Origin of the sequence: Siphonobacter sp. BAB-5385, from assembly GCF_002261125.1 — a bacterium.
In the GTDB taxonomy this organism is placed as follows: domain Bacteria; phylum Bacteroidota; class Bacteroidia; order Cytophagales; family Spirosomataceae; genus Siphonobacter.
In genome coordinates this window covers 115,343-173,013 of record NZ_NMPS01000213.1, presented here as the reverse complement: position 1 = coordinate 173,013, position 57,671 = coordinate 115,343, and the positions used below count along the sequence as shown (strand labels likewise).

The window sequence follows — 57,671 nt, the reverse complement described above, 5'->3', positions numbered from 1 at the left end:
GTTGGAAGCACGCTAACGATTCAGGTACCCAGTGAATTTTTCTACGAATGGCTGGAGGAAAATTACGTTCACGTGCTCCGTCGGGCGATTGATCATGCCATTGGTCGTCAGGGGATGCTGGAGTATTCGGTGATTGTAGACCGGGGTGACGACAAGAAGCCACCCATGGGCTATACCGTACCGAACCAGCGGCCTGCTCCCCAGAATTCGGCTCCTCCTGCCAAGAAGGCTTCGGAACCGGAACAGCTTCGCAATCCTTTCGAATTACCGGATCTGGATGGTCTGGAACTTACTTCCTATCTCAATCCGATTTATACCTTCGAAAATTACGTCGAGGGTGACTTTAATCGATTGGCCCGTTCAGCAGGACAGGCTGTAGCGAGTAAGCCCGGCGTAACCTCTTTCAATCCACTGATGATCTACGGTGGCGTAGGTTTGGGGAAAACGCACCTCGCCCAAGCCATTGGTAATCAGATCAAGGCTTCTAATTCGGGGAAATTTGTCCTATTTGTTTCCACGGAGAAATTCATGAATCAATTCGTGATGGCCGTGCGGAATAACTCGATTCAGAACTTTACCAATTTCTACCTCCAGGTGGACGTGTTGATTCTCGACGACGTTCAGTTCCTGGCCGGAAAGGAACGTACGCAGGAAACGTTCTTCCATATTTTCAATCACCTGCACCAGACGGGTAAGCAGATCATCATGACTTCTGATCGCCCGCCTAAAGATTTGCAGGGCTTACAGGATCGTCTGCTGTCGCGGTTCAAGTGGGGTCTGTCGGCGGATTTGCAAATGCCGGACCTCGAATCCCGGATTGCCATCATCATGAAGAAATTGCATGGTGACGGCGTTGATATTGATTACGAAGTCATCGAGTACCTGGCTCACTCGATTGATACCAACGTACGGGAACTGGAAGGAGTCGTCGTGTCGCTGATTGCTCAGGCCACGTTACTGCGGCGGGAAATTGACATGAATCTGGCCCGGCAGGTACTCCGCAACATTGTACAGGATTCCGAACGGGAAGTCACCATCGAAACCATCATGGAGACGATCTCCCAGCATTACCGAATCAGTTTGCAGGATATGAAAGGCAAAAGCCGGAAGAAAGAGATCGTCTTTCCCCGGCAGGTAGCCATGTATTTTGCCAAAGATTACACTGATTTATCCCTCAAATCCATCGGGTACCATTTTGGTGGCCGTGATCACTCGACGGTCATTCACGCCATTCAGACCATCTCTGAACTCAAAGAGCATAACGCTGAGGTAAAAACACAACTGCAGGAATTACAGAAAAATTTCGGCAAGAAAAGTTAAGACTGCTTTTCTTTGTGGCTTTCAACCCTCATTGAATGATTCATCATCTTCGCCGTTCCCAGGTCGATGTGTATGCCTACGATGCCTGCGTTGAGCAGTCTGAATGGGGCACTATCTACGGACTTTCCTGGTGGCTGGATCAGGTCTCGCCCAATTGGGAATGTCTGGTCTGGCAGGAACAGCCCACTACTCCGTACCGGGCTGTTTTACCCGTACCCGTCCAGCGACGCTATGGCCTATACCTGGTGCATCAGCCGCTATTTTGTCAGTTCCTGGCTCTGTATTCGGCTGAATCTCTTCCAGTAGCCGTCCAGAAGGATTTTATAAAGGCCCTTCTAGCAAAATACGCTCTGATTGCCAGCTATCAGCTCAATTTTCCTGAAGCTTCGGTACTGAGCAGCTTCACAGAACTAAACCTTCGTCAGATGCATACGCATGTTTTATCGCTGGATGCTCCGTATGAAACCCTTCATCAGGGCTACAACCGGGATCGTAAGATGAATGTCAAGCGGGCGTATCAGGCGGATTGGACCTGCCGGAAAGGAAGTGATATTATTCCATTAGCGGAATTTTTCAGACAGTATCACGCCCATCAGATCGAAGGTGGGGCTCACCCAGGAGCCTATGCATTACTGGAAAGCTTATTTCAGGCCTGTGAAGAACGGGGCTACTCGGATTTGTGGTACGCTGAAAAGCATAATCGGGTAGAGGCGGGAGCCTGGTTTGTCACCTTCCGGCAACGGACCCTGTACCTCTTTAACGCGGCTACGCCGGAAGGCAGGAAAGGAAATGCCCGGACGTTTTTAATCGATCAGTTTATTCGGCAGCGGGCAGGGACGCAGGCGTTGTTTGACTTTGAAAGTGCCAACGTAACCAGCATTGCTGAGTTCTACGCCAGTTTCGGAAGCCAGGTGGCAGCCTATTATGAACTGCGGAGCAATCGGCTACCGAAAATCATTCAATGGCTATGGAAACTGAAAAATCGCCTGTTACGGTAGGGCTCGTTACTGCCAGTTAAAGGTCTCTTTCATTCCCCGGTAATCTTTCAAATCCATGGCTACCGATCCAACCACTAAATCGAACTCTACTTTAACCGGTACTTTATTGGCGTCATCCGACACCCAGATGCGGATGGCTTCTTTACCATCAAACAACTGATTATTGGGCATCTGAGGGATAATCCGGTGCGTATTGAGCTTGCCGTATTTCGTCTTGATGACTTCTTTGCCGGCGTACCGAATTCGAAGATCGATAAACTCATTGTCATAAAACATCTTGACGGCCGTCAGCTGTCCGGTTTTCATTTTGTTGAAATCCAGACCCCGTACGTAGAAATACGCACTCACTACATCGTATACGTCTCCCGGTACTTTAAAATCTTTAACGACTTCGGCTGAGTTTTTCCCTTTGGAAACCGAAGTAAGTTTATTGCCTTCCTGATCAAAAGAGACGCGTTGCTCCTTGTAGTAGCGACCCTCCTGTTGTTTCATGGCAAAGTCAATCGGCAGCATGGTCTGGGGGTCCAGGTACGAAGTCCAGCTATCACGGATTTTAGTAACCAGATCAAAAGCCCCCGTCGTTCGTCCGGTGGCCGTTACCCGGTAACAGGCTTTTCCCTTCACCCGGTGAAATTTATCACTCACATCCACGATGGCCTCGGCGGCATTGATAAACCCGTAATGCACCCGATATTCCAGATGTTCGCCCTGATTGATAACCGAGTCTACCTTAGGCTCTGGTTGTCTGAACGCCAGTAAACACCCTACGAGACAACTACCTACCAACGTAAAAAATGTATAACTACGGAACCTCTTCATGCAATAGTGGGGATAGGATCAAGTCGTCAGGTTTCTGGCCTGCAACTTTAAATCTTTTCAGTAGGGTTTCAAAGTGGCACGGCGATGTTCTTGCTTAGCGGCCGTATTTTGCTTTTAAATGCTGTAAATAACGTTTAAAGTCGCTATTAAATTTTTCCCGGAAGTCTACTTCGAATTCATTCCTTCGGGAATTATACGTTGCAAAACCAACGAAAAAAGCATTGTTCACGTCTTTGGGCCAGGTTCGCTTTTTCACATGGGACAAATTCTGATACAGAGAATCCGACTGCTGTAGGATTTCCCCGATCAACGTTTGTTTAAGCTGATCCTTACGGGCCTTGGGCAGGGTGTCCGGAAAGCTTTCGTATAGACGATCCAGCAGTACTTTTCCGCGATTGAAATGCTGGATATACCGTTCACGAAATACTTTTCCTTCCTGATAACTGCGATACTGCGGTGAATCGGTTCCAAAACGCTGTGCCAAAAAACGTACGGCTCCGTAATCGCCAATAAAGTTGGCCAGGTTTTCATTGAATTCATGCTGATTCTTGATGAATAAGGTAGAATGCGTCATTTCATGCATAATCAGGCTTGCCAACCGTCCTTCCGACAATTGAAGCATACCCGAGAGAATGGGATCATGAAAGTAGCCTAGTGTACTGTAAGCGGAAACGGGACTAATTTCGGTATCATATCCCTTCCAGAGCTGGGCTTCCTGTTTGGCTTTTTCCAAATCGAAGAAACCTTTATACGTAAACGAACCGATGAGTGGAAACGAAAACTCAACGGCTTTAATCCGATACGGTTCTGCTACCGTAAGTACGTAACAGATGGGCTTATTTTGCTGATCGTAGTAGGTCTGGTAGTTGGGAGTAGCGTTGAGGCCGAGGGAATCAATGGCAAACTGCCGAATTTCCTCGATGAAGCGAAGTTTGGCTTTTACCGAATCCGGTATTGCCGGATCCGTCAGGACTTCTTTGACGGGCTTGGCCTCAAGGATAACCCGGCTCCGCCGCTGAGCTGGCCATAGCCGTACCGAACCCAATCCCATTGCCAGATGATCAGTATCAGCATTAACAGGCTCAAAATCAGAAAGACTCGTTTCAAAATACGTTTCATGGAAAAATTCTAGGGGAAACCGGAAAATCAATAATATTTCTTTTTTTGTAAACGGTTATGGCCGCAATGGTGTTTTGAAAGTAACTATGTTTCTGGATTAACGAAGTAGCGAAGTATCTTTTGCGGATTGATTAAAAAAATACAACAATTTTTAGTAAATGGTTAGGATATTTGCCCGAAAAGCAGTAATTTTAGATCATATTCTTCACCCAATAGCTCGTTTTTTGATACATGGCACAAGCAACCGGTACTGATGCAGGACAGAAATTGAAAGCTCTGCAAACGACCATTGAAAAATTAGACAAAGCCTACGGTAAAGGTACGGTCATGCGTCTTGCTGACGCTAAAGTGCTCGATATTCCCGTGATTTCAACGGGGTCACTGGGCCTTGACCTGGCCTTAGGCATCGGTGGCGTGCCCCGGGGACGGGTCGTAGAGATCTACGGACCTGAATCATCCGGTAAGACGACCATCGCCATGCACTGCATTGCGGAGGCACAAAAGAAAGGAGGCCTAGCCGCTTTCATTGATGCTGAACACGCCTTTGACCGTAGCTATGCGGAAAAATTAGGTATTGACACGGGCAATTTGTTGATTGCTCAACCCGACAACGGGGAGCAGGCTCTGGAAATTGCCGAGCATCTGATTTCTTCAGGTGCCATTGATATTATTGTGATTGACTCCGTAGCCGCTCTGGTACCCAAAGCCGAAATTGAAGGCGACATGGGAGATTCCAAAGTGGGTCTGCAAGCCCGTTTGATGTCGCAGGCGTTGCGTAAAATGACGGGTATTATTAATAAAACGTCCTGCTGCTGTATTTTCATCAACCAGTTGCGGGAAAAAATCGGTGTGATGTTCGGGAACCCCGAAACGACTACCGGTGGTAACGCTTTGAAGTTCTATGCTTCGGTTCGGTTGGATATTCGCCGGGCTGGACAAATCAAAGAAGGAGCCGATAGTATCACGGGTAACCGTACTCGTGTGAAAGTGGTGAAAAACAAACTGGCTCCTCCATTCAAAGTCATCGAGTTTGACATCATGTACGGTGAAGGTATCTCCAAGGTAGGCGAGGTGCTTGACTTAGCCGTTGAACTGGAAATCGTTAAGAAATCCGGTTCCTGGTTTAGCTACGGTACCAACCGTTTGGGTCAAGGCCGTGATGCCGTGAAAGAATTGTTGAAAGACAATCCGGAACTGCTCGACGAGCTGGAGGCCAAAATCAAGGATAAGGTGAAAGGGGATGACGAAGCACTCGTTGATACGCTGGAGCCGAACGTAGTAGATGATGGCAAAGAAGAGTAATATGTTAATAAAAAACCCGCTGACTCAGTTAGCGGGTTTTTTATTGAATTTACACGTAAATCATTTTCCGGGTCATACCGCCGTCCACGAAGAAATTCTGACCCGTGATGAAAGAGTTGTCGGGGTTGAGTAAAAAGAGAACCATGCGAGCAATGTCCCCGGCTTGTCCCACGCGGCCCGCCGGATGCTGCTCATGATCGGCTTCGCTAAGTTTTTCAGGTTGACGGACAGATGATTTCTTCAACGAAGAAACATCAATCCAGCCCGGAGAAATGCAGTTCACCCGTACATCAGGACCTAAGCTGATAGCTAAGGAATGGGTTAGGGCGAAAATACCGCCTTTCGACGCGGAGTAGGCGAAAGTCCCTGGCTCCGACTGAAAAGCCCGCGTCGAACACAAATTGATAATTGATCCCTGGGTCTTTTTCAGATGAGATGCTGCAAGCTTGCTGGCATAAAAAGGACCCGATAAATTGATTCCCAGGCCCTGATCCCAGTCTTCGAACGACCATTCTTCAATGGGTTTATCTTCAAAAACAGCTGCATTATTGATAAGGACGTCCAACTGACCATAGTGGTTGAGAGTAGCCTGAAAGGCCTGTTCCACTTCGGCTGCCTTCCCTACATTGCAACGTAACACCAGTAAGGAGCCGAGTGGTTGCAAAGTCTGTTCCGTTTCGGTAAGAGCTTCCTGGTCCGAATCCCAAATCGCTATCGAGTAACCTTGTTGTAATAAGGTCTGAGCCAGTTCCCGGCCAATGCCCTGAGCTCCACCGGTTATAATTGCTACTTTTTCCTGCATGCTTGATTCATTAGTCATGAAAGAGAGGGCTCAAAAAAGTATACGATGCGTTTAGCGGGGATCGTCAATCTGCCCTTTCATGCGATACCGAAGCAGTACCTTTTTGCCGGAAACTTTTTCCAACATCGGACGAAGGATTTTAGTAGCGTTCAGTTTGGTTTGTTCCAAAATGCCCTGCTGAATAGCGGAGGTCTGTACCTGCTCTTCTGCCTTTTTGAATGCCTGATCAATCAAAAGAGCTTCATCATTGAAAGCAAATTCAGTATTGTATACCTTGGATTTGGAGTGATCGACCCGGGCCAGGCAGATTTCCGGATCGGGCAGGCGTACAATCAGAGTGTCTCCCATTTCTCCAAGATCGGTAACCGTCATTTTGGTTAGATCCAGACAACCGACGCTTCGCCCTGAATAATGAGCAATGCTTTTGCATCCGGTAGAAACTGCCGGGTAATCTGCTGATCAACAACATCACGAAAATTGTATTTAACCAGCTCCAGTTTACCCAGCGAAGTAATTTCCCGTAGTACAATATTGTGATTGGAAATCACCTCAGGCTCTGCTCGTTGTAAAAAGAACTTTTGCGATTTAAGTTTTTCCCAGCCGTAAATGGCAGCAGCCAGGAGCAGAACCAGAAAAAGAATACGAATCAGGAAACGCATAGACTTATCGTGCTAAAGTACCATCAGATTACAACCTCGAATATCGGAGTTATCGAAGCGACCGAGAACCCGAAAGCTATTCGCCTCGGAACCATAACTGCCTAAATCTTTCGTTTCTAAAAAACTGCACGAGTCAATATTAGCCAGGTCGATTACATTGAGTCCGCCCGAACGCCGCGAAGGTTCATTGCGGGGATAATACGTAAACGGATCATTGACATCCCGCAGACTGATCTGCAAACTGGGCGGTAAATGAAAAATACCTTCACCAAAAGAGTATCCCTGTGACAGTAATTCCGTCATGCCGTATTCGGAGTGAATGACAGGAACGTGAAAAGCTTTCGTGAGCAATTGATGTACTTCTTCCCGAAGCAGTTCCTGTCGCCGGCCTTTCATACCGCCCGTTTCCATGACAATCAGTTGAGGCATATCTTCCAGAAACGATAAATCGGCAGTTTCCGCCAGATCAAGCAATGCAAACGTGACTCCGATTAGAAGTACTTTACGCTGCCGATCCGGCTGGAGAGCCCGAAGGCGTTCGAGCAGTTCATTCGTATTGTTCAGATAAAAACCCGAATACGCCGACTGATTCTTTTCCACAAAATGCCGGACCATATGGACCAGCGAAGAGTTACTCCTTTCGAGGTAGGAGGGTAACAGAGCCAGTAGGTGGAAATCCTGCAGGGAACCGTAAAAGCGTTCAAAAATCTGCTCACTAATCTGGTCATAAAAAGCCGGATCCGCCACGTAATGCTGACTCGTTACCTGACCGGTAGTACCGCTACTGGCAAACACAAGGGGTGTGGAAGCCTGGGTAGAAAGTACTCGATGAGATTTGAAAAACTCGATGGGCAGGTATGGAATCTGTTCTACCGCTTTCACCTGAGCGGAGGAGATTCGCAAATGCCGTAAATATTCCTGATAAACCGAATTCTGGGCCGCCTGAAACTGGAAAACTTCCAGGGCTAGGGCTGGAAAAGAAGCCTCTTCCAGCGACAATACGCGGTCTTTAAGCTCCTGCTGAATGGACATGATGATTACTAAATAGCAGTACGTAGGTAAAATGCTACGGGTGTGATCGAAGACAAGGCCGGACCAAGCGATTGGAAAAATTCCTTTCTGAAAGGCAAAATGCAGAGCAATTTTAATTTACCAAAGGGCTTATGTAACTTTCCGCCCGTCTCGTCGTTTATGACAGAGACGAAATGATTTAGGTTCCTATGAAACGATTATTATTTATCTTTTCCATAACGACAGCCGTACTGGCCTTAGCCAGCTGTACGGCTGAGCCGGATTTTTCGGACGTCCCTTTTATTTCGGATGCCACCCTAACGAAATACGCGAGTGGTAGGGATCGTTTGGGCAACGTCAATGATTCGCTGGTTGTGTCTTTGAAGTTTCAGGACGGGGATGGTGATTTAGGCGTATCTCCCACCAGCTACCCGGAAGACGATACCCTTTCTAAAATCAACAATAATTACGAGGTTCGAACCTTCCAGCGGAAAAATGGACAGTTTCAGGATATCACGGGTTCGCAAACCGTATCGAATTCCGGTAACTTTCCTCGCTTGCGAACGGATAACAAACGGGGACCTATTGAAGGTACGCTGACTCGATCCATTACGGTATTTCGCATTCCACAAAATAGAAACGATACGCTAAAATTCATGATCAGGATCCGGGATCGGGCCATGAACGTTAGTAATGAAATCGAAACGCCCGTTGTAGTGGTAAATTCGAACTAGAAGCGGTAACGCCTGTACGCCTCTATCGAATAGCTCAAAAAGGCCCGTTTTGTAAGGGATAAATGTCTTGGACGATTCCTTACTGAAACGGGCCTTTTCTATGGTAGGGATAGAAGGTTTAGGAGGGCAGCGTAATCCGAAAGGTAGTGCCCTTGCCGGGTTCTGAGGCTTTTACGAATAGACGACCCCGGTGGTAGTTTTCGATGATGCGTTTGGCCAGCGTTAGACCTAAGCCCCAGCCGCGTTTCTTGGTACTAAACCCGGGATTGAACACCTGTTTCCACTGCGATTTTGGTATGCCTTTACCCGTATCGCTAATGTCGATATACGTTTGTCCCGCTTTTTCCCAGAGGTGAATCCGTAGTTCGCCTATGCCTTCCATGGCATCGACGGCATTTTTGCAGAGGTTTTCAACTACCCATTCAAACAGGTTGCGATTGACGGGAATCATCTTGCCAGCGGGGATTTCATTATTGACGTTCCATTTGATCTTGGAAGAAACCCGCCGTTTCAGATAGTCTACAAACTGCTCGACGTGTTGAGCCAGGGGTTCGGGATGCAGGGTAGGTACGGAACCAATATTGGAGAAACGGGCCGTAATGGTTTCGAGTCGTTCCACATCTTTTTCCACTTCCAGTACAAATTCGGTTTCGTAGCGATCCGGGTCCGTTTTGAAGTATTCCACCCAGCCCTTCAAGCCCGAAAGCGGCGTACCTAGCTGGTGAGCGGTTTCTTTGGCTAACCCTACCCAAACCCGGTTCTGCTCCGAGCGACGAGACGCACTAAAGGCCAGATAAGCCAGGTAGCCAAAGACCAGTAAGCCCAGCAACATCATTACGGGATAGTACTGAAGCTGCGTAAAGAGGAAAGAATGACTGAAATAAATGTATCCTTTGCCTAACCCTCCGTCGATTTCAATAGGGGGGTGAGCCGTTTCAAACTCCTGAGCCTTCTGTTTAAGAAAAGCTATTTTTTCGGCTGGATTTTCAGGCTCTACGATGTTTTTAGCTTGATACTGACCCTGATACTCATAAATAACCGGAATCTCGGTATTGATCTTCACTACCTTATCGAAAAAGAAATTAACGTCCGTTTCAACCGGACTGGTCAGGGCGTACTCTAAGCTTTCCGCGTACAGCCGTACTTCTTCTTCTTCGTGGGATTCCAGTCGGGCAATAAGGGTGTTGGTATAATAAAACCAGGCACCCGAGAAGGCCATCAGTATTAATAAAATACCAATTTTAACCTGATTTTTCTGCTGGTATAAATCGCCGGAAAGCATCCGGGCGGGTAGACTTCCCAGCCGATTTTCGGAACGTAATCTGGGGGGGGCAGGAGCCGTACTGTTCTTCATTTCATAAGTGCCAACGTCGAAAGAATGGACGTCGGTATACAGAAGGGATGCAAAAATTGAAAACGAGTTAAAACCGTGGAGATCAGCGGACAAATCTCGACTATTTCAATGATTTTCATCAGGTTTTTCTATGACTAAATTGGAGATTTCAATCAGTAATTTTGATCCATTCTAAATAAAAAAGAATGGGATTTATTACGACCTAGTGTAAGTTATCCTGACGTATTTTTGTGTGTTTTTAGTGAAAGCAGATGGCTAATACGTTTCGAGCAATCAGTTTATCGTACAAAACCGCTCCGCTGGCAGTCCGGGAGTTGGTGGCATTAGATGAGAGCGAGGCCAAAACGTTTTCCCTGAAATTGAAAGAACTCTTCGGTTTTCAGGATATTTTGGCAGTTTCTACGTGCAACCGTACGGAAATATACTACACGGCTGAGGCAGACTATGCCGAGTCGATCATTAAGCTACTGGCTATTGAAAAAGGTCTGGAGAAACCCGCTGACCTACCAGAATACTTCGTCAATCTAAACGATCAGACGCAGGCCATTCGGCATTTATTCGAAGTGGCTACCGGATTGCATTCGCAGGTGGTCGGTGATCTTCAGATTCCTAACCAGGTAAAACATTCGTACCAGTGGGCAGTCGATGCCGACGTGGCGAGTCCATTCCTGCACCGGTTGATGCACACGATTTTCTTTGCCAGTAAACGCGTATCTCAGGAGACCAGTTTCCGCGACGGAGCCGCTTCGGTTTCGTACGCAACGGTGGAATTGATCGCTGACTTAACGCAGAATCATACCTTACCGAAAGTGCTCGTCGTAGGCTTGGGTGAGATTGGTACGGACGTGGTTAAGAACCTGGCTGATAAAGGTTTTGCTCAAATTACGCTACTGAATCGTACGTATGCAAAGTCGGTAAGTCTGGCGGAAGGTACCGATTTCCGGGTAGCGGATTGGGAGAACCTGGAAGCCGAAGTAGCTCAGGCGGATGTGATTGTTTCGTCCCTTCGCGTGGCGACTCCGTTGTTTACCAAAGCGTTTGTGGAGCAACTGAATATTCTAACCTTCAAGTACTTCATTGATCTTTCCGTGCCGCGTAGCGTAGCTCCGCAGGCGGAAGAAGTACCCGGAGCTCTGGTATACGCCATCGACGACATTCAGGCCAAAGCGAATGCCGCTTTGCAACGCCGTCTGGAATCCGTTCCGCAGGTACACCGCATTCTGGACGAAGCTATGGCTGGTTTTCAGGATTGGTCGAAAGAGATGGTGGTATCTCCTACAATTCAAAAATTCAAGCAGGCCCTGGATCAGATTCGTAAAGAAGAACTGGCCCGTCAGCTCAAACATCTGACGCCTCAGGAAGCCGAGAAATTCGATAAATTGACGTCTAACATCGTGAATCGCATTTTACGTTCACCGGCTGTCAATCTGAAAAACGCCTGTCGTCGCGGCGACGCCGATCAGTTGGCCGATGTGCTTTCGGAACTATTTGATTTAGAACGGCAGGCTGAACATAAATAAGAGTACACTCTCTTTCAAAAGTGTCATATCAACGAGCGAAAAACGGAAGGGCGGAGATTTCTCCGCTCTTTTTTTGTGCCTTATCGGTAAGCTTTCTGATACTGGGCAGGGGTGAGGCTGGTCAAGTCTTTAAACTGACGGTTGAAATTGGAAATGGTATTGAAACCGCTTTCGTAACAGATTTGCGTAATCGTCAATTTCCCTTCCATGAGTAGTTTGCAGGCGTAGCCAATCCGTACTTCACTGACAAACTCGGAGAACGTACGGTTGGTCCGGGTTTTAAAATACCTGCAGAAAGCGGAAGCACTCATACCCGCCAGCGAAGCCATCTCGTCCAGGCGAATCTCCTGCTGAAAATGGTCCAGTACATAGTCGTGTACTTTCTGCATGCGTTCGGTTTCCGAGACTTTGTGGGTATTCACGTAGCCCAGACTGGCAATGGCCTGACATTCCTCACTATGGGCCAATTCGTCCAGCAACGTCAGGAGGTGTAAAATAGCCTGAAAGCCCGTCGCCCGGAGTAGTTGCTTCATGCTTTCCCGAATCTGCTCCCGCAGGCGGCCTTTGATTTCCACGCCGCGAACCGCGTGCTGAAAAAAGCTCTGGAGCACGTGCATCTCCGGCCGCTGGAAAAAATCGGTACCCAGAAAATCTTCCGTGAAGTACACGACGATCCCTTTGGTTTGCAGCTCCGAATGCGTTTGAAAATACGGCGGGTCGCTTCGCCAGAGGTGCGGAATGTTAGGTCCCAGAAATACCGTATCACCCGGTTCAAAAGGTTGTATATTGTCTCCAATGAATCGTGTACCGGTCCCTTCCTCTACTGTGAACAACTGGTAATGCGGATGGAAATGCCAGTTCGGGTCAAAGTGAGGTGAGACCAGTTCCTGCATCGTAAACGAAGCAACGGGGTTCTCAATGGTCTTCCGAAGTGCAGATTTCATACGGTCGATCTAATCTGTATTTTGCAGAATAAATAATCAGAAATACAAAATAGGTCAAAATTCAGTAGATGTTGGTCAAAGATGACGGAGTTTTTATCATTTTCCCGACATAAAATTGTACCATGATCTACAGCATGAATCTGCTCCTGTGGGGGCCTACTCTGGACGAATCGTTTTTTCCCACCCTGGAAGAAATCAGAAGCATTGGTTTTGGTGGCGTAGAAGTGCCGATCTCTTCAACCAAACCCCAATTTTACCGTAGCTGGGCCAATCGCCTGGATGAGCTGGGACTCAAGCGGCAGGCCGACGTGATTTGCGGACCGGACCAGAATCTGATCAGTCCGGACGCAGCCATGCGGAAAGCTACGCTGGAACACCTGCACCGTAGTGTGGATTGTGCCGTAGAGCTGGGAGCCACGCACCTGATGGGACCGTATCATTCGGCCCTGGGCGTATTCACGGGTCAGCCCGCTACGGCCGATGAGTGGAAATGGGGGGTAGAAAGCATCCAGATTCTCGCGGAGTATGCTCAGCAACAAGGCATTCGACTGGGTTTGGAATACCTCAACCGTTTTGAAATGTATCTGACGAGTTGCGGCGAAGAACTGGCTCGTTTTGTCGATGATGTGAACCATCCCAACTGCCAGATCATGTTCGATACGTTTCATGCCAATATTGAGGAGAAAAACATCGGCGATACCATCCGGCAACTCGGCGACCGCATCACCTTTGTACAGCTTTCGGAGAATGATCGTTCGACGCCCGGTAAAGGAAACGTAGCCTGGGATTCTGTATTTCAGGGTCTTCACGACATCAACTACCAGGGCTGGCTGAGCATCGAAGCATTCAGTACCAAATTAAGTGTAGCCAATATCTGGCGAAAAATGTTCGATTCGGAAGAGCAATTGATGCGGGATGGACTTCAATTCATTCAAAGTAACTGGGAAAAGCAAACTGCCCCCTCTTTCGTAAGCAACGGCCACACGGCCTAAGGTCTCATTGTATATCCTCTAATCACTAGTACGCATGTCAAAACCTGTTAACATTGCTATTGTAGGTCTGGGCTTCGGAGCCGAATTTATCCCCATTTATCAGCGTCACCCTCATGCAAATATGTACGCGATTTGTCAGCGTACGCCCGAAAAACTCAACGCCGTAGGAGACGCTTTTGGCATTGACGTTCGGTATACCGATTACGATGAATTGCTGAAAGATCCCAACGTCGACGCCGTTCACATCAACTCACCCATTCCTAACCACGCCGAACAAAGCCTGAAAGCCTTACGGGCGGGTAAACATGTAGCCTGTACGGTACCCATGGCAACAACGGTAGAGGAGTGTCTGGAAATTGTGAAGACCTGCCGCGAAACGGGTAAAAAATACATGATGATGGAAACGGTGGTGTACAGCCGCGAGTTTCTGTTCGTGAAGGACTTGTATGAAAAAGGCGAACTGGGTAATGTACAGTTTCTGAAAGCCAGCCACCAGCAGGACATGGACGGCTGGCCTGATTACTGGCCCGGCTTACCACCGATGCACTACGCTACGCACTGTGTAGGCCCCGTAGCTGGTCTGCTCAAATCCAGTCCGGAATATGTATCGTGCTTTGGCTCAGGAACCATTCGGGAAGAGTTGGCTCAGATTCATAATTCGCCTTTTGCCGTTGAATCCGCTCATATCAAATTCAAAAACAGTGATCTGTCGGCGTATGTCTACCGCTCGCTCTTTGATACGGCCCGGCAGTACCGCGAAAGTTTTGAGGTATACGGTTCAAAAAAATCGTTTGAGTGGCCGCTCATCGAAGGCGAAGAGGCCGTAATCCATACCGCCAAGAAAGAAGAACACGAAATTCCGGAACGCGTCACCGTGCCCGATTTCGCTCATTACTTACCCGAAGAGATTCAGGATTTTACCACGAAAGGCGTATACGACGTCGCCGAAAACACGCACCTGAGCTTTACCCAGGGCAGTGGTCACGGCGGTTCGCACCCGCACCTGGTGCATGAATTCCTGATGGCTTTGGTTGAAGACCGCGAACCCTTTCCCAATGCTGTACAGTCGGCCGAGTGGACCAGTGTGGGAATTCTAGCTCATGAATCAGCTTTACAGGGCGGAAAACTCCTGTATCTGCCTGATTTTGAGAATGCGTGAGTGTGGAAAGAACCCTACAGGAACACCCGTTCCTGTAGGGTTAATACAGAGCTAAACCTTTTTATGAATGAAAAAAATTCTTGCGGGACTAGCCGCCCTGAGTATGCTTTCGCTGACGTATTGTACGCGGCAGCCGGGCTCGTCGGCTTCGACGCCCAAGACCGAGGGGCGGAGGATTGAGATTCTGTTCCTGGGCGACAATGGGCACCACCGACCCATGCAAATGGCTCCCATACTGATGGAAGGATTGGGTGATAAGGGCATCAACCTGAGTTATACCGATCGGCTGGAAGATTTGAATCCAGAAAACCTCAGCAAATACGACGGTCTATTGGTGTTTGCCAACTGGGACAGTCTGCCACCGGCTCCTGAAAAAGCTCTGGTCGACTTTGTGAAAGGGGGCAAAGGACTGATCGCCGTACACTGTGCTTCCTGGTGTTTCCGTAACTCCAGTGCCTTCGTCAATGACATGGTAGGGGGGCAATTCTGGAAACACGGCTGGGATACCATTCAGCCCGTGTGGGCCAAGCCCGATCATCCGGCCATTTTTGGCACCAAGCAATTCAAGACGGTAGACGAAACTTATCTGCACAAAAAACTGGCGGCGGATAACGTAGTACTTACCGAGCGAATCATCGATGCCAAGCAGGCGAAAGACAAACCCGGTCAGAAAACCGAACCCTATACCTGGGTTCGTAATTTCGGCAAGGGCCGCGTATTCTACACGGCTTACGGGCACGACGAGCTTACCTGGAAGCAAACGGGCTTTCATGATCTGATGGAAAAAGGGATCAAATGGTCCGTAGGCGATAAGGTCGCGGGTGAGTTGCAGAAGCTGAATCCCAAGCCCTTTGTTTATCAGGAAGCGAACCTTCCCAACTACGAAAAACGGCCTGGCCCCCAACTTAAGCCCGATCCGCTTTCACCGGAAGAATCGATGAAACACTTGCAGGTAAATCCGGATTTCACGCTGGGTTTATTTGCTGCTGAACCCAACGTACAGCACCCCATCGCCCTCAGCTGGGATGAGAAAGGACGCATGTTCGCGATTGTTACCCTTGATTACCCCAACGAACGGAAAGAAACGGGTGGCCGCGATTACATCCTTATGCTGGAGGATACCAATGGCGATGGAAAGGCCGATAAGTTTACCAAGTTCGCGGACAATCTGAGCATTCCAACGAGTCTGGTGGCTTACGATGGCGGTTTCATCGTCTCGCAGGCACCGGACATGCTGTTCTTAAAAGATACTGACGGCGACGGTAAAGCCGATGTCCGCAAAGTATTGATGACGGGGTTCGGTACGATGGATACGCACGCCGGTCCGAGTAACCTGCACTATGGTTTCGATAACTGGATTTACGGATCGATTGGCTATTCCGGCTTCAATGGTACCGTCGGTGGCAAGAAACACCAGTTTGGTCAGGGCTTTTTCCGTTTCAAACCCGATGGTTCGGAACTGGAGTATCTGACTTCCACCTCCAACAATACCTGGGGGTTGGGCTTCGATGAAACCGGAAATCTTTTTGGCTCTACGGCCAATAACGATCACGGTTGGTACATGGCCATTCCGAACCGATACATGCTGGGCTGGGACAAGCTTCGCCTCCGCGGCGGTCGCAGTACGGATACGCACAAAGACATGAAAGTCCTGACCCGGATTCGTCAGGTCGACGTCTTCGGCGGATACACGGCGGCGGCGGGCCATAATTTTTATACGGCCCGGAGTTTCCCGCAGTCGTACTGGAACCGCGTCGCCTTTGTCAGTGAACCTACGGGCCACATCATCCACCTGAATACGATGGAAAAAGATGGGACGGACTATCACGATAAAAACGATTTCAACCTCGTGGCCGGAGCGGATGAGTGGTTTTCACCCGTATTCGCTGAAGTAGGTCCGGACGGAGCTGTATGGTTTGCCGATTGGTACAGCTTCATCATCCAGCACAATCCGACGCCGAAAGGTTTCGAAAATGGGGACGGGAACGCGTATGTAACAGACCTTCGGGATAATACGCACGGACGGATTTATCGCATTGCTTACAAAAAAGCTCCGGCGTATCAGCCACTTGCCCTTTCCAAAGATCAGCCTGAAGCGTTAGTCAAGGCCCTCACCAGCGACAACATGTTCTGGCGACAGGCGGCTCAGCGATTACTGGTCGAACGCGGAAAGTCAGACGTCCTGCCGCAGTTGTATGCTCTGGTGAAAAATCAGTCACTCGATGCAATTGGTTCAAATCCCGGAGCTATTCATGCGTTATGGACGCTGCACGGATTAGGAGCGTTGAATGGTTCGAATGCGGAGGCTTTCCAGATCGTTACGGCGGCTTTGAAACATCCGGCGGCTTCCGTTCGTAAAACGGCGGTTCAGGTATTGCCCAAAAATGCATCTACGGTAGCCAGTTTGTTACAGGCCAATACGCTGAATGATTCGGAACCACTGGTAGGCTTGAACACGGTACTGGCTTTCACGGAAGCTCCTATGACGGCTGAAGTCGAAAAAGCAGTAGTCGCAGCTTTGGGAAATCCGAACTTTGTATCCGATCGCTGGATGCCCGATGCATTCACGACCGTATTTAATGCCCGTGATTCCGAATTACTGAAAACGTTTTTAGCGAAAGCTCCCCGACAGGGACAAGCTTCAGCATCCGCCAGTACCTCGGCCGCGATGGATCATTCGGCCCATCAGCATGGTATGACGGAAGAAAAAGCCGCTGCGAGTACGGGTCCGAAAGCTGATATTGTCGTAACGCAGGTAAAACCTTCGACGCCCATGCCGACGGTGCGGGAAGGGATTTCGTTCTCGGTAGAAGTAGAAAACCGGGGTTCCGCAGCGGTTCCCTCGGGTACACCGATTACGCTGAAAATCCACGCCGAAGGTCCAAACTTGAGCCGGGATTGGTTGAGCTATACGTTCGTTAAAGGTCTGAAAGCCGGTGAGAAAGCGTTTATTACCGAATCCAATAACGGTCCCTGGGTAGGTCCCATGGGTCTGAGCTCAGATGTACCGGGGAACTTTACCATTTCGGTAACGGCTGATCCAGATAACAAGATTCCGGAAAACCGGGAAGACAACAACACCTTCCGTTATGTGGTCAAGTACCAACCGCTCAAAAACCTGACGGGTTTTGTGCTTGAAAACGCCACCCGTGCCTACACGGCTACGGCTACCGAAGCCGAGCTGTTGTCCTTCGCTGGCTTGCTGAAAGGCTTGAATGATATGGATGCGAAAGCGGTGCTGGCCGGTATGCGACGCGGCTGGGATCCCAAACGTAAGCTGACTCCCTCGGCGGCAACGGAACAGGTGCTGGCTAGTTTGGACAAAGATCTTTCCAAAGACAATCAGAAACTGCTCAACAATTGGGCTGAACTGACTGGCTTACGCAAATCTGCGGAGAACGCAGTCGATCCCAATGTACAGACGGTGAAGATTAAGACGGTTACGGAAAAGCTTCAGTTTAGCCTGAAAGAGTTTACGGTGAAGGCTGGACAGCCGGTAGAGATCATTCTCGACAATCCCGACCAGATGCAACACAATCTGGTGATTGGTAAACCGAAATCACTGGAAGTGATCGGAAAGGCCGCTGACGCCATGATTACGCGACCCGACGCCGTGTACAAAAGTTACGTACCGGAGATTCCACAAGTGATTATCGCCACGAAGCTGGTCAATCCGGATGATAGTGCTCACCTGAAGTTTGTTGCTCCGGCGGAACCAGGCGACTATCCCTTCGTGTGTACCTTCCCCGGTCACTGGCGAATCATGAATGGGGTAATGCGGGTAGTAAAGGAGACGGCAAGTAGCAACTCAAAAAAATAACAAAACCCTAATACGTTAAAAAGTCGCTTTTCTCGCTGTAGAAAAGCGGCTTTTTCTTTTTCTGCAAAAACCCGGAAACATACGTATGCTGGTTAATTCCCTTCTCCGGTGTTTCTTCCTTCGAGAAAATGCCGACGGCAACGGGCTTCGTAACTGTCTTTTTCACCGAGTAAAATCTGTCCGGGCGTAGCTACTTTACGGTAGGAATAATTCGCTAGCTCCCCACAGACCACGCAAATGGCGTGTACTTTCGTTACGTATTCGGCAATGGCCATCAGCGAGGGCATGGGTCCGAACGGACGACCTTCCGAGTCCATATCCAGACCCGCAATGACCACGCGTTTACCTGCATTGGCCAGTTCGTTACAGACGGCTACAATCTCGTCATCAAAAAACTGAGCTTCGTCAATGCCAATCAACTCACAATCTTCGGCCAATGCCAGAATTTCCCGGGCTGAAGCCACGGGCGTTGACTGAATCGAAGTAGCATCGTGGGAAACGACATTTTCGGCGTGATACCGCGTATCCAGGGCGGGTTTAAAAATGCGTACGTTCAGTCGGGCAATGATGGCCCGGTTCACGCGGCGGATTAATTCTTCCGTTTTCCCCGAAAACATAGAGCCACAAATCACCTCAATCCAGCCCATGTGGCAGCCGTCGGGCGTACGAAGTCCGTTGGTACGTTCAATAAACATCTGCGAATGATTTTGAGCCGGCCCTACCTCCGGCATCCTGAATCTGCAAAAATAACAAAGCAGCGACGAAACCGCCGCTGCTTTGGTCCAGGAGTCTGGTAAATTATTCGAAGTAGTTCATCGTCCGATAGCCACCTTTGTTCAGGTGCAGATCTTTTTTGAACAGGTCCAGATCAGCCGTCATCATATCATTGACCAGTGCAGGGAGGTCATATTTCGGCTCCCAGCCCAGTTGGGTTTTTGCTTTCGTTGGATCGCCGTGCAGCAGGTCTACTTCCGTCGGACGGAAATAACGCGGATCAATTGCTACGACTTCTTTGCCGATTTCAATCTGGTATTCCGGATTGTTGCAAGCAGTTACGTAGCCTTTTTCCTCGAGTCCTTCTCCTTTGAATTCCAGCTCAATACCTACTTCACCGAACGCCATCCGGATGAAGTCCCGTACTTTCGTCGTTACGCCGGTAGCAATCACGTAATCTTCAGCTTTTTCCTGTTGCAGAATCAGCCACATGGCCTCTACGTAATCTTTGGCATGGCCCCAGTCACGCAGTGAATCCAGGTTACCCATGTAAATTTTGTCGAGTACGCCCAGAGCAATACGCGAAACGCCACGAGTAATTTTCCGCGTTACGAACGTTTCACCGCGTAAGGGAGATTCGTGGTTGAACAGGATACCATTCACCGCAAACATATCGTAAGCTTCGCGGTAGTTCACCGTAATCCAGTAGCCATACATTTTTGCTACGGCATAAGGTGAACGGGGATAGAACGGGGTCGTCTCCGATTGAGGGACGGCCTGTACCAATCCGTACAGTTCCGAAGTAGAAGCCTGATAAATTTTGGTTTTGTGGGTAAGGCCCAGCAGGCGTACGGCTTCAAGGATACGGAGCGTACCTAAGCCATCCACCTGAGCGGTGTATTCGGGTTCGTCAAAGCTAACCCGTACGTGTGATTGAGCTCCCAGGTTATAAATTTCGTCAGGTTGGGTTTCCTGAATCAGCCGGATCACGTTGGTAGAATCGGTTAAATCTCCGTAGTGCAGATGAAAACGGACATCCTGTTCATGGGGGTCCTGATACAAGTGATCAATCCGCTCGGTGTTGATGAGCGAGCTGCGGCGTTTGACGCCATGCACTTCGTAACCTTTTTTGAGTAAAAATTCTGCCAGATAGGCACCATCCTGGCCGGTGATTCCGGTGATAAGGGCTTTCTTCATTCGGTTGTATATCTAATCCACAATAATAGGGACTGCTATGTTGCTAAACCACTGGTAAGTATTGTTGTTTACAAAAAACTGATAAAATTCTAGAGGTACAAAACAATATTGGCAAAATCCTTTACGGCTCAGTACTTTCATCCTTGTCTGTAACTCGGTTGTCTATGATTTTCAGAGCGTCCCGAAGGCTTACGCGGTCCGAAATAAGGGTAGAACCCGGGTACTCGTTCCTGATTTTATTAAAGTAACGTTCCGCATCGAGGCGGGTAGCAAAGTCACCTACACGTAGGCGATACGTTGGATGGTTGTAAGCAATATACGTGTTTAATTCTCCGTAATTTTGATAAACGTATAACTTGGCCGCTTCCATGTCGGCACGCTTGGTTCCTGTATACAGCTGAATGCGGTAGCCCGCCAGATACCGAACCCCTTTATTTCGCTGAGCCAGCGTATCCAGCGTCGAATCTAATTTTTTGTTGATTGTTTGCGTACTGCCGGGAGCTGTAACAGGTGTTACAGGCTTTTTTTTCTCTTCTACCGGAGCTTTTTTGACCTCACTTAACTCATACCGGGGGCGGTACGAAGCCAGATCCAGGTCGTAAGGCCTGGATGAATTAGACGAACGGGTCGGAACAACTTTAGAAGAACAGGCCGTTAAGAGGCTCATTCCTACCAAAAAAATAAGTAGTGTGGAGGGTTTCATAACCATATCAAAGCGTGGGTTTAGGAAGAAAAGCTAAACCAGTGACTCGTTGCGATTTACGTTTGGGGAAACAAATTTTCAGGGAATTTCCCGGAAATCAAACGTATTTCTGATAGAACTTTACCGAAGTTTGAAAAGGAATCCGGTTTATGCACATGCAGCAAGATATTTCTCTAAAGCCCTATACCACCTTCGGTATTGAGGCGAAAACCCGCTGGTTTACTGAAGTAAGCTCAGTAAAGACCTTGCAGACGGTTTTGCAAGCCCATCGGGATACGCCCAAGCTCATTCTGGGCGGGGGTAGTAATTTGCTCCTAACGCAGGATTTCCCCGGTCTGGTGATTCGAGTGGCTATTCCGGGCATCGACATCGTCGCGGAAGATGCGGAATATACCTTCGTCAAGGCCGGAGCCGGTGTCGTCTGGCAGAAACTGGTCGAAGCCTCGCTTGAGATGGGCCTGTCTGGGCTGGAAAATTTATCCCTAATACCGGGTTCGGTCGGAGCGTCGCCCATGCAGAATATTGGAGCGTACGGGGTAGAAATCAAGGACGTCTTTCATGCACTCGAAGCCCTGCACATCGAAACGGGAGAAATCCACAGTTTTAACGCGGCTGATTGCCGGTTTGGTTACCGCGAAAGCGTATTCAAGCACGCGTATAAAGGACAGTATGTGATCGTAAGTGTCACCTATAAACTTTCAAAAAAGCCTCACTACCAGATTAGTTACGGCGATATTCAAAAAACGCTGGAGGAAATGGGTGTCACTGAATTGTCCAGTCGGGCCATTAGCCAGGCAGTTATTCAAATTCGCCGATCCAAGCTACCCGATCCGGCAGAACTGGGCAATGCGGGGAGTTTCTTCAAAAACCCCGAAATTCCCGTGGCTCAATATGAAACCCTGAAAGCTCAGTATCCTAACCTGCCGGGTTATCTCACTACGCCGGGACAAATCAAAGTGCCCGCGGGTTGGCTCATTGAACAGGCGGGCTGGAAAGGCTATCGCGAAGGAGAAGCGGGCGTACATACGCGGCAGGCGTTGGTACTGGTCAATTACGGCCAGGCTACGGGCGAAGCGATTAAAAATCTTGCCGAAAAAATACAGGTTTCCGTGCTGGAGAAGTACGGGATCGCTCTTTCAGCGGAGGTAAATTTTATCTGAGGAAGCGAGCGTGACTATGGCCCAGAGCATACCTTAGGTCTATAAAAGCTAATCCCATGAAATGGTTAAAAATAGCCCAGCTCTTATGCCGGGCTATTTTTATATCATAATCTCACCTTTCAGATAGGCTACGGCTTCACCGGAAATTTCGACCCGGTCGCCCAGTAGTTGGAGCCATAGCTCACCACCCCGGGCTGAAATCTGACGGGCGAACAATTCGGTTTTCCCCAGTTTCTCTGCCCAATACGGTACGAGTACGGTATGGGCTGAACCCGTCACCGGATCTTCATCTACGCCTGAACCGGGGGCAAAAAAGCGACTGACAAAATCCGCGTCCGTTCCTACTGAACTCACGATGACGCCCCGGGCTCCGATGGTGCGTAAGTGACGATGATCGGGATTGAGTCCGGCAATCTGTTCTTGTTCTTCCAGAATCACTAGATAATCATTGGTCCGGCCCCGTAGTACTTCCGAGGCCCGGCTCAGGCCCAGGCTTTCCAGCAAACCTTCGGGAATCTTCGTCGCCTGGGGTGGGTTGGCCGGAAAATTCAGCGTCAGCCGGGAGCCCTGCCGACGAACCGTCAGCAAGCCCGAATTGGAATGAAAGCGAATCTCGTCCTGCGTGTAACCCAGAAATTCGTACAATACGAAAGCCGAAGCCACCGTCGCATGACCACACAAGTCAATTTCTACCGTCGGCGTAAACCATTTTAATTCATAATCATCGCCTTTTTGGACGAAAAAAGCCGTTTCCGCCAGATTGTTCTCGGCGGCAATCTTGAGCATTGTTTCTTTGGGCAGCCATTCCTGTAAGGGAACCACCGCAGCGGGGTTTCCTTTGAAAAGGGTATTCGTGAAGGCATCCACCTGATAAATGGGAAGTGTCATGGCTTATGATTGGTTAGAACGCGAAGTAAGAACTTGCTCGGGACTGGTCGTATCGTTAGATCAAAAAACTTCTGGTGGTAAAGTTACCAGCGGTAACGCAGCTGTACTTTCACGTCCGTACGATACGGATACGGAATTTCATCAAATCCCGAACCGACTGTGGGTTGATTAAGCAACTGCGTACGCGAGAGTCGAAGCCAGCCATCCCAGCGTTTGGAAAATCCGTAATGAACCAACAGATAACTACGCCAGCCGACATCGGCATACGCCGGAATCGAAAACGCGGCCAGTACATCGGATTCGTACACATAGATGCGACTGTCGTAATCGTTGGTGTGAAAATAGGCCAGGCGGCCGGTCACGGAAAGTTTTCCCAAATGAAACTTGGCATCCTGTACCAAAGCGAACCCCTGGGAAGGAGCGAAACTTCGATACGAAAAACGGGCGTATAGAATACGGGAATTCAGGGACCACTTTCGGTTCAAATCCTGATCAAAACCCATCCAGAGGCCACTACGGGCAATGGTGGTAACCAAAGGGGTTTTAGACAGGCGAGCAGGCAGATTCTTTTCTTTTTGTTCGTAAAATGCCTGAACGGTCCATTGAGCCGTTTTACGAGGGCGGTACGTACCCCGAATGAGCGTGCCGAAGCCTGGGATGGCTGATCTACCAGATACTTTAGCCAGGGAAAACGGAAATAATCCAGGTAAGCTCCCACCTGCCAGCGGCGGTTAGGCGTATACTTTCCACCGAGATACAAACCCGTTTCATTGATATTCCGGGAGTTTTCGCTGAACGCATTTCCGTAAAAGGAATGAAAGTTCCGGTCGTACCGCCGGAAGATCAGACTGCCGTCCCAGCGTTTACTGAAACTGGCCAGTACGCCCGAAACCACTCCAACGCCACCCGAGCTGGAGCGACCTGCTTCCCCGAAGAAATTCATGTTTCGCCAGAGATAGGTATAGTTAAAACCCCAAACCGTATTCGTATGACCCGCAAATTCGTATTGATTATACGCTCGATCCGCTCGTTGAAGCCGTTTGTCGTAGCGGGTCTGGAGATACGTGAAGCCCAGACTGGCCTGTCTGCCCTGCCAGCGAAGATGGCCACCCCAATCCTGACTAAGCAGACTGGCTTTGTCGCTGATTTCGGCCGCAGTCCGGTGTAAACCCGAAGTTTGTAAGCTACTAACCGTAATCGAATCAACCTGATTGGCATCCCGCCTGATTCGTGAATAAAAGCCCGTTAGTTCCCACTGCCGGGCGAGTTGCACGGTGGTCGCGATGCCACGAAAGAAACCGTACTCGGTGGCAGAAGTGTATGGACGAATACCCAGCTGCTACGCCGAATGCTGAGTACGGGTTCGGAGCCTTTGCCCAGATAAAAGCCTCCAGCCGTAAGTAAGCCCTGGCCTAACTGTAGTTGATAATCACCCACGGCTATGCGTTTAATCTTTCCGTAGTTCTGTACGAAGCCATGAAAGGAAATATAATCTACGCCGTAACTACGCATGGCGGGTTGCCAGCTCCAGGGTTCACCCGCGTCGTGTTTGGCGGTAAAGCCGAAACTAAACTGCCGATTGGCGTAACCCTTGTACCGGGTAAATAACCGGTACGGCTGCCCTAGGTAACGGATGTTCCCCTTCGCATCCGGGATAAAGCCCCGCCGAAGCTCAAGGGATCGATCATAGCGAAGCAGTACGTATTGGGCAGCAGAGCCATCCACTTGCTGGTTTTGTATTCGTACGAAAGGAAGTAATCGCTGAATGGTTCGAAGGTCGAAGTCGGGAATAGCCTGTAATTCATATAGGGATACCAGCGGTCCAGCCTGTTGGCGGTACTGAAAAAAACTGGTCAGCTGCTTTTCAGATAGAATATACAGGGCTGAAAGCTCTTCAAACGTCGCGGAATTAAGATCAAGCGGTTGTTGAAAAAGCTGGTACAGGTTGTCCAGTACGTCTTCGGTTATGTTTTCGGATTGGTTGGGTAATAAATTTTCAATCAGTGTACTCGGGTCCAACTCAGGCCGTACAGGTTCCTGTGCATAACTGAAGAGGGGAAAAAGACAGAGAAAAATAAACCATTTCATCGGCTGGGTGGGTAGCTAACGAAATTGAGTATTTTATCTCAAATATAAATCGGGTAGTTAGGGAACGGTATCTCCGTACAAGCAAAGAGCCCGCAATACGTTGCGGGCTCTTTGCTTGTACGATCGAGCTATGTTTAGTCTAAGCCAACTACTTTAAATTCTGTACGACGGTTTAGCTGGTGTTGTTCTTCGGTTTGAGCATTTGGAATCAGTAACTGACTTTCACCGTAACCTTTCGCGGTAATCCGGTCAGGCGAAATACCGCGGGAAAGGATATAGTTTACTGCCGATTCGGCTCGTTGCTGGGAAAGCCGCTGGTTGTATGCATTGGTACCACGTTCATCCGTATGCGAACCTAACTCCAGTTTAATATCCGGGTTATCCTGTAGAATACGAACCACTTTATCTAACTCCGTTGAAGCATCCGCCCGGATGTTAAATTTATCAAAATCGTAATAAATCGTTTCGATTTTGAATGACTTGGATAACTCCGTACCTACTTCTTTCTTTAACATATCGATGGTAGCGTACAGCGTTGTATCCGTAACGGGTTTGGTCAGTCGTTCTTCCGGAATCTGTTTACCTTCTGTGATAAACAGCTCCTGCTTCTTCAAATAATCAGGCTTTTCTACGACAATGTTGTAATCCCGGCCAATCCGGATGGGGTAGACCCCAAACTTTCCATCGGAGTTCGTAACGGCTTCACCAATCGTGGTTTCGTTATCATCGACGACAGTTACTTTTACACCGTCGAGTGGTTGTTGCGTTTTGGCATCAATGACCGTTCCGGCAATGAAGTAACGAACCGACTTACCGGACTGTGGACCGGGAATTTGGGGCGTTGTAGGCGGCGTTTGGGTGATGAGCACGGGTTCTTTCGAGCTTTCAAAATAATAAATATCGTCATCGCCTTTACCACCTTCCCGATTGGAAGCGAAGTATCCCCGCGTGGAATCGGCCCAGATCATGGCAAAATCATCCGCTTTGGAATTGAAGGGCTGGCCCAGGTTCCGTACCTGAATGACACCTTCGTTACGCGTCGCTTCAAACAGATCCAGACCACCAAAACCGGCGTGTCCATCCGAGGCAAAGTACAGTTTGGCATCGGGAGATACGTAAGGGAACAGCTCGTTACCCGGCGTATTCAGGTCCCGACCCATATTAGCCGGACGACCAAAGCGGCCCGCTTTGTCAATATTCACTCGCCATAAATCCAGTCCACCGGAACCACCCGCCCGGTTCGAGCTAAAGTACAGCGTCGAACCATCGGCTGAAAAAGCGGGTGAGCCATCCCAGGAAGCGGAGTCACTGAAGGCCAGACGCTCGGGTTCGCCCCAGCCCGTACCCGTATTCCGGCTGATGTACAGATCCACATCGGCGGAGGTATTGCCCGCTCCTTTGCTACGACCGGTATTGCCCCGGGCAAAGACCATCATCTTGCCATCGGCGGAGAAAACGGGTGTGCCTTCGTTCATATTTTCACCGAAGATGTTCTGGCTGAACAGTTCAGGCGTAGCCGTTTCAGTAGGGGAGGTCAGCTTGGCCTTGTACAAACCCAGCATGGGCTGACCGTTGGCTTTATAAATTCGATCTTTCCGGGAGGCCGTAAAGACGAGTTCATCTTTCATCAAAACGGGCGAAAATTCCGCTGAAGCGGAGTTCAGATTCGAAATGTTCGTCAGCTTGTAATTACTAACCATCTGGCTCAGGGAATCGATGAGCGTCAGGTTATCGAGTTCCCGGCGGGCCAGCGTCAGTAGCGAACGGTTCGTGACTGAAAGCCGGGTAAAATTCCGCAGTTGTTCCCCAGCCGCCGCGTAATTACCCTGCGACTTGAGGGCATAGCCATAGTACAGACGTAGCGTAGGTTCTTTACTGCCCGCTTCCAGAGCTTTCTGGTAAAACTCAGCCGATTGAGGGAGGCGGTTGGAGCGGCGGTAACTTTCGGCAATAAGCATATTGACCCGGGCAGGATCTTTAGTGACGGCTTTCTGGAACTGTTTGATTGCTAATTCGTATTCACCGTTTTCATAGTATTTTTCTCCTTTCTTCAGCGACTGCAGGGCCGAATTACAGGCCGTCAGACAGAGGCATAGCAGTAGGATGGAAAGACGAGAAGTAGTAATCAACTTCATAGTAGATGCGGTAGTTTGCGGGTTCAAGTTAGGCAAAATCCGGTGAACGTGGTTTGGGATCTATCCCTCAACCGACGTCAGCGTAGGCAACGTCTGAAAAATCAAGGGTTGGCTGATCCGGAAAAGCTTTCCAAACCGGAGGAAACTTTTCTGCGGTTTAACGAATTATTTCTCTATTCGGTACATTCGTACAGAGCATTAACCTAATAATCGGGAAATTTATTTTACCTTTGCCGCCCCTATTTACTGATTTTTAGTAATTCATTTGAAATCAGGAGGTTACAGCAGGGATGTTGCAACAAAAAAGTTTAGGGCCACGGATACGGTATCGGCGTGATTATTCAGTAGTAAAACGAGGGAACGCTTTAAAAGTTTTACCTGAATCGCCCGGCCAATCGAGTAGCCTGAACTTCTTACCAAAGACCACGAACATGGCTAAGCAAGAGGAGTCTTCACGTAGACCCCGTAAAAACAGTACTGAAGGCAAACCCTTCTCAGAAAGTCGCCCGGAACGTCGTAACGACGAATCCCGTCCCCGTCGCGAAAACGATCGCTCCTTCGATAAACCTCGTGGCGAACGCTCTTTCGACAAGCCTGAACGCCGGAATGATGAATTCCGCCCCCGTCGCGAAAACGATCGCTCCTTCGACAAACCCCGTGGCGAGCGTAACTTCGATAAGCCCGAACGTCGGAACGATGAATTCCGGCCCCGTCGGGAAAACGACCGCTCCTTCGATAAACCTCGTGGCGAACGTAACGGTAATAAACCGGAACGTCGCAGTGATGAATCCCGGCCTCGTCGGGAAAATGACCGCCCCTTTGATAAGCCTCGCGGTGACCGCTCGTTTGACAAACCCCGTGGGGAACGTAGCTTCGATAAACCGGAACGTCGCAATGACGAATTCCGGCCCCGCCGAGACAACGACCGTTCGTTCGATAAACCCCGCGGCGAGCGAAAAGAAGGAGAATCCCGGTTTGAAAAAGGATCGGATCGTCCGGGTAAACGTAGTTTTGACAAACCCACGTTCCCGAAAGGAGAAAGACCCGAACGCTCGGGCTCCGATAAAAAAGAGTTACCGTCGCGGTACGGCAAACGGGCCGATCATGATCCGACCCGTCGATCAGGTCGCCGAGGTCATTCCAACGAGAATGAAACGGTAAAAGCTACGCCGAATTATAACATCGACAAGTACAAGGAAAACGCTCCTGAGAAAATCAAGAAAAAGATTGAGCGGAATGAAAAGAGCAGCGATACGACCCGCCTGAACCGTTACATAGCTCTGTCAGGGGTGTGTTCGCGGCGGGATGCGGACGTATTGATCGAAGCCGGAGAAATCTCGGTGAATGGGAAAGTAGTAAAAGAACTGGGGTATCAGGTGAAACCCGGTGAAATGGTTCGCTACGGACGCCGTGTGCTCAATCCTGAGAAAATGGTCTACGTACTGCTGAATAAACCCAAAGATTACATCACGACGGTAGAAGACGACATGGATCGTCGTACGGTGATGGAACTGGTGAAAACGGCTGCCGAACAACGCATCTATCCCGTGGGACGACTCGACCGGAACACGACGGGTCTGCTGTTACTGACCAACGACGGCGAAATGGCCGAAAAGCTGACGCATCCTTCGCACCAGATCGAAAAAATCTATCAGGTTGAAATCGATAAACCCATTACGACGGAAGATTTTGAAGCTATTCGCAAAGGGGTTGAACTCGAAGATGGCCTCATCAAGCCGGATGAAGTAAGTATCATTACGCCCGACGCTCAGGTGATTGGTATTCGCATTCACTCGGGTCGGAACCGGATTGTACGCCGGATTTTTGAGAAATTCGGTTACGACGTAACGAAACTCGACCGGACTTCTTTTGCCGGATTGAACAAGAAAGAACTACCCCGTGGACAGTGGCGGTATCTGACGGAAAAGGAAGTAATCCGACTGAAGTATCTGGTATAAAACAAAAGGCCGTTTGAATGGAAGTTCAAACGGCCTTTTTCGTAAGAATATCTGCGGTTAAATAAAAATTACGTCCCGAACGACCTCTTCACCCATTTCACGGTTGAGTAACTCAATAAGCTTGGTTTTAGCCAATACCAGTTCCTGCCGTAAAGGAGCCGAAAGAATCTGTACGTATAGGGTACCTTCGGATACGTATAGTCTTCCCGTGCGACTGGCAATGGATTTCCCCACGAGCTTTTCCCAAAAAGCCACCAGATACGTCTCGCTGTACTTATTTTTGAGCTGATACGCCCGCAGCATTTCATCAATAGCTGCTTTCAAAGTGGTAGTGCCGGGCTTGCGAGCCTTCTGCTCTCGAATAAGGGGCATGATTGGTGTTGTTTGAAACAAAGGTAGGGAGGGCAGGTTAGAAATCAACGGCATCGTAAGTTTTAACGGCTCAGAATTAGTTGATTCTGTCATTTTTTATGGATAAAGTTTAACTTTGCTAGACCTTTTCTCCACCGCTCTTGAATAAGAAGGAAAATGTAACCTTTCCTTCGTGTTACATCCGTTCGGAAATATCTTATGCAGTCGTGCGAATAACTTCTTTTGAATTGTTAATTTAGCAGTACTGCCCACTAGTTTTTACCCGATGGTATCCCAAAAAATCGTATACGTCTATCAGTTTTTCAGAACTCCGGCGGAAGGCGGCATCATTCGCTCGTACTATCTGTCGAAAGCTCTGTCCGATGCTGGTTTCGAAGTAGAGGTAATTACGAGTCACAATGAAAGAACGTATCAGCGAAAACAGATCGAAGGACTGACCGTCCATTACCTGCCCCTCCACTACGAGCAACGGTATGGGACGCTTCGTCGCTTGTACGTATACGCAGCCTTCGTACTGAAAGCTATTTTTTGTGCCTTACGTATTAAGAACGTCCAGACCTGTTATGTGGCTTCGGTACCTTTAAGCGTCGGTTTCATTGGTTTGGCCATGAAATGGTTTCGGGGCGTTCCGTACTATTTTGAAGTAGGGGATCTCTGGCCGCTGACGCCCATTCAGATGGGTTATTTTAAAAATACCCTGCTTCAGAAAATGCTTTATGGATTGGAACATCTGTTCTATCAGCAGGCCGAAAAAATCATTGGTCTTTCGCCGGCCATTCAGCAGGATATTCAACAGCGAATCGGTACACCTTCTAAAGTACATTATATTTCGAATATAGCGGACTGCGAGTTTTACCAGCCCCATGAAAAAGATGGGTCGCTGGAAGAACGCTGGCAGGTAACCGGGAAGACGGTAGTCACCTATTTTGGCTCCGTTGGGAAAGTAGTAGACCTGGACTCCCTGATTAACATCGCCCGGTACGGAGCCAATCGTGCAGAAGTAGCTTTCCTGATTGCAGGTACGGGCTCAGAGCTGGCTCGTTTGAAGCAGAAAGCCGTAGGTCTGACGAACGTACAATTTCTGGGACATCTCAATAAAGGGCAATTACGGGAAGTACTTAACGTGACCGACGTTGCTTACCTGTCGTACCTCGACGTACCGGCTCTGGGCACCAACTCACCGAACAAACTATTCGAGGCTCTGGCCGCGGGCAAACTCAGTGTGATCAACATACGGGGCTGGCACTGCGACCTGATCGAGCGGGAGGGCTGTGGATTCTACGCAGACCCGCGTAACCCAGCGGATTTCTTCGAAAAACTGGAGCCTTATCTGCACCAGCCCGAGCGATTACGTCAGGCAAGTTTGCAGGCCCGAGGTCTGGCCGAAACGCAATTTTCCCGGCAAAAACTCGGAGCTAAACTGGTTACTCTCTTTCAACCGGAGTTGGTAGAGGAACGGGTACGCATGGCCGTAGAGTAAACGTTATCGACACCATTGCTGGAAAGAGAAAAGTCAGGGTAGAGGAAATTTTTCTTCTACTTTGGCTTTTTCTCTTTTATTTAGCCTTTCATCCAAAGTACTGATGACTTCATGCGTAAAAAGATTGTATTGATGGGACCGCCTTCAACGGGGAAAACCACGTTGGCCCGTCAACTCGCCGAACATTTTGGTACCAACTGGATTGAGGAATATGGTCGGTTGTACTGCGAACGCTTTGGCAACGACTGCGATGCGATGGATCACTGCCACATTGCTGCCGGACAATTGTATTACGAAGAGCAGGGAATGCTCGCTTCCACGCATCCCCTGTTGTTTTGTGATACCGATGTGGTTGTCACTCAAACCTTCGCTGAGCTTTATCTGGGCGAATGTCCGGCCATCGTGCAGGAATGGGCCGCTCAGTACCACTATCCGCTTACGCTTTTATTAAGCCCCGACGTACCCTGGATTCAGGATGACCTTCGTTTATTTGCGGATCGGCGGGAATGGCACTTCAACCGACTTCGCGAGTTACTGGAACGCTACCAGCGGCCCTACGTTCTCATTTCAGGGAACTATAAGCAACGGTTGCAACAGGCCATTCAGGCCGTAGAAACGCTACTGCGTGAGCCATCGGCTAACATCGGTTAAATTTTAATAACCCTCATCTAAACTTGAAGCCGAAAAAAGGGGTCTTACTTAGTAAATGGAAAATTTAAGGCCCAGTTTTTTCGTTACATCATTGTGTATTTGAACGGTATCTAAAGACATGAAACGCATCTCAAAATCACTTTTGCTCCTAGTGCTTAGTGTGGGGATCTGGACGGCTTGTGAACGCGATCCAGTGAAAGATCTCGACCCGAACGACTCGAAGGTATTCATTACCAACCACAGCAACGTCGATTACAAATCCTATAAAACGTTTTCGATTCCTGACTCGGTTCTGATCGTTGAAAACGACCGGAGTGGTCGGGGAGCAGCCGTACAGGATTTAGTCTACATTGATCGGATTGCGAGAAACCTGATCGCCAATGGCTATACGCGAGTGGCCCGTACGGCAAAGCCGGATCTGGAAGTAACGCCAGCCCGGATTTCGTATACGCAATCGGGTTATGTACCAACGTACAATCCCTGGTTCGATCCCTATTGGGGTTATGGTGGATACGGTGGCTTCGGAGGTATTGGCTACGGTTATGGATATCCCGTATTCTATAATTACTATTCGTACAACGAAAATTACTGGTACGTACGGATTGCTGATCTCAAGAACATCAGTGCCGATAATAAGGCCAACGTCATCTGGGATGCTCAGATTCGGGGTGACGGAATCTATCAGGAATCGCAGATTACGAGTCTGGTGGATGCTATTTTCGCTCAGTCGTCGTATTTAAAAGCCAATTAGCAGAATCTGCCGGAAGTATTCAGGCCGATTCTTTCCTAACATTCTCACATTAATCCATTTGTACGTATGAGACGCTTGCTTTTGCTGGCATTGGTTGGACTAGCCTCTGGGGCGTACGCTCAACAAAACCCAGACTACTATAATAAAAAACAGGATTATGAGTACCGTAGCGTACCAACCCGGACGATGGGATCCCCCTTCGAACGCTACACGCACTATCAGATTTCCGCCCGGTACGGTGTCGCTTCTCCACTGGGTAGCCTGAAAGACTATACGAACGCAACTTCCAAGTACCACTATAACGTGTCCGGTGAATTTATCTTTCCCAAGAACTTCTCGCTGGGCTTACAGTTTAATTATTCCTACTTCAAGGAGCGTTCAGCCCGTCAGGTTTACACGGAAGGAGACCAGGATATTTCAGCGGTTCAGACGCGTTCGCTGGGAGCTACTTCCTTACACGTCTTCGGAAAATACCACTTCACGGGTTCAAATGCTCCGATACGACCGTATGTGCTAGCGGGACTCGGCGGTACGGCCATGCGTAATCTCACGTATTTTGGCTATTTGGAAGAAGGGAAGAATTCAGTGGCGTTAAGTGGACAGGTTGGCTTGGGGGCTCGGTTCCTGTTTGCCAAAAATGGCAACTTTGGAGCCGATGTACAGGCTACTTACTTCTATTCGCCCTTCAAGAGCGATTACCTTTCGAATGTTACCAACGTTTCGGCATCGGCCGGACTGTTCTATCGCTGGTGGTAAACCGCCAGAAGTATTGATAGACAAAAAACCGCTGAACGTTTTTTCAGCGGTTTTTTGTGGACTAATCCCAAGTGATTCCCACTTGCACGTACAGATTTAATAATGTGAACGTATTGTTAACCAGCGTCTTGTATTCTTCTTGAAAGCGTAAAATGCCATTGAAAAAGGGATAATTTTTATAAAATATCTTGCGATATGGAAGTACGCACCCATTTTCGCACGATTGTCCTTTCGGATATACATTTAGGCTCAAAAGGGTCGAAAGCCCGCGAAGTAACCGCCTTTCTCAAACAGTACACTTGTGACAAGTTGCTGCTGAATGGTGACATCATCGATGGCTGGCAATTGAAGAAGTACGGCAATACCTGGAAGAAAAAGCATACGGGCTTTTTTCGTCAGGTACTCAAAATGATCGAGCAGTACGATACAAAGGTCATTTATCTGCGGGGCAACCACGATGATTTTCTGGACCACGTCTTACCCCTACGCGTGGGCAAATACTTTTCCATCCGCCGCGACTACATTCTCAAAACCCACCTGAACCAGCATTATTACGTCACGCACGGGGATATTTTCGACCGCATTACCACACATCTGAAATGGCTGGCTTACGTGGCGACGTCGGGTACAATCTGCTGCTGGGCATTAATAAATTCTACAATCACTGGCGAGCCTGGCGGGGGTTGCCGTATTATTCGCTTTCGCAGGAAATCAAACACAAGGTGAAAGCGGCGGTCAACTACATTTCGGATTTTGAGGAAAAACTGGCGGATCTGGCTCAATCCAAAGGTTGTACCGGAATCATCTGCGGGCATATTCACCAGCCCTCCATCCGTATGATCGGCAATGTGCAGTACCTGAACTCGGGCGATTGGGTAGAATCCCTAACCGCTTTAGTGGAAGATCACGAAGGCGTCTGGAATCTGCTGTACTACACGCCAACCACCGTGGATAATAAAGAAGAGGAAACTTCTACCGAAGAAGAAGACGATCAGCAGGAAGACCTATTAAAAAGCCTTATATCTTTGAGTGCGATGAAAGAGTAAGGTATGCGAATTCTTTTTTTTATTCAGGGCGAAGGCCGTGGCCATCAGACGCAGGCGGTTGCTCTGTACGAAATCCTGCGAAATCAGGGGCACGAGTTAGTAGGGGCCATCGTAGGCGTTGCTCCGGAACGGGAGATTTCTTCCCTGCTTCGGCAGTACTTGCCCACGGATTTTAAAGCGGTGGAAAGTCCAGCCCTGCTGTACAGTGACAAAACCAAAGCCCTTGCCGTAGGGCCTACGCTGCTGACGAACGCCCGCAAAGGCACTCGTTTCTGGCGACAGGCCGCAGAAATCAATGCGTTTATCCAGGAAAAAAAGCCCACGGTCATCGTTAATTTCTACGAAATGATGTGCGGGGTCTGGCAGTGGCAATACCGCTCGTCGATTCCGGTGGTCTGCATTGCTCACCAATATTTATTACAGCACCGCCACTTCGAGCTTCCCGCCGAAGGCGTACTCAACCGGCGAATCGTCAATACCATCACCTGGTTGTCTGCCGTCGGAAGCCGCCGGAAACTGGCCCTGTCTTTCTACGAAATGGCGGATGATGTGGCCGCCAATATTTACGTCATTCCGCCCTTACTCCGACAGGACGTATTGCAACTGGAAACGACTGAAGAACCTTTCCTGCTGGCCTATACGACCAATTACCGCTTGGCCTCGGATCTGGAAGACTGGTGTCGTACGCACCCCGATACGCACGTGCAGGCCTTCTGGGATCGCCCGGGAGTCGCAGCGGTCGAGCAGCCTTTACCGAATCTAACGCTTCATCAGGTGAATGCTACGGCTTTTCTGGATGCCATGCGTCGCTGCCGGGGGCTGGTGAGTACGTCCGGCTTCGAATCGATCTGTGAGGCCATGTACCTGGGTAAGCCGGTCATGTTATTCCCAACGCCGGGGCATTTTGAACAGGCCGTGAATGCCCTGGATGCCGTACGAGCCGGTGTCGGCATACGGGCCACTTCGTTTCTGGATCTGGATCGCTTTCTAGCCTACCTACCTACGCACCAATCCATCCAGACCCGTTTTCAGGACTGGCACCGACGTGGGTCCGAGCTAATCGTACGGCATCTGGAAGAACTCAGTCGTTAAGCTTTGGTTTGCTCGTTGATACGATCAATCAGCTTCTTCAGCTCTTTTTGACGTTCTTCACTGCTTTCGGGATAATGCATAGAGAGGCTGCTGAGTTTTTCCAGAATCAGCTGGCTTACGATCAGCCGCATGTTCTTTTTATCATCCGCCGGGATAATGTACCAAGGCGATTTTTTCGTTGACGTTTGGTTGATGGTTTCTTCGTAGGCCTGCATGTAATCGTCCCAGTAGTCCCGCTCGTTGACGTCACTTTCTTCAAATTTCCAGTTCTTAGAAGCATCTTCAATACGACTGATGAGGCGACTGGCCTGTTCTTCCTTCGAAACGTTCAGAAAGAATTTCATGACCTCAATGCCGTTATGCCGTAGGTATTTTTCGAACGCCTTGATGTCTTTATACCGGTGTTTGAAAAGCTTATCCATGTCTTCGGTAAGCTCATGGGGTAGCAGTTGCGTATTCTTAATAATCTCGGGATGAACTTTCGTGACGAGGACTTCTTCATAATAACTGCGGTTGAAGATACCAATGGTACCCCGTTGCGGGAGTCGCAGGCTCGTACGCCACATGAAATCGTGTTCGAGTTCGAGCGAAGAAGGCTTCTTGAAATTATGAATATTGACGCCAAAAGGGTTGACGCCGGTAATCACGTGGCCGATGGTTCCGTCTTTACCGGCGGCGTCCATGGCCTGAAAAATCAATAAGAGTCCGAAACGATTATGAGCATACATCAGGCTTTGTAAATCGTCGATTTCCTGACGATACTGCGTCAGCAGTTCTTCGTATTCATCTTTGTTCTGATACAGATCTTTAATTTTCGTTGCGGCTTCCTTGATTTTGAAAGAACCCTTGCCTGTGAACCGAAAATCATCGGAGTTGAGTGATACATTCATAAAGAGTGTGGAACAGAAGTCTAAAAAATAGGGTGTTGCCCCTGCGGGCTGGTACAGTAGTGGGCAGTATTAACAAAAGATGTGCCCGCCGGTCCAATACATAGCGACAGGCAATAATCAAAAGATAAGAATGGCGTGGAATATTCCTGGGTGTAAGCAAACTATCCTGACACGCTTGATGTTATTACAACACATGAAAACATTCATTCAAACGCTCAAATGGAGTCTTCTGTCGGTGGCAACGCTTATGGCTTGCCAATCGCCCGCACAGGAGCAAAAGAAAGCTATGACAACGGACAAACCTCTGCCTAAAACCACTGTAAACGTACCTGCGGGTCTGGAAGTAGCCACCTTAGGATCCGGCTGTTTCTGGTGTACTGAAGCGGTGTTTCAGCGGCTGGAAGGCGTCGTGAAAGTAGAATCGGGTTACTCGGGTGGTTTTGTGGAAGACCCTTCCTATAAAGCCGTCTGCACGGGACAAACCGGTCACGCGGAAGTGACGCAGATTACCTACGATCCCAAGAAAATTAGCTATGCCGATCTGCTGGCCGTATTCTGGCGTACCCACGATCCGACCACGCTGAACCGTCAGGGCAACGATGAAGGCCCGCAGTACCGCTCGGCGGTTTTCTATCACAACGAAAAGCAAAAAGAAGAGGCTGAACACTGGAAAGCGGAAGTAGACAAGGCGAAAATCTACCCCGATCCGCTGGTAACGGAAATTACGCCCTTTACCAACTTCTACAAAGCCGAAGCGTACCACCAGGATTACTACAACCAAAATGGTCGTCAGCCCTATTGTTTGTTTGTGGTACGACCCAAAGTTGAAAAGTTTGAGAAAGTATTTAAAGATAAACTCAAACAAACGCATTAATTGAATACAAGGCCTGGCCTGCGAAAGTCTCCGTCCTACGGGCGGAGACTTTTTTGTTTTGCCCGGACAAGCCCTAATTTCGCACTACATAGACCGAAAGGCACTGGTGTTTGAACACCTACTTGAGGTCATTAATCAACGAGCCATGTCCGTACATAATCCCGATATCAAGCGAGTGACGACGCATACGTTACAGGAATTAAAAGCAAAAGGGGAGAAGATCAGTTGTCTGACCGCTTACGATTTTTCGATGGCCAAGCTCATCGATGCGGCTGGCGTAGAAGTAATTCTGGTGGGCGATTCCGCTTCGAATGTGATGGCGGGCCATGAAACCACCCTGCCCATTACGCTGGATCAGATGATCTATCACGCTCAGTCCGTGGTACGCGGCGTGAAACGGGCTTTGGTGGTAGTCGACTTACCTTTTGGTTCCTACCAGGGCAATTCACAGGAAGCCCTGCGTTCGGCCATCCGGATTATGAAAGAGTCGGGAGCCCACGCTGTGAAGCTGGAAGGAGGAGCCGAAATTCGGGAATCCATCGAACGCGTACTCAGTGCCGGTATTCCGGTGATGGGCCATTTGGGCCTTACGCCCCAGTCGATTTACAAGTTCGGAACCTACGCCGTGCGTGCCAAGGAAGAGGCCGAAGCCCAAAAGCTGAAAGACGATGTACAGTTGCTAGAAGAACTCGGCTGCTTTGCGTACGTACTCGAGAAAATTCCGGCGACTCTGGCAGCAGAAGTAACGGCTTCCGTTCATATCCCAAGTATCGGCATTGGAGCGGGAGCAGGCTGCGACGGGCAGATTCTGGTGATGCACGACATGTTAGGAATCAACCAGGAGTTTAAGCCGCGTTTCCTGCGTCGGTACGCCGATCTGGCCGGAGTAATCCAGGAAGCAGTATCCCATTACGTAGACGATGTAAAGACAAAAGATTTCCCTTCCGAGAAAGAAGGCTACTAAACGCTGGAAAGCTATGAATCCTCAAGTAGGCAAGTGGCTGATGGGGCTGGGCGGATTCCTGGTCGGTGCCGGATTGCTGATTTATTTGTTTTACGATAAATTGCATTGGCTGGGCCGGTTGCCCGGCGACATCCGAATCGAACGGGAAAATTTTCGAATGTACCTGCCCCTTACGACCTGCCTCTTGGTAACGGTACTCATTAATGTCGTTCTTTGGCTCATGCGGAAATGGTTTTAGTATCAGTAAATGATAATGCACCATCGGTTCTTTTCCGGTAACCCTTTTACTTTTGAACGGTCTCTTTCAGAACATTTCAATCAATGAAAAACGTATCTCGCAGAAAATTCCTGACGACTTCTGCCGTAGTGGCGGCAACCCCCGCAACGGTATTACCCGTGGCCGCGGCTCCATCCAAAGAACTCTTCGTACACCACGTGTACTTTTTCCTGAAAAATAAAGGAAATGAAGCTGACCGGAATAAATTGATGGAAGGTCTCGAAAAGCTTCGGAAGGTTCCGACCATCCGCCTGAGTCACATTGGTGTTCCGGCTCCTACCAATCGTAGTGTGATTGAAAAAGGCTATGATGTTTCATGGATGTTGTTCTTTGATAACCTAGATGAAGAAGAAATTTACCAAAAGCACCCAATTCACCTTAAATTTGTGGAAGATTATTCCCATTTGTGGGAAAAGGTAATTGTTTACGATTCCATTGGTCCTGCTCCCAAAAAAGCTTAACGATACCATAATATAAAAGCCCCTTTGATCGAACCGACCAAGGGGGCTTTTGTTTTATACCGCTGAATTAAAAAATCCATTTGGCTCGCAGACTCAGGTTACGGCCTTGATCATCAGCGTAATACCGAAAGCGATTGAGGTAATCGCGATAGCGGGTATTGAAGGCATTACTGACGCTCAAGCTCAGTTGCAAGGGGTGACGATGGATGGGAATAGAACCGCCCATGGCCGCATTCCAGAGCCAGTAGGCCGCTGGGGAAGGAGCAAAGTCACCGTTTTCGGGAGCCCGGATTTGTTTAGCTACGTAAGAATGCCCGGCTTCCACAAAGAAATTCGTCAAGCCCAACACAGCCTTCTCGGGTTGCCATCGCAAAGAGTTTTCCAATCGATCCGGTGGAATTTGGACGAGTCGGGCCTCGTGTTCAACATCCTTTGCCCGTACTACGGCGTATTTGGTTTGCCAGCTTAGTGGTTTGGTTATCAGGTACGTAAAGGAGGCATCAATTCCCTGGAAAACAGCATTCACCTGCGTATACTTGAAATAAGGGAACGCTCCGCGAATGGTCAGAATAGGTTCGGACTGCGGCTTCAGATAAATGAAGTTCTGCATGTAATTGCGGTAAACGGAAACTTCCGCCCGCAGCCGCTTAGCCGTATACTCGGTTGTATAGTCCAGGTTAAAAGCCGTTTCGGGTTTCAGGGTTGCATCGCCTTCTTCGTAAGCGGCGGCTCCGTGGTGAACGCCCGCACTATACAGTTCATTGACATTGGGTGGTCGCCAGGCCATTCCACCGTTCAGTCGCATGGACCAGTGTGAACCCAGTCGTCGAAGGACGCCCAGACTACCCGAGGCATTGCCAAATTGCAAGTGTTCATAGGTACGAACGCCCCGGCTGGGAAAAAGAGTAATGCGTTGATAACGAAAGTCATAGCGTACCCCCGCTTCCAGCTCCCAGTCCTGATGCGTATACTTTTCCAACCAGAAAAGTCCTGCCGTAGCTTGTCGGAAATTAGGAATCAGCGGACGACCGTATACCAGGTTCCGTTGATACGAAAGACTCAGTCCGGCTGAGCCCGTAATTTTCCGGGCAATGGCAGGATGCTCCCAAACCAGATCGGCCGTAAAGCTGGTCAGCTTGAAATTTAATTCCGGTCGGTTCAGATTGGCTAAACTATCGTTACGGGGACGGTGTAAGTCGTACTCGGCCCGTTCATTGATTTGCCGGGCCAGTGTAAGGTTCCAGACGCCCCGCTGAGCCGGAGCGTAACTAATTTTCAGCTTCTGTAGCGTATGAGAAACGTCCTGAAAAGGGCGATTAATCTGGTAACTAAAGCCACTTTTAATGAAAGGTTCGCCGTTTTTCAGTACGTTTTCCAGATCACTCACACTGCCAATGTGTGAACCACTAAAAATGCCCAGTTCCGTCGAAAATTGACTCATGAAACCTTCCAGTTGCCAGTTTCCCCGCCGATAACCCAGTGTTATGGAATAATTACGTTCAGAGATACCCGTATTATCCAGAAAATAACCGGGTGTACGAATGTTACCCCCGCGTTTGAGGGTGCCCTGTACCCGCCAGGCCAGACCAGGTACTATGCCCAAGCCTCCCTGTAGCTGTAAAGAGCCGACGCCCTGCCGTCCATTACTGAAACCAACTAAGTTTAATTCGCCCTGAAAGTCAGGCTGTTGGGGCAAAGGCTCGGGTTCTACCAGAACTACACCCGCCAGGGCCTCCGGTCCATAGCGAACGCCCGCTGCTCCTTTCACAACCGTTAGCCGTTTGGCCACAAAAGGGTCAATTTCAGGAGCGTGTTCACTGCCCCATTGCTGTCCTTCCTGGCGAATACCATTGTTGAGAATCAGTACCCGATTGGAATGCATACCGTGTATAATAGGCTTACCAATACTACTACCGGTTTGCAGGGTAGTAACGCCCGTCACATTCTTTAAAGCATCGGCCAAGGTCTGCCCGCGAGTTTGGTCAAGGACTATACCTTCGATGGTCGAGCGAGTGAGCAGGGAGCTCTCCAGTCGTTGGGCAGTTACGGTAACATTCTGTAAGTGAACGTCTTCCTCTCGTAAATGGAGGTCCTGCTCCAGCTCTTCGTGGCGTAATTCGATGGAAAGGGTGTCGGACTGATAGCCCAGCACCTGGCAGACAAGCTGGTGCTTACCCTGACAAAGGTTACGTAGTTCATACCGCCCGGCGGCGTTCGTTTGCGTTTGCCGCTTAGCCTGCGGCAACCAGATGACGGCACCCGCTACCGGCTGCCCGGTTTGCCGATCGTTGACTTCCCCTCGTAACGTACAGGAGCAGTTCTGAGCATAGAGCGAACCACTCATCAACAGCAATCCTAATCCAGTCAACCAGCGAATCATGTGATATCAATAAATCCCGAAAGCAAAGGTACGTCTTTCTTGCAATACTGTTGCAAAAGTGGCTGTTAGGCGGCAATTGATTATTAGAAATAGATTAGAGTTAAGATGAATTTGTTTAATTCTAAGTTCCCAAACCTTCCGCAAAGTACCGTGGCCCAATTTTTTAAGCATCTATGAGCGTCTTTGAGCTAAAATGATTATTTGTTCCAATCAACTCTTAAGGACCTTATAATCAATGATTAAAGCAGGAAAATTACCAGCCGCCCTGAATTTTTGAATTCAATCTGTTTTAAGCCATTGTTTAACCAAACAAAAAATTTCTTAAACATACCGTCGCCCTACACAGCCCATGACTGCTCTTGAATTTACTCATCACGTTGGCCATGTGTCCAAATCTCTTCGACCCTTTGCGTTACGGCTGACGAAAGATGCTGAAGAAGCCAACGACCTATTACAAGATACTCTACTGAAAGCTTTTACCAATCGTGATAAGTACGCTGATGGAACGAACATCAAAGCGTGGCTCTACACGATTATGAAAAATACGTTTATTACGAACTACCAGCGAATGGTTCGTAAGAACACCTTCATTGATACCTCCGACGATCTGTACTATCTGAATTCGCTGGAGAGCTCAACCGATAATCAAGCCTATTCAACCTTTGCTCTGGAAGACATTAACGCGGCCATTCGGATCCTCGATGATTCGCACAAGACGCCCTTTATGATGTATTTTCAAGGGTACAAGTACCACGAAATTGCCGAGCAGTTACAGATTCCTATCGGTACAGTAAAAAACCGTATTCACCTGGCTCGTAAAGAGTTGAAAGATCGACTCAGTGTGTATGAATATGCCTACTAGTCGTACTGTGTAAGCATGTAGTAAAAAGGCCGGGGCTAGCTCCGGCCTTTTTACTTACGTACGGCCCCCAAACATTTGTGGGTTTCTTGAGTTATTGTATTGATTTTTCACCTGCACCCATGGGCAAACGAGTAATAGTTATAGGAGCTGGATTCTCGGGACTGGCAGCCGCTACGGCTCTAGCTGATCGCGGATATTCTGTGACCATTCTGGAAAAAAATGATACGCCGGGTGGTCGAGCCCGTCAATTCGAAGCCAAAGGTTTTGTATTTGACATGGGACCCAGCTGGTACTGGATGCCGGACGTTTTTGAACGGTACTTTGCCCGTTTTGGAAAGAAACCTTCGGACTACTACGAACTTAAACGTCTGGATCCTTCCTATACGGTAATTTTTAATACCGAAGATGTTATTGATTTACCCGCTAATCAAACGGAACTGGAGCAACTGTTTGAAAGCATAGAACCCGGTAGTGCACCCCGTCTGCGGGCTTTTCTGGAACAGGCCTCTTATAAATATGACGTAGGGATGAATAATTTCGTCTGGAAACCCAGTCGGAGCCTTACGGAGTTTTTAAGCCTTAAATTACTGGCAGATGTTAGTCGGCTGGACGTACTGCAATCTTTTCATCAGCATATTCGGAAATACTTCAAGCAGGAGAAAATTCTTAAACTGATGGAGTTCCCCATCTTGTTTTTGGGGGCCATTCCACAAAATACACCGGCCCTGTATAGCCTGATGAACTATGCCGAAATTGCCCTGGGTACCTGGTATCCGATGGGTGGGATGCACGAAATCGTGAAAGCGATGGTGAGTCTGGCGGAGGAAAAAGGCGTACAGATCAATCTGGGTGAGGAAGTCGAACAAATCATTATTAAAGGGGGAAAAGTACGGGAGGTACAAACCAAGCTCGGCAGCTATCAGGTGGATACCCTGGTGGCGGGGGCGGATTACCACCATGTGGAAGATGCCCTGGTAGAACCTCAGTTCCGGAATTACACCGAAGAATACTGGAATAGCCGGACGATGGCTCCTTCTTCCATTCTGTTTTATCTGGGCGTCAACCGACGTATTGATAAACTTCGGCATCACAACCTGTTCTTTGACGAAGATTTCAGTCTGCACGCCCACGAAATCTATACGCAGCCGCAGTGGCCTTCTAAGCCTTTGTTTTATGCCTCTGCTCCGTCCAAAACGGATCCGAGCGTGGCTCCGGAAGGCTGCGAAAATTTATTTTTACTCATTCCGGTAGCTCCAGGATTGCCCGACGATACCGAAACGATACGCGAACAGTACTACGACCTGATTATGGACCGGCTGGAGCAGTACGTAGGGCATGCGATACGTCCGCACGTTGTTTACAAACGCAGCTACGCCCACCGGGATTTTATTGACGATTATCACGCCTTTAAAGGCAATGCCTATGGACTGGCCAATACGCTGCGGCAAACGGCTTTGTTGAAACCCACGCTGAAGAACAAAAAAGTCAGCAATTTATATTATACCGGTCAGCTGACCGTACCCGGACCAGGGGTACCGCCAGCCTTGATTTCGGGTCTGGTGGTCGCCGATGAACTCCACCGGGAACAGCAGGTATAGTGTGCCATTTTTTAAGTACCTTGCTTTACTAAACCTGGGTTACGTTGATGAAAGATATGCTGGCTTTATACGAACAAACCACGCTGGAATGCAGTCGCCTGATTACCCAGCGGTACAGTACTTCCTTTACTTTAGGTATCAAAACCCTGGATCCCAAACTCCACTGGGCCATCTATGCCATTTATGGGTTCGTTCGGTACGCGGATGAAATTGTGGATACCTTTCATGATTTTAACAAAAAGGAATTACTGCTGCGGTTTAAGCATGACACGTATCAAGCCATCGAAGAAGGCATTAGCCTGAATCCCGTTCTGCATTCTTTTCAGAAAGTAGTCAACCAGTTTGGTATTGAACGCCCTTTGATTGAAGCCTTTCTCCGGTCCATGGAAATGGACCTCGATGAGACAAAATACAACGAAGCAGGGTACGAAACCTACATTTATGGCTCGGCTGAGGTCGTGGGGCTGATGTGCCTTCGAGTTTTTTGCGAGGCGACTGCCAGCAATACGATCAGTTGTGCGAACCGGCCCGCCGGCTGGGGTCGGCCTTTCAGAAAGTGAATTTTCTACGAGATATCAAGTCCGATTTTCATGATCGGGGGCGGGTTTACTTCCCGGGCGTTGATTTCAGCCGTTTTTCTCCTCAGGATAAGAAAAGCATTGAAGCGGATATTCAGGCCGATTTTGATGCGGCTCTGACGGGTATTCGCCAGTTGCCACGTTCGGCCCGGATGGGCGTGTACCTGGCTTATTGCTACTACCTACGCCTTTTCGCTAAAATCAAGGCTCTTCCTATTGCCCGTATTCAGGAGGAGCGAATTCGGGTACCCGACGTACAGAAGCTACTCATGCTGGCTAAAATTTACCTCTCTTTCCGGACGATTTAACACTCGCAGTTACGTATAAAGGGATCGGCAAAATCGTAAGACTTTTCAGAACGATTTTGTCATGCCTACATGCGTTCTTTCCTGAATGTCATTATATTCGCTGAAATTATAGTAATTCTATAGATTTTATATACTAATAGTAAAATATGAATATACCCATAAAATACTAGTAAAAAATTGTATAAATAATATTTGGTAAAAGTCATAAATACATACTTTTAATAACATCATTTAAGGGTTTTATAAATTTTTGTGTGTTTGATAGTTTATTCTAAGCATATATTATTCTAATTTGTAATTTGCTTTTGAGAATACCTTATGACCTACACCTTTTGGTAAATTTTATTAGGAATTGGATTTAATTGATACCAGCTAATTTTTCAAGTTCTAGTTAATTGCCTAGTAAATAAAAAAACCGATAGCCGGCCAGGGCTATCGGTAGATGAATAAGGATTCGTGGGTAACGCCAATCACCTGTCACGAATCTTCTATTCGCGGTTTAATCCATCGTGTGCACCAAACCAATTTCAAAAGTATGAAAAAAAAGTACCTTACTCTTTTTCAGAGAGCTGGGCAAGGGCATTTTAAACGGAAATTAATGCTTCCGGCCTTGGTTATTACCCTAAGTGCTCCGCTGGCGGAAGCTGCTCTGACGAAGAAAGTGAAGCTGGAGCATGGCCCAGTGGCAACACTTGATCGCACCATTACGGGTACGGTAACCGACAAGGATAACAAGGAAGGGCTGCCCGGCGTTTCCATTCAGGTAAAGGGTACGTCGATCGGTACGACGACCGATGCTCAGGGAAAATTCAAACTCACCATTCCCGAGCAGGGTATACTGGTTTTTTCGTTTGTAGGTTACACAACGGTGGAGCAACCCATCGGCACACAAACGAGCTTCTCCATTGAATTAGCCAGTAATTCCAAAGAACTGACGGAGGTACTGGTCGTCGGTTACGGCACGCAAACCAAGAAGGAATTCACGGGTTCAGCAGCCAGGTATCCGGCGAGGCAATTAAGGAATTGCCCGTCCAGAGTTTCGATCAGGCCTTGGCCGGACGGGCGGCTGGCGTAAGCATTGCCCAGCCCAACGGCGTATTAAATAATCCACCCGTTATCCGGATTCGCGGGGTGAACTCCATTTCGTTGAGTTCGTACCCGCTCATCGTGGTGGATGGTATTCCCATCAATACCGGTAACGTTTCTTCCGATTCGAACGTACCCAATAACCCTTTAAGTGACATTAATCCGGCGGATATTGAGTCGATTGATGTACTCAAAGATGCGGCTTCTACTTCTATTTACGGCTCGCGGGCGGCGGCGGGGGTACTCCTGATTACGACCAAACGCGGAAAAGAAGGCCGGGTGAAAGTAGGATACGAAGGCTGGGTAGGGGTGACCAATGCCGTACGTTTGCCGAAGCTGCTCAATGCCCAGCAATTTATGGACATTAAAAACGAAGCGGTACTCAATGCGAAAATTCTGAATGGGAAAGCCAACGACGAAAACGTACCCTCCCAGCAATTTTTCCCGATGTACAATGCCGACGGATCGCTGGTGGAAACCAACTGGTACGACGTCATTTACCGGACGGGCGTATCGCAAAACCACGGCGTAAACGTAACCGGCGGTTCAAAAACCACGAACTACTATTTCTCGGCCAATTACTCTGATCAGCAGGGTTTTCTGGTAAATAACAACTTCAACCGGAAAGCCGTCCGCTTTAATATTGATCATTCCGTTACGGATTGGTTCAAGCTACGGGGGAGTGTTAATTACAACACTTCCTTCAACCGTTCTCCCAACTCGGGTTCACTGCCCGGAAACGCTCAGCTGATCATTGGTGCCGCCCGGATGGCGATGACCTTGCTTCCCAATGTACCTGTCTACAATGCTGACGGCAGCTATAACTTACGCGAAGTAGTGGGCAACGGTACTATTGGGAATGGGAAAAATACGATCATCAGTAGTTACTACAACCCGGCCGCCCTGTTTGCTCTGAGCCGGTATACGTCCGAAAACGACCGGGTAATCGGTAGTTTCGGAGCCACCTTAAAACTGGCGAAAGGACTGGAATTTTCGACGACGTATGCGTTGGATCGCCTGCGTACGGATAATGTTGCCTTCCTGAGTGCCGAACGCGGTTCGAGTTCTTCCAGTAATGGAAACGTAACTAATGTAACGGCTCTGCGAAATAACTGGGACTGGACGAGCACGCTTTCGTATGACCGTCGTTTCAGTCACCACCATTTTGCGGCCCTGGCGGGGTATGACGTCCAAAAGTTTGACAATTCAGCCTGGGGTGCGGCTCAGTCGCAGGCGGCGGATAGCTACTTTAATGACTATCAGGGAAGCTGGGGAACGATTACGTCTTCGGGAAACCTGCTCAATAGTCGTTCGTACATTTCGTACTTTTCGCGGGTAACCTACGACCTCAAAGACCGATACTTCTTCACGGTCAACTTCCGCCGCGACGGAAACTCGGCTCTGGGAGCCAGTACGAAGTTTGGTAACTTCGGTGGCGTATCAGCGGGCTGGGCATTGTCTGAGGAAACCTTCTATAAGAACGCAGCTCTGGCCAATGTGCTCAACAACGTGAAACTACGGGCCAGCTGGGGTCGGGTTGGCAATGGTAACCTGACGAATGCGTACGGTTCGCTGGAATTATACAATTCTTCGCTGTACGGCTCGGCGGCTACCTGGCAACTGAACCAGGCCGGTAATACAAACCTGGGTTGGGAGACCAGTCAGCAAACTAATATTGGTGCCGATCTGGGACTGTTCAACAACCGGATTCAGCTGGATCTGACGTACTTCAACAACAACGTCGATGGCTTGATTCTGAATGCTCCGCAGTCGCCGTCAAAAGGGATTCCCGACAATGTAATTCTGCTGAACGTTGGTTCCATGTACAACCGGGGTTTTGAAATAGGTATTAACGCCAACATTCTTCGCAAAGGGGATTTCTCCTGGACGGCTAACCTGAACTACTCACACGTGCAGAACAAGGTAACGGCTTTGGGCGAAGGGAATGCCGACATTATCGGTACGACTTCGACAAGTTCCAACTCCTTCAACGTCACGCGGGTAGGTTATTCGGTAGGTAGTCTGTACGCGACGAAAACCGATGGCGTTAATCCCGAAAACGGTCGCCGTATTTTCATCAATGCGAAAGGTGAACGCGTGCAATACAGCTCCGTAGTCGCTCCGGGTGAAAGCAATTACACCTATCTCGACGGTCGGGCTGCTCCGGCGATTTCTTCGGCGGATTCGTACCTAGTGGGAAATGCCCTTCCGAAATGGTACGGCGGCTTTGTCAATAACTTCAAGTACCGGGAATTCGATGTCAGTATCAACCTGACCTACGCGGGCGGTAACTATATCTACAACGGAACGAAAGCTACCCTGCGGGATCAGCGGTACTTTAACAACGGTGTGGATGTACTGAACCGTTGGACGACACCCGGTCAGATTACCGACATTCCCCGACTGGTTTACAACGATCAGACTTCCAATGGCAACACTTTTCCGATTGATGCCAACGTCGAAAAAGGCGACTTCTTACGCCTGCAAAACCTGTTAGTGGGCTATCGGATGCCTTCGCGTTTGTTCGGCAAAACGGGCCTGAGTTCCGTTCGCGTGTACCTATCCGGTTCCAACCTGTTCCTGCTGACCAAGTATACGGGTGCCGATCCCGAATCATCGTCCAACAGCAACAACAATACTTCACCTGGGGTGGAGCTGAACTCGGTTGGTTTGGGCAGAACATTTACGCTGGGGCTTAATGTAGGATTTTAAGAAGGAAATTGAACATGAAACGATATACAACGATTCGCCGGGTTGGTACCTGCCTTTCCCTCAGTGTTTGGCTGGGCCTGACGGCATGCAGTGAAGAAAAGTATTTACAAACCGTACCACCTACCTCCATCGGTTCCGAGGATGTATTCTCGACTCCCGACCGCGTATTGGGTTTGGTCAACGGTTCGTACGATGCCCTGAAAAGTTCGGATTTTTACGGCGGACGTTTCCTGATCTATACGGATGTGCGGGGTGAGGATTTCGTCAACGTTACCGGTAATACCTTTACCGCTTACGAAAGCTGGACGAATGCGTATGCGTCGGGTTCCAACGACGTGAATACGCTCTGGGCAGCTGCGTACCGGGTTATCAATCGGTCGAATATCCTGATTGATGGTTTGCAGAAATACCCCGGAAAAATCACGGAAGCACTCTCGAAACAGTATACGGGTGAAGCGAAGCTGTTACGGGCTCTTTCGTATTTTAGTCTGGTGACGCTGTACGCCCGGCCGTACGTAGAAAATCAGGGAGCTACTCCCGGTTTGCCGCTACGACTACAGGGTGAAACAACACCCGCCAACAATGACCTGGCCCGTAGTTCCGTCGCCGAGGTGTACGCTCAGATTCTCAAGGATTTGAACGAAGCCGAAGCCGCCTTACCTGACTCATACACGACGCCTCTGCTCAACACGACCCGTGCTCATAAGAATACGGCCATTGCTCTGAAAACCCGAGTATATCTGAACATGGCTAATTACGCCAAGGTCGTGGAAGAAGCGAAGAAGATCGTACCACAAACCACGGCTCCTTTTACTGCCACGACGGGGGTGAAACATGCCTTACAGAATATCGTAACGATTTTCACGGAAAACTATACGTCCACGGAGTCCATTTTGTCGATGCCGATGACTGAACTGGATACTTACACCGGTCAGTCGTCGATTGGATATATCTACAATACCAACTCGGAGTACTACGTCAATCCAAGAGGTATTCTTGGTGATCCGCAATGGGCTACCAGTGATGCCCGGCGGAGTTTTCTACGGACGGCGTCGAATCAGCAGTATTTCAAGAAGTACGCGAAGCCGTCGCCCTTCCTGGATTACATTCCGGTAATGCGTTACGCCGAAGTATTGCTCAACTACGCCGAAGCCGCGGCTAAAACGGGTAACCTGACGCTGGCTACGAATTTGCTGAAAGCGGTACACGGTCGTTCGGATGCCAGCTACGTTTTCCGGAGAGTGCAGTAAGTACTGAAGCGGCTCTGGTGAGTACAATCTGGAAAGAACGCCGCATTGAGTTATTGGGCGAAGGTTTCCGCTCGAATGACCTCCTACGTAACTTACAGACCATTCCCGGTAAATCGGGGGGCTCGCTCATTGCGAACCCGGTCGCTCCTTCGGCGGCAAACTACATTTTCCCCTTACCGAATACGGAGATTTCAACCAATAAGTTGTTGCTGCAGTAACGGTGGATTTGGATACAAAAAGTCCCGGTCACGTGGAGTGGCTGGGACTTTTCGTTTCAATAGAAGTCCGTTTGACTATTGACTTCTGTAGGGTCGAGAGATAAAACAAAAAACCTCCGACAGTCGAACTGCCGGAGGTTTGAAAGCTATTCTATTAAACACTTACTCAGCCGTGGCGTACTCTTCCAGCGGTGGGCAGGCACAAATCAGGTTACGATCGCCGTACGCTGAATCGATGCGGCTAACGGTCGGCCAGAATTTGCTGGCTTTCACGTAAGGCAGCGGGAATACGGCTTTCTCCCGCGTGTAGGGACGATTCCAGGAATCCACCAATACAACGGACTGCGTATGCGGAGCCATTTTCAGGACGTTCACGGATTTATCCGCTTCGCCTGCTTCTACTTCAGCAATTTCGTTACGGATGGCAATCATCGCGTCGCAGAAACGATCCAGTTCCGCTTTCGATTCGGATTCCGTCGGTTCCACCATCAGCGTACCCGCTACCGGGAACGAAAGCGTGGGAGCGTGGAAACCGTAATCCATCAAACGTTTGGCAATGTCTTCGGCTTCGATACCCGCTGACTGCTTGAACGGACGGCAGTCCAGAATCATTTCGTGAGCACAACGTCCCTGTGAACCTACGTACAACACGGGGAAGTGCGGCTCCAGACGAGCTTTGATATAGTTCGCATTCAGAATGGCCGTCTGCGTAGCGTGCGTCAGACCGTCACCACCCATCATGGCAATGTATGCGTAGGAGATCGTCAGAATGCTGGCTGAACCATACGGAGCTGCGGATACGGCAGAAATGGCCTGATCGCCACCGACACCCGATACCACTGCGTGACCGGGCAGGAACGGAGCCAGGTGAGCCGCTACGCCGATGGGGCCCATACCAGGACCACCACCACCGTGAGGAATACAGAACGTTTTGTGCAGGTTCAGGTGGCAAACGTCCGCTCCGATCGTACCGGGAGAGGTCAGACCTACCTGAGCATTCATGTTGGCACCGTCCATGTACACCTGTCCACCGTGTTCGTGGATCAGCTGACAGATTTCAATAATCGACTCTTCGAATACACCGTGCGTTGAAGGATACGTCACCATCAGACAGGACAGGTTTTCGCTGTACTGCTCGGCTTTCGCTTTCAGGTCGGCCAGATCGATGTTTCCGTTTTCGTCGGTTTTCGTCACGACTACCTTCATACCCGCCATTACTGCCGAAGCCGGGTTCGTACCGTGGGCCGAAGCAGGAATCAGGGCAATATTGCGGTGCGTATTACCCCGAGCTTCGTGGTACGCCCGGATCACCATCAGACCGGCGTATTCACCCTGAGCACCGGAGTTGGGTTGTAGCGACATGGCCGCAAAGCCCGTAATCTCGCACAACCAGTCGTTCAGATTCTTAAACAAGGTCTGATAGCCGGCTGCTTGGTCTTTCGGAGCAAAGGGGTGCAATTTACCAAACTCAGGCCAGGTTACGGGAATCATTTCCGTGGTGGCGTTGAGTTTCATGGTACACGATCCCAGCGAGATCATGGAGTGTACCAGCGATAAATCTTTATTTTCCAGCGATTTCAAATACCGCAGCATTTCGTGCTCCGAATGGTGCGTATTGAAAACGGGATTGGTCAGGAAGGCGGATTGACGCGTCAGTACGTCATTGAATTCCCAGCTAAGAGCCGATTCAACTTCGTCCAGGTTAACCGATTTGCTAACCAGCGTGGAGAAAATGCCAATCAATTGAACAGCATCCTGGTACGTCTTGGTTTCGTCGAAAGAAATGCCAACCGTACTATCACCGAAATAACGCAGGTTGATTTCAGCGGCTTCCGTCGCGGCTTTTACTACGCTTTCGTCGGCCACTTTCACCCGAATGGTATCGAAGAACGCTTCTGTCAGTACTTCGTAGCCCAGTTCTTTCAGAGCCAGAGCCGTGAGTTGCGTCAGAGCGTGCGTACGCTGGGCAATTTTCTTCAGACCTTCGGGACCATGGTACACGGCATACGCCGCGGCCATTACCGAAAGCAATACCTGAGCCGTACAAATATTAGACGTAGCCTTTTCCCGGCGAATGTGCTGCTCGCGGGTTTGCAGGGCCATGCGAAGAGCCCGGTTTCCTTCGGCATCCACCGATACGCCGATCAGACGACCGGGCATCTGGCGTTTGTATTCGTCTTTCGTAGCGAAGTAGCCCGCGTGCGGTCCACCGTAACCCATGGGAACGCCAAACCGCTGAGCTGAACCCACCACGACGTCGGCTCCCATTTCACCGGGAGGCGTCAGCAGCGTCAGAGCCAGCAGGTCGGCGGCTACGACTACTTTAATATCCAGTTCGTGAGCCGAGGCAATCCAGTCGCTGTAATCAAATACCGCTCCGTCCGTAGCCGGGTATTGCAGCAGGGCTCCGAAAATGTTTTCGTTGGTTAAATCAATCGTCCGGTGATCGCCTACCAGAATTTTCACCCCAATCGGCGTCGCCCGCGTGTGCAGCAGGTCGATGGTTTGGGGATGGCAACGATCCGAAACGAAGAAGGTATCGGCCTTTGCCTTAGCCCCTTTTTTCAGGGCGTGCAGCAGGTGCAGGGCTTCGGCTGCTGCCGTTGCTTCGTCAAGTAAGGAAGCATTGGCAATTTCCAGTCCCGTCAACTCAATGATCAGGGTCTGAAAGTTAAGCAGCATTTCCAGGCGGCCCTGTGAAATTTCGGCCTGATACGGGGTATAGGCCGTGTACCAGGCGGGGTTCTCCAGAATGTTGCGAAGAATGACATTCGGCGTGAAGGTATCGTAATAGCCCGTACCGATGTAGCTCTTGTAAACTTTATTTTGACTCGCTAATTTCTTGAATTCGTCCAAAAACTGAAATTCCGTTTGAGCCGGGGGAAGATTCAGGGATTGGGCCCGACGGATAGCAGAGGGAATCGTTTGGCTGATGAGTTCTTCAACCGATTTTACGCCAATTTCAGACAGCATAGCCTGACGATCGGCCTCATCTGCGTTGTTATGACGATTTTCAAAAAGTTCCTGGTAACGAAGAGCAACCTTCATGGAGCAATATTGTTGATGGAAACAAAGGACAAATATACGGGAAAAGCCGGGCCTATCCTTTAAAAAAGAACTAGGTTTTCTACAAAATCAGGTAAAACGAGGAAGCGGCTTCTGGTATGGACCTTTTTACGCTTTTCGAGTTGACTTTTTGCAAATCCGGCCGTCGATTACCTACTTTAGTTTTCTTCTGGAGAGAATTCGATTTGTGGCTGAGAAGTTCGCCCGGGTCTCATTTAAATTTTACGAAACGCATTTATTTAATGACTACTGATATGTCCAATCAACCAACTGCCGAGCAGAACGACCCAATCGAAATTGAACTGTCCGAAGAGATGGCGGAAGGAACGTATGCTAACCTGGCCATCATTTCGCATTCGCAGAGTGAATTCGTGATTGACTTTGTACGGTTAATGCCCAATGTACCCAAGGCGAAAGTGAAATCCCGCGTGATCATTACCCCCGATCACGCTCTGCGTCTGATGAATGCTCTGCAGGATAATCTGGCGAAATATGAAGAAAACTATGGTCCGATTAACGAAGGCGGTGGCCCGTCGGGCTTTCAGCTACCGGGGCATTACAACGGCCCCGTAGGAGAGGCTTAAGTAAAGATTAACCCCACAGAAACTGCCAGCCCAATCGCTGGCAGTTTCTGTTTTAGAAGCGTAAGAATCCCCATAAGGGACGTTTGGATAGATAGGTTAAGAGACGCTCGTGTTGATAAGCCTCCCGCTCAAAGCGAATGGCGTGGTAAGCCGCATTTGCGGAATAACCGCTCAGGCGATACCAGTAGTATTCCGTTACGTACCAGAGGTAGAAGGGGAATACCAGTAGCTCCGCCTGTTGCCGAATATGAATACGTTCATGATTCATCAGGGAGGCCGAAGGCTTTGGCATAGTTACAATAATAAAAGGCCAGAGCGTGATGCCGTTGATGGGCAAACCGGGTATGTAAAACGTGAGCGGCCAGCCGGTATGTTTCAGGAATCGATAGGGTTTCATGACTAAGGGATGGATTGGAATGTTTTTTAAAAGGCCGGAGGTATGGACTTACTCAGTTCCTAAAGTCCACGTCTATCTTGCTGAACGTTTGCTTCATTCCTTGCCAATCGGGTATTGCGACATTACCGGGGCTATGCATTATTAAATCCCTTTGGGGTTTTCAGCTTCCTGACAAAGTTCGCCAGGCGGCAAGATTAACACCAAACTCCCAACGCTAAACTCAAAACTCCGCCTAAAAATTACGCAACTTCCTTTAGCCCTGTATCTTTGCGGCATGTTTACTCCTCATACTCGGCTCGGCATTTTGGGCGGTGGCCAATTAGGCCGGATGCTACTACAGGTAGCCATCGATTTTGACTTATCCATCAAAGTACTCGATCCGGACCCGGACGCTCCCTGTGCCCGCATCGCACCGGAATTTGTGCTGGGATCGTTTCAGGATTTTGATACCGTATACGCTTTTGGAAAGGACCTGGACGTGCTGACCATTGAAATTGAAGCCGTCAACCTGGAGGCCCTCAAGCAGTTACAAAGCGAAGGGGTACGCGTATTCCCGCAACCGGAAATCGTGGAAATCATTCAGGATAAACGCATACAAAAGCAATTCTTCAAAGATCATCACTTACCTACGTCCGATTTTATTCTGACTGAAAACCGGGAAGATGCCCGTCAGTACGCCGATTTTCTGCCCGCTTTTAACAAACTGGGTAAAGGAGGTTACGACGGTCGCGGAGTACAACGCATCGCCACACCGGCTGATTTTGACAAAGCCTTCGATGCTCCGGGATTACTGGAAAAAGCCGTTGATTTTGAAAAAGAACTGGCCGTCATTGTTGCTCGTAACGAACGCGGTGACGTAAAAACTTTTCCGACCGTAGAAATGGTTTTTCACCCCGAAGCCAATATGGTAGAGTATCTGTTTGCCCCGGCTTCCGTGAGTGAAGAAGTGAACGCCCGGGCTCAGTTTGTCGCCAGTCGTACGGCGGAAGCATTCGGGATCGTCGGCTTACTGGCCGTAGAAATGTTCCTGACCAAAGACGGTGAAATTCTGATTAACGAAGTAGCCCCTCGTCCGCATAACTCGGGTCACCACACCCTGCGGGCTAACGACGTCAGTCAGTTTGAGCAGCACCTGCGGGCCGTACTCAATTACCCTTTGGGAGACACCCACGCTCATTCTTACGCGGCGATGATCAACCTGCTCGGGGCGGAAGGCTACGAAGGAGAAGCCCGCTACGAAGGCATGGAGACCCTGCTGGAAACCCCCGGTGTACATCCCTTCCTGTACGGCAAGACCACGACGAAACCCTTCCGGAAAATGGGTCACGTCACCATCGTCGATAAAGAGCTGGAAAGCCTCAAACGAAAAGTAGAAAATCTAAAAAACGCAGTTCGCATTATCGCATAGGGTTTTCAGTTTACCGTCTTCCGTTTTCAATTTGAAAGCAAGGGGGTTTAGCATAATCCCTGTCGAAGACGGTATAAAAACTGAAAATTGTCAACCGTAAACTGAAAACTTTTATCCAATGATTGGAATCATCATGGGCAGCATTTCGGACCTGAAGGTCATGCAGGAAGCTGTCGACGTTTGTAATGAATTTGGCGTACCGTACGAAATTGATATTGTATCCGCCCACCGTACTCCATTAAAAATGATTGAGTACGCTCAATCCGCCCGCGAGCGAGGCATTGACGTCATCATTGCCGGAGCTGGTGGAGCCGCTCACCTGCCGGGTATGGTCGCCAGTGTAACTACTTTGCCCGTGATTGGGGTACCGGTTAAATCGTCGAACTCCATCGATGGCTGGGATTCGGTTCTGTCCATCCTGCAGATGCCGGGGGGCGTACCCGTTGCTACGGTGGCTTTAAATGGAGCAAAAAATGCTGGAATTTTAGCGATCCAGATTTTAGGGGTTGCAAATAAAGAAATCGCCGATAAATTGCAGAGCTATAAAATTTCGTTAGAAACAAAAGTGGCTGAAATGAGCCAGCAGGCTCGTGAAGGTTTGCCTCCAGCTTAAACAATACGTAATTTAATCTCAGCCCACTCAAGGGAAGGCCGTCAGCGGTCCTCACCCACTATCATGAACGCTATGGAAGAACGAAACCCCAAAGAAGGCTCCAGTCTACCCACCATTACGCTTGGCGTGCTCGTCATCGTAGTCGTTGCCCTGCTGTACATTGGCTACGCGTATTTTATGGATGAAGACGCCGTTACGCTGACGCCGCAGAAAGTAGAGACGGCAGCCTTTACGGATGCCAGTTCCGAAAATGTAGCTTCGGACGTGCCCACACCGCCCGCCGTACAACCGGAAGCCATTGATGCAACGCCCACCATGGGCCCTGCAAGTACGACGGATACAGCCACCGAAACGAAGAAGCCCGTAGCAAAAACGGAGAAAAAAGAAGAAAAGAAAGAGGAGAAAAAGGCTGAAAAGAGCACGGAAGCAGTAGTTGCCCGGGGTGGGGCTATTTCCTATAAAGTCAATGGTGGACAGACCTTCTACAGCATCGCTACGAAGTATGGTCTCTCCGAAAGTCGGCTTAAGGCGGCGAATCCCGATGTAGACCCGTCAAAATTACAGGCGGGTAAAAGTCTGAAAATTCCAGTTTACGCGACTCATACTGTGGGGAAGGGTGATATTCTCCGGGTCGTAGCTCAGAAATATGGTGTATCGGTTGACGCCCTGATGAAAGCGAATGGGAAGACGAAGAACTACGTGGAGAAGGGGGAGAAATTAATTATTCCTTATCCTAAAAAATAAAATAAACTACGTTTGATTTCTTATGGAAAATGCGGTTTTGCTCGGGCAAAGCCGCATTTTTTCGTACTAAAAAGAGGGAAGCATTTATAAAAATTTTGAAAATAGGACCTTTGAAGGTTTTGATTTCCCGAATAATTAACTTATGTTTGAACATCATTTATTGTTTTCATGGCTTTTACGGGAAAGACTCGGTGGAATCCGCCGGGTTTTTTTATGCCCTTTACTTTCCATCGCTTAGACCCAGATCTATAAAAAAACGGCGACCTTCTTTCGAAAGTCACCGTTCCTAGGGAAATGGTATTGAATTCGCTTATTCTACCGTAGTGGCATCGTCTTCAGATACATATACGTAACGTACAGCAGCGGCTGTTTTGATACGTACCGGGTGTACAACCATACGGTTCGCATCCGAAATCGTCAGGGTGTAATCACCGTCAGCCAACTGACTCAAATCCATGACCTGAGCTACGTGTGTCGTATTCTTCGGGATGTATTGTTCGTTAAGAACGTTATTCTTCTGGTCACGAATGGTGATCGTCAGACGCTGACCTACCTGCTTATCTACAAAGCAATAGAATTGGGTAGCTTTTTTACCTTTGAAGACATTCGTCTGGAAGGTCTTCGCTTCATTTTCCGTACCGGGATTTTTTTCCAGATCAGTAGCATTCGCAGCGAACGTACTTAGCGTAAGCAGAAGGGCAAGGGATTTAATGATGTTTTTCATGGCTGTGTGCTGAATCAATAGGTCTTTGCTTGAAAGACGTTTCAAAAGTAAAGTTGATAGATGGTTGAGTGAAGAAGAAAGCAGTCAAACGGAATATTATTTGGATAAACGGTTTAAATTATCTGACCAGCGA

51 protein-coding genes and 2 pseudogenes (1 of these 53 cut by a window edge) are annotated in these 57,671 nt (G+C 49.0%); 31 read left to right on the top strand and 22 right to left on the bottom strand.

Annotation, left to right across the window (positions count from 1 at the left end; genetic code table 11):
* Positions 1-1,320, top strand: partial view of a chromosomal replication initiator protein DnaA gene (dnaA, locus tag BWI93_RS22045; protein ID WP_094815266.1) — the 3' portion only. Its footprint begins 120 nt before the window's first position; only the last 1,320 of its 1,440 coding nucleotides appear in the window; the start codon falls outside the window, past its left edge; the stop codon is at positions 1,318-1,320.
* A gap of 35 nt (positions 1,321-1,355) precedes the next feature.
* On the top strand, positions 1,356-2,318 hold the full coding sequence (locus BWI93_RS22040; protein ID WP_094815264.1) for a GNAT family N-acetyltransferase: 963 nt from the start codon (positions 1,356-1,358) through the stop codon (positions 2,316-2,318).
* A gap of 6 nt (positions 2,319-2,324) precedes the next feature.
* Here BWI93_RS22040 and BWI93_RS22035 read toward each other — a convergent pair whose 3' ends face one another.
* Both BWI93_RS22035 and BWI93_RS22030 read right to left on the bottom strand, forming a co-directional pair.
* Positions 2,325-3,137 carry a DUF3108 domain-containing protein gene (locus BWI93_RS22035; RefSeq protein WP_094815262.1) on the bottom strand — a complete coding sequence of 271 codons (813 nt, stop codon included), beginning with the start codon at positions 3,135-3,137 and terminating at the stop codon, positions 2,325-2,327.
* Positions 3,138-3,231: 94 nt separating this feature from the next.
* Positions 3,232-4,188 (bottom strand): aminopeptidase, encoded by a 957-nt coding sequence (locus BWI93_RS22030; protein ID WP_255158003.1) that lies wholly within the window; start codon positions 4,186-4,188, stop codon positions 3,232-3,234.
* A 299-nt stretch (positions 4,189-4,487) separates the two neighbouring features.
* Between BWI93_RS22030 and recA the strand changes: the two genes are divergently transcribed.
* Entirely contained in the window at positions 4,488-5,558 is a 1,071-nt protein-coding gene (recA, locus tag BWI93_RS22025; protein WP_094815260.1) for a recombinase RecA, read from the top strand.
* Between the two features lie 49 nt (positions 5,559-5,607).
* Here the strand turns inward: recA and BWI93_RS22020 are convergent, their stop codons facing one another.
* Genes BWI93_RS22020 through BWI93_RS22010 form a run of 4 tightly spaced genes read right to left on the bottom strand, consistent with a single transcriptional unit; the run spans position 5,608 to position 8,051 of the window.
* A complete protein-coding gene (locus BWI93_RS22020; RefSeq protein ID WP_255158002.1) occupies positions 5,608-6,378 on the bottom strand; it encodes an SDR family NAD(P)-dependent oxidoreductase in 771 nt (256 codons plus the stop codon).
* A gap of 33 nt (positions 6,379-6,411) precedes the next feature.
* Positions 6,412-6,732, bottom strand: a complete 321-nt coding sequence (locus tag BWI93_RS29105) for a DUF4230 domain-containing protein (protein WP_255158001.1) — start codon at positions 6,730-6,732, stop codon at positions 6,412-6,414.
* Between the two features lie 5 nt (positions 6,733-6,737).
* Positions 6,738-7,019 (bottom strand): DUF4230 domain-containing protein, encoded by a 282-nt coding sequence (locus tag BWI93_RS29100; RefSeq protein ID WP_255158000.1) that lies wholly within the window; start codon positions 7,017-7,019, stop codon positions 6,738-6,740.
* A gap of 12 nt (positions 7,020-7,031) precedes the next feature.
* Positions 7,032-8,051 carry an acyl transferase gene (locus tag BWI93_RS22010; protein WP_094815258.1) on the bottom strand — a complete coding sequence of 340 codons (1,020 nt, stop codon included), beginning with the start codon at positions 8,049-8,051 and terminating at the stop codon, positions 7,032-7,034.
* Positions 8,052-8,239: 188 nt separating this feature from the next.
* Here BWI93_RS22010 and BWI93_RS22005 point away from each other — a divergent pair, with 188 nt between their 5' ends.
* Positions 8,240-8,764: a hypothetical protein gene (locus BWI93_RS22005; RefSeq protein WP_094815255.1), complete on the top strand. Its 525-nt coding sequence runs from the start codon at positions 8,240-8,242 to the stop codon at positions 8,762-8,764.
* 118 nt (positions 8,765-8,882) lie between these two features.
* Here BWI93_RS22005 and BWI93_RS22000 read toward each other — a convergent pair whose 3' ends face one another.
* Positions 8,883-10,118, bottom strand: coding sequence for a PAS domain-containing sensor histidine kinase (locus BWI93_RS22000; protein WP_255157999.1), 1,236 nt, complete (start codon positions 10,116-10,118; stop codon positions 8,883-8,885).
* A gap of 251 nt (positions 10,119-10,369) precedes the next feature.
* On the opposite strand from BWI93_RS22000, the gene hemA reads away from it, so the two are divergent.
* Complete coding sequence (gene hemA / locus BWI93_RS21995) at positions 10,370-11,638, top strand: glutamyl-tRNA reductase (RefSeq protein WP_094815253.1); 1,269 nt, start codon at positions 10,370-10,372, stop codon at positions 11,636-11,638.
* 80 nt (positions 11,639-11,718) lie between these two features.
* Here the strand turns inward: hemA and BWI93_RS21990 are convergent, their stop codons facing one another.
* On the bottom strand, positions 11,719-12,582 hold the full coding sequence (locus BWI93_RS21990) for an AraC family transcriptional regulator (RefSeq protein WP_094815251.1): 864 nt from the start codon (positions 12,580-12,582) through the stop codon (positions 11,719-11,721).
* Between the two features lie 134 nt (positions 12,583-12,716).
* Between BWI93_RS21990 and BWI93_RS21985 the strand changes: the two genes are divergently transcribed.
* The 3 genes from BWI93_RS21985 to BWI93_RS21975 all read left to right on the top strand — a co-directional run bounded on the left by BWI93_RS21985 (position 12,717) and on the right by BWI93_RS21975 (position 18,553).
* Positions 12,717-13,574, top strand: a complete 858-nt coding sequence (locus BWI93_RS21985) for a sugar phosphate isomerase/epimerase (protein WP_233207883.1) — start codon at positions 12,717-12,719, stop codon at positions 13,572-13,574.
* Between the two features lie 34 nt (positions 13,575-13,608).
* Positions 13,609-14,733: a Gfo/Idh/MocA family protein gene (locus BWI93_RS21980; RefSeq protein WP_094815247.1), complete on the top strand. Its 1,125-nt coding sequence runs from the start codon at positions 13,609-13,611 to the stop codon at positions 14,731-14,733.
* A 67-nt stretch (positions 14,734-14,800) separates the two neighbouring features.
* On the top strand, positions 14,801-18,553 hold the full coding sequence (locus BWI93_RS21975; RefSeq protein WP_094815245.1) for a PVC-type heme-binding CxxCH protein: 3,753 nt from the start codon (positions 14,801-14,803) through the stop codon (positions 18,551-18,553).
* Between the two features lie 92 nt (positions 18,554-18,645).
* On the opposite strand, the gene BWI93_RS21970 is transcribed toward BWI93_RS21975, so the two are convergent.
* The 3 genes from BWI93_RS21970 to BWI93_RS21960 form a co-directional block, all read right to left on the bottom strand.
* Positions 18,646-19,248, bottom strand: a complete 603-nt coding sequence (locus tag BWI93_RS21970; RefSeq protein WP_094815243.1) for a thymidine kinase — start codon at positions 19,246-19,248, stop codon at positions 18,646-18,648.
* 103 nt (positions 19,249-19,351) lie between these two features.
* Positions 19,352-20,464: a GDP-mannose 4,6-dehydratase gene (gene gmd, locus BWI93_RS21965; RefSeq protein WP_094815240.1), complete on the bottom strand. Its 1,113-nt coding sequence runs from the start codon at positions 20,462-20,464 to the stop codon at positions 19,352-19,354.
* A gap of 121 nt (positions 20,465-20,585) precedes the next feature.
* Positions 20,586-21,131, bottom strand: a complete 546-nt coding sequence (locus BWI93_RS21960; protein ID WP_158242778.1) for an SPOR domain-containing protein — start codon at positions 21,129-21,131, stop codon at positions 20,586-20,588.
* A 185-nt stretch (positions 21,132-21,316) separates the two neighbouring features.
* Here BWI93_RS21960 and murB point away from each other — a divergent pair, with 185 nt between their 5' ends.
* Entirely contained in the window at positions 21,317-22,327 is a 1,011-nt protein-coding gene (murB, locus tag BWI93_RS21955; RefSeq protein WP_094815236.1) for a UDP-N-acetylmuramate dehydrogenase, read from the top strand.
* A gap of 99 nt (positions 22,328-22,426) precedes the next feature.
* On the opposite strand, the gene BWI93_RS21950 is transcribed toward murB, so the two are convergent.
* The 5 genes from BWI93_RS21950 to BWI93_RS21930 all read right to left on the bottom strand — a co-directional run bounded on the left by BWI93_RS21950 (position 22,427) and on the right by BWI93_RS21930 (position 27,438).
* Positions 22,427-23,215: a PhzF family phenazine biosynthesis protein gene (locus BWI93_RS21950; RefSeq protein WP_094815234.1), complete on the bottom strand. Its 789-nt coding sequence runs from the start codon at positions 23,213-23,215 to the stop codon at positions 22,427-22,429.
* Positions 23,216-23,298: 83 nt separating this feature from the next.
* On the bottom strand, positions 23,299-23,751 hold the full coding sequence (locus tag BWI93_RS21945) for a hypothetical protein (protein ID WP_141217560.1): 453 nt from the start codon (positions 23,749-23,751) through the stop codon (positions 23,299-23,301).
* Positions 23,697-24,488 (bottom strand): hypothetical protein, encoded by a 792-nt coding sequence (locus BWI93_RS21940; protein ID WP_094815229.1) that lies wholly within the window; start codon positions 24,486-24,488, stop codon positions 23,697-23,699. Before BWI93_RS21940 ends, BWI93_RS21945 begins: the two co-directional genes overlap by 55 nt.
* Positions 24,461-25,303 carry a helix-hairpin-helix domain-containing protein gene (locus BWI93_RS21935; RefSeq protein WP_094815227.1) on the bottom strand — a complete coding sequence of 281 codons (843 nt, stop codon included), beginning with the start codon at positions 25,301-25,303 and terminating at the stop codon, positions 24,461-24,463. Before BWI93_RS21935 ends, BWI93_RS21940 begins: the two co-directional genes overlap by 28 nt.
* Before the next feature lie 134 nt (positions 25,304-25,437).
* The gene (locus tag BWI93_RS21930; RefSeq protein WP_176454296.1) at positions 25,438-27,438 is read right to left on the bottom strand and encodes an OmpA family protein; all 2,001 of its coding nucleotides are present in this window, start codon (positions 27,436-27,438) and stop codon (positions 25,438-25,440) included.
* A 431-nt stretch (positions 27,439-27,869) separates the two neighbouring features.
* Between BWI93_RS21930 and BWI93_RS21925 the strand changes: the two genes are divergently transcribed.
* Positions 27,870-29,396 (top strand): pseudouridine synthase, encoded by a 1,527-nt coding sequence (locus BWI93_RS21925; RefSeq protein ID WP_094815225.1) that lies wholly within the window; start codon positions 27,870-27,872, stop codon positions 29,394-29,396.
* Positions 29,397-29,453: 57 nt separating this feature from the next.
* On the opposite strand, the gene BWI93_RS21920 is transcribed toward BWI93_RS21925, so the two are convergent.
* The gene (locus BWI93_RS21920; RefSeq protein WP_094815223.1) at positions 29,454-29,768 is read right to left on the bottom strand and encodes a DUF721 domain-containing protein; all 315 of its coding nucleotides are present in this window, start codon (positions 29,766-29,768) and stop codon (positions 29,454-29,456) included.
* Between the two features lie 265 nt (positions 29,769-30,033).
* Between BWI93_RS21920 and BWI93_RS21915 the strand changes: the two genes are divergently transcribed.
* From BWI93_RS21915 to BWI93_RS21890, 6 genes and pseudogenes are all read left to right on the top strand, one after another.
* Positions 30,034-31,248 (top strand): glycosyltransferase family 4 protein, encoded by a 1,215-nt coding sequence (locus BWI93_RS21915; protein ID WP_094815221.1) that lies wholly within the window; start codon positions 30,034-30,036, stop codon positions 31,246-31,248.
* 111 nt (positions 31,249-31,359) lie between these two features.
* Positions 31,360-31,899, top strand: a complete 540-nt coding sequence (locus BWI93_RS21910) for an AAA family ATPase (RefSeq protein ID WP_094815219.1) — start codon at positions 31,360-31,362, stop codon at positions 31,897-31,899.
* Positions 31,900-32,017: 118 nt separating this feature from the next.
* A complete protein-coding gene (locus BWI93_RS21905; RefSeq protein ID WP_094815217.1) occupies positions 32,018-32,650 on the top strand; it encodes a DUF4136 domain-containing protein in 633 nt (210 codons plus the stop codon).
* Positions 32,651-32,716: 66 nt separating this feature from the next.
* Positions 32,717-33,406: an OmpA family protein gene (locus BWI93_RS21900; protein WP_094815215.1), complete on the top strand. Its 690-nt coding sequence runs from the start codon at positions 32,717-32,719 to the stop codon at positions 33,404-33,406.
* Between the two features lie 195 nt (positions 33,407-33,601).
* Positions 33,602-34,452, top strand: a pseudogene (locus BWI93_RS21895) (UDP-2,3-diacylglucosamine diphosphatase).
* Between the two features lie 3 nt (positions 34,453-34,455).
* The gene (locus BWI93_RS21890) at positions 34,456-35,544 is read left to right on the top strand and encodes a glycosyltransferase family protein (RefSeq protein ID WP_094815213.1); all 1,089 of its coding nucleotides are present in this window, start codon (positions 34,456-34,458) and stop codon (positions 35,542-35,544) included.
* Here BWI93_RS21890 and BWI93_RS21885 read toward each other — a convergent pair.
* The gene (locus BWI93_RS21885) at positions 35,541-36,434 is read right to left on the bottom strand and encodes a polyphosphate kinase 2 family protein (protein ID WP_094815211.1); all 894 of its coding nucleotides are present in this window, start codon (positions 36,432-36,434) and stop codon (positions 35,541-35,543) included. The genes BWI93_RS21890 and BWI93_RS21885 overlap by 4 nt on opposite strands.
* Positions 36,435-36,720: 286 nt before the next feature.
* Here BWI93_RS21885 and msrA point away from each other — a divergent pair, with 286 nt between their 5' ends.
* The 4 genes from msrA to BWI93_RS21865 all read left to right on the top strand — a co-directional run bounded on the left by msrA (position 36,721) and on the right by BWI93_RS21865 (position 39,010).
* Positions 36,721-37,308, top strand: coding sequence for a peptide-methionine (S)-S-oxide reductase MsrA (msrA, locus tag BWI93_RS21880; RefSeq protein WP_233207887.1), 588 nt, complete (start codon positions 36,721-36,723; stop codon positions 37,306-37,308).
* A gap of 145 nt (positions 37,309-37,453) precedes the next feature.
* Positions 37,454-38,272 carry a 3-methyl-2-oxobutanoate hydroxymethyltransferase gene (gene panB / locus BWI93_RS21875; RefSeq protein ID WP_094815206.1) on the top strand — a complete coding sequence of 273 codons (819 nt, stop codon included), beginning with the start codon at positions 37,454-37,456 and terminating at the stop codon, positions 38,270-38,272.
* 13 nt (positions 38,273-38,285) lie between these two features.
* A complete protein-coding gene (locus BWI93_RS21870; RefSeq protein WP_094815204.1) occupies positions 38,286-38,510 on the top strand; it encodes a DUF2905 domain-containing protein in 225 nt (74 codons plus the stop codon).
* An 83-nt stretch (positions 38,511-38,593) separates the two neighbouring features.
* Complete coding sequence (locus BWI93_RS21865) at positions 38,594-39,010, top strand: Dabb family protein (RefSeq protein ID WP_094815201.1); 417 nt, start codon at positions 38,594-38,596, stop codon at positions 39,008-39,010.
* A 67-nt stretch (positions 39,011-39,077) separates the two neighbouring features.
* Here BWI93_RS21865 and BWI93_RS21860 read toward each other — a convergent pair whose 3' ends face one another.
* Positions 39,078-41,390, bottom strand: a complete 2,313-nt coding sequence (locus BWI93_RS21860; protein WP_094815199.1) for a TonB-dependent receptor — start codon at positions 41,388-41,390, stop codon at positions 39,078-39,080.
* Between the two features lie 349 nt (positions 41,391-41,739).
* On the opposite strand from BWI93_RS21860, the gene BWI93_RS21855 reads away from it, so the two are divergent.
* The 7 genes and pseudogenes from BWI93_RS21855 to BWI93_RS29090 all read left to right on the top strand — a co-directional run bounded on the left by BWI93_RS21855 (position 41,740) and on the right by BWI93_RS29090 (position 50,002).
* On the top strand, positions 41,740-42,252 hold the full coding sequence (locus BWI93_RS21855; RefSeq protein ID WP_094815197.1) for an RNA polymerase sigma factor: 513 nt from the start codon (positions 41,740-41,742) through the stop codon (positions 42,250-42,252).
* Between the two features lie 77 nt (positions 42,253-42,329).
* A complete protein-coding gene (locus BWI93_RS21850) occupies positions 42,330-43,850 on the top strand; it encodes a phytoene desaturase family protein (RefSeq protein WP_369679202.1) in 1,521 nt (506 codons plus the stop codon).
* Between the two features lie 56 nt (positions 43,851-43,906).
* Positions 43,907-44,736 (top strand): annotated as a pseudogene (locus BWI93_RS21845) (phytoene/squalene synthase family protein).
* A 535-nt stretch (positions 44,737-45,271) separates the two neighbouring features.
* Entirely contained in the window at positions 45,272-45,811 is a 540-nt protein-coding gene (locus BWI93_RS29095) for a carboxypeptidase-like regulatory domain-containing protein (protein WP_255157998.1), read from the top strand.
* Positions 45,760-48,534, top strand: a complete 2,775-nt coding sequence (locus tag BWI93_RS21840; RefSeq protein ID WP_255157997.1) for a SusC/RagA family TonB-linked outer membrane protein — start codon at positions 45,760-45,762, stop codon at positions 48,532-48,534. The genes BWI93_RS29095 and BWI93_RS21840 overlap by 52 nt, the downstream gene beginning before the upstream one ends.
* Before the next feature lie 14 nt (positions 48,535-48,548).
* The gene (locus tag BWI93_RS21835; RefSeq protein WP_255157996.1) at positions 48,549-49,784 is read left to right on the top strand and encodes a RagB/SusD family nutrient uptake outer membrane protein; all 1,236 of its coding nucleotides are present in this window, start codon (positions 48,549-48,551) and stop codon (positions 49,782-49,784) included.
* 17 nt (positions 49,785-49,801) lie between these two features.
* Positions 49,802-50,002, top strand: coding sequence for a RagB/SusD family nutrient uptake outer membrane protein (locus BWI93_RS29090; RefSeq protein WP_255157995.1), 201 nt, complete (start codon positions 49,802-49,804; stop codon positions 50,000-50,002).
* Between the two features lie 162 nt (positions 50,003-50,164).
* On the opposite strand, the gene gcvP is transcribed toward BWI93_RS29090, so the two are convergent.
* On the bottom strand, positions 50,165-53,050 hold the full coding sequence (gene gcvP, locus BWI93_RS21830) for an aminomethyl-transferring glycine dehydrogenase (RefSeq protein WP_094815195.1): 2,886 nt from the start codon (positions 53,048-53,050) through the stop codon (positions 50,165-50,167).
* A gap of 272 nt (positions 53,051-53,322) precedes the next feature.
* On the opposite strand from gcvP, the gene BWI93_RS21825 reads away from it, so the two are divergent.
* Entirely contained in the window at positions 53,323-53,652 is a 330-nt protein-coding gene (locus BWI93_RS21825) for a DUF3467 domain-containing protein (RefSeq protein ID WP_094815193.1), read from the top strand.
* Positions 53,653-53,704: 52 nt separating this feature from the next.
* Here BWI93_RS21825 and BWI93_RS21820 read toward each other — a convergent pair whose 3' ends face one another.
* The gene (locus BWI93_RS21820) at positions 53,705-54,049 is read right to left on the bottom strand and encodes a hypothetical protein (RefSeq protein WP_369679201.1); all 345 of its coding nucleotides are present in this window, start codon (positions 54,047-54,049) and stop codon (positions 53,705-53,707) included.
* 274 nt (positions 54,050-54,323) lie between these two features.
* Between BWI93_RS21820 and BWI93_RS21815 the strand changes: the two genes are divergently transcribed.
* From BWI93_RS21815 to BWI93_RS21805, 3 genes are all read left to right on the top strand, one after another.
* Positions 54,324-55,457 (top strand): 5-(carboxyamino)imidazole ribonucleotide synthase, encoded by a 1,134-nt coding sequence (locus tag BWI93_RS21815; RefSeq protein WP_094815191.1) that lies wholly within the window; start codon positions 54,324-54,326, stop codon positions 55,455-55,457.
* 118 nt (positions 55,458-55,575) lie between these two features.
* Positions 55,576-56,070: a 5-(carboxyamino)imidazole ribonucleotide mutase gene (purE, locus tag BWI93_RS21810; protein ID WP_094815189.1), complete on the top strand. Its 495-nt coding sequence runs from the start codon at positions 55,576-55,578 to the stop codon at positions 56,068-56,070.
* A gap of 63 nt (positions 56,071-56,133) precedes the next feature.
* The gene (locus tag BWI93_RS21805; protein ID WP_094815187.1) at positions 56,134-56,814 is read left to right on the top strand and encodes a LysM domain-containing protein; all 681 of its coding nucleotides are present in this window, start codon (positions 56,134-56,136) and stop codon (positions 56,812-56,814) included.
* A 310-nt stretch (positions 56,815-57,124) separates the two neighbouring features.
* Here the strand turns inward: BWI93_RS21805 and BWI93_RS21800 are convergent, their stop codons facing one another.
* Entirely contained in the window at positions 57,125-57,538 is a 414-nt protein-coding gene (locus tag BWI93_RS21800) for a hypothetical protein (protein WP_141217559.1), read from the bottom strand.
* Positions 57,539-57,671 lie beyond the last annotated feature (133 nt).

Bases quoted from the DNA above. Each gene is read 5' to 3' on its own strand.
- BWI93_RS22040 (WP_094815264.1), top strand. From the start codon at position 1,356: ATGATTCATCATCTTCGCCGTTCCCAGGTCGATGTGTATGCCTACGAT.
- BWI93_RS22035 (WP_094815262.1), bottom strand. From the start codon at position 3,137: ATGAAGAGGTTCCGTAGTTATACATTTTTTACGTTGGTAGGTAGTTGT.
- BWI93_RS22030 (WP_255158003.1), bottom strand. From the start codon at position 4,188: ATGGGATTGGGTTCGGTACGGCTATGGCCAGCTCAGCGGCGGAGCCGG.
- recA (WP_094815260.1), top strand. From the start codon at position 4,488: ATGGCACAAGCAACCGGTACTGATGCAGGACAGAAATTGAAAGCTCTG.
- BWI93_RS22020 (WP_255158002.1), bottom strand. From the start codon at position 6,378: ATGACTAATGAATCAAGCATGCAGGAAAAAGTAGCAATTATAACCGGT.
- BWI93_RS29105 (WP_255158001.1), bottom strand. From the start codon at position 6,732: ATGACGGTTACCGATCTTGGAGAAATGGGAGACACTCTGATTGTACGC.
- BWI93_RS29100 (WP_255158000.1), bottom strand. From the start codon at position 7,019: ATGCGTTTCCTGATTCGTATTCTTTTTCTGGTTCTGCTCCTGGCTGCT.
- BWI93_RS22010 (WP_094815258.1), bottom strand. From the start codon at position 8,051: ATGTCCATTCAGCAGGAGCTTAAAGACCGCGTATTGTCGCTGGAAGAG.
- BWI93_RS22005 (WP_094815255.1), top strand. From the start codon at position 8,240: ATGAAACGATTATTATTTATCTTTTCCATAACGACAGCCGTACTGGCC.
- BWI93_RS22000 (WP_255157999.1), bottom strand. From the start codon at position 10,118: ATGAAGAACAGTACGGCTCCTGCCCCCCCCAGATTACGTTCCGAAAAT.
- hemA (WP_094815253.1), top strand. From the start codon at position 10,370: ATGGCTAATACGTTTCGAGCAATCAGTTTATCGTACAAAACCGCTCCG.
- BWI93_RS21990 (WP_094815251.1), bottom strand. From the start codon at position 12,582: ATGAAATCTGCACTTCGGAAGACCATTGAGAACCCCGTTGCTTCGTTT.
- BWI93_RS21985 (WP_233207883.1), top strand. From the start codon at position 12,717: ATGAATCTGCTCCTGTGGGGGCCTACTCTGGACGAATCGTTTTTTCCC.
- BWI93_RS21980 (WP_094815247.1), top strand. From the start codon at position 13,609: ATGTCAAAACCTGTTAACATTGCTATTGTAGGTCTGGGCTTCGGAGCC.
- BWI93_RS21975 (WP_094815245.1), top strand. From the start codon at position 14,801: ATGAAAAAAATTCTTGCGGGACTAGCCGCCCTGAGTATGCTTTCGCTG.
- BWI93_RS21970 (WP_094815243.1), bottom strand. From the start codon at position 19,248: ATGTTTATTGAACGTACCAACGGACTTCGTACGCCCGACGGCTGCCAC.
- gmd (WP_094815240.1), bottom strand. From the start codon at position 20,464: ATGAAGAAAGCCCTTATCACCGGAATCACCGGCCAGGATGGTGCCTAT.
- BWI93_RS21960 (WP_158242778.1), bottom strand. From the start codon at position 21,131: ATGAGCCTCTTAACGGCCTGTTCTTCTAAAGTTGTTCCGACCCGTTCG.
- murB (WP_094815236.1), top strand. From the start codon at position 21,317: ATGCACATGCAGCAAGATATTTCTCTAAAGCCCTATACCACCTTCGGT.
- BWI93_RS21950 (WP_094815234.1), bottom strand. From the start codon at position 23,215: ATGACACTTCCCATTTATCAGGTGGATGCCTTCACGAATACCCTTTTC.
- BWI93_RS21935 (WP_094815227.1), bottom strand. From the start codon at position 25,303: ATGAAATGGTTTATTTTTCTCTGTCTTTTTCCCCTCTTCAGTTATGCA.
- BWI93_RS21930 (WP_176454296.1), bottom strand. From the start codon at position 27,438: ATGAAGTTGATTACTACTTCTCGTCTTTCCATCCTACTGCTATGCCTC.
- BWI93_RS21925 (WP_094815225.1), top strand. From the start codon at position 27,870: ATGGCTAAGCAAGAGGAGTCTTCACGTAGACCCCGTAAAAACAGTACT.
- BWI93_RS21920 (WP_094815223.1), bottom strand. From the start codon at position 29,768: ATGCCCCTTATTCGAGAGCAGAAGGCTCGCAAGCCCGGCACTACCACT.
- BWI93_RS21915 (WP_094815221.1), top strand. From the start codon at position 30,034: ATGGTATCCCAAAAAATCGTATACGTCTATCAGTTTTTCAGAACTCCG.
- BWI93_RS21910 (WP_094815219.1), top strand. From the start codon at position 31,360: ATGCGTAAAAAGATTGTATTGATGGGACCGCCTTCAACGGGGAAAACC.
- BWI93_RS21905 (WP_094815217.1), top strand. From the start codon at position 32,018: ATGAAACGCATCTCAAAATCACTTTTGCTCCTAGTGCTTAGTGTGGGG.
- BWI93_RS21900 (WP_094815215.1), top strand. From the start codon at position 32,717: ATGAGACGCTTGCTTTTGCTGGCATTGGTTGGACTAGCCTCTGGGGCG.
- BWI93_RS21890 (WP_094815213.1), top strand. From the start codon at position 34,456: ATGCGAATTCTTTTTTTTATTCAGGGCGAAGGCCGTGGCCATCAGACG.
- BWI93_RS21885 (WP_094815211.1), bottom strand. From the start codon at position 36,434: ATGAATGTATCACTCAACTCCGATGATTTTCGGTTCACAGGCAAGGGT.
- msrA (WP_233207887.1), top strand. From the start codon at position 36,721: ATGACAACGGACAAACCTCTGCCTAAAACCACTGTAAACGTACCTGCG.
- panB (WP_094815206.1), top strand. From the start codon at position 37,454: ATGTCCGTACATAATCCCGATATCAAGCGAGTGACGACGCATACGTTA.
- BWI93_RS21870 (WP_094815204.1), top strand. From the start codon at position 38,286: ATGAATCCTCAAGTAGGCAAGTGGCTGATGGGGCTGGGCGGATTCCTG.
- BWI93_RS21865 (WP_094815201.1), top strand. From the start codon at position 38,594: ATGAAAAACGTATCTCGCAGAAAATTCCTGACGACTTCTGCCGTAGTG.
- BWI93_RS21860 (WP_094815199.1), bottom strand. From the start codon at position 41,390: ATGATTCGCTGGTTGACTGGATTAGGATTGCTGTTGATGAGTGGTTCG.
- BWI93_RS21855 (WP_094815197.1), top strand. From the start codon at position 41,740: ATGACTGCTCTTGAATTTACTCATCACGTTGGCCATGTGTCCAAATCT.
- BWI93_RS29095 (WP_255157998.1), top strand. From the start codon at position 45,272: ATGAAAAAAAAGTACCTTACTCTTTTTCAGAGAGCTGGGCAAGGGCAT.
- BWI93_RS21835 (WP_255157996.1), top strand. From the start codon at position 48,549: ATGAAACGATATACAACGATTCGCCGGGTTGGTACCTGCCTTTCCCTC.
- gcvP (WP_094815195.1), bottom strand. From the start codon at position 53,050: ATGAAGGTTGCTCTTCGTTACCAGGAACTTTTTGAAAATCGTCATAAC.
- BWI93_RS21825 (WP_094815193.1), top strand. From the start codon at position 53,323: ATGTCCAATCAACCAACTGCCGAGCAGAACGACCCAATCGAAATTGAA.
- BWI93_RS21820 (WP_369679201.1), bottom strand. From the start codon at position 54,049: ATGAAACCCTATCGATTCCTGAAACATACCGGCTGGCCGCTCACGTTT.
- BWI93_RS21815 (WP_094815191.1), top strand. From the start codon at position 54,324: ATGTTTACTCCTCATACTCGGCTCGGCATTTTGGGCGGTGGCCAATTA.
- purE (WP_094815189.1), top strand. From the start codon at position 55,576: ATGATTGGAATCATCATGGGCAGCATTTCGGACCTGAAGGTCATGCAG.
- BWI93_RS21805 (WP_094815187.1), top strand. From the start codon at position 56,134: ATGAACGCTATGGAAGAACGAAACCCCAAAGAAGGCTCCAGTCTACCC.
- BWI93_RS21800 (WP_141217559.1), bottom strand. From the start codon at position 57,538: ATGAAAAACATCATTAAATCCCTTGCCCTTCTGCTTACGCTAAGTACG.